This is a genomic window from Enterococcus sp. DIV1758 (assembly GCF_051711985.1).
Taxonomy (GTDB): domain Bacteria; phylum Bacillota; class Bacilli; order Lactobacillales; family Enterococcaceae; genus Enterococcus; species Enterococcus faecalis.
In genome coordinates, this window is sequence record NZ_JBIOOA010000002.1 from 57672 (window position 1) to 101588 (window position 43917).

A 43917-nucleotide genomic window follows, 5' to 3' on the forward strand; every position below is an offset into this window, starting at 1 on the left:
TCTCCGATTTGTCCAAAGCCGCCATTTGCAGATGCAATACGGCCATCTGATGGACCTCCTTGTGGAAATCCCTTAGGTGCTTCTAATGATTGTGGATTAGTAATAACATTTCCATACAGATTAAGTGCAGCAGTCCATCCTATAGTTTGTTTGTCCAACTGACCTTGGTAACCTCTTGCCGGAGGTGTTTCTACATATCCATGTGCAAATGCTGAATCTGTGTTTAGCATTAGAACCATCCCCATTAAAGTTGTTGCTGTAAATAAACTTCCTAATAATTTTCTTTTCATAATATTTCTCCTCCCAGTTTCTTGTAGTATTTATAGTAATGGAATATATCCAAGCGAAATAGACATTTTTATTTATCTTCCTTTCTTTTATTTTCTATCTTAAACAGAACTACACACAGAAGAATCACTCCCACAACGCTAATTAAATGATTCTTTTGTTCTCCTGTCCTAGGATATATTCTCTTACTTGATTCCTTATTTCTATAGATGACATATTTGGGAATATTTTTTACATTCACTTTCGCCTCACTTGTTATGCCTTCATAGCTGTAAGTGATTTCATATACTCCTACTTGCTAAACTTTCTATGATAAAAATAATATTGTTTCGACTTGATCAGTTAAATATGCATATTTAATACTAAATTCTTCATTTTTGCTTACTACAGACATAACCTTGAGCGTTTCTTTTCTTATTAATTTATCATTCTCATATATTTTAGACTTATCGATTTCTAGTATGTCAATAATCATCTTTTTTACGGATACTTCCTTACTAGGTATGTCTGATAAGTAATCAATCAAATCTTTTTTGCTCATGTTAGTTTTTTCCTTTCTACATTTTTTTATAAAAAATTGAACTTTCATCATAGCTACTGTAAAGATTACAAACTATTTTAATTCTGCCAATAGCTTATCTTCTTCCGTTATTCGCATATATAGACATATTCCATAAGGCAAGAAAAAAAACATTATAGTAAGCCAAGAATGAAAAACATTGTAAGGCCTATCAGTTCAGGAATAATATTTAAAAAGTAATTTGGATGTTTGATATATTTAAATAGCCAACTTGAATTCAATAATTGTTCATCTACAATAATAAGTTTCACGGTCCAATTTTCTCCTAAAACTTGTATCACTCTTATCAAAATAATGAAAGAAAAAGTTTTGATTATTATTCCTATTACACTATAAATATCTAATTCAACTTTCTTATATATCCCTTCAAAAAAAGAACAAAAATAAAATAAAGTTTGTAAAATTGCTAATAATTTAGACACTAATTTCCCATATTCTTTTCCACCTAACAAGATCAACTTTTTTTCATTGTTCTTTGAGATAAGTAATACAGTAACTCTAAATAGTGCTATAAGTCCGAAAACAATGTATAGATACAAGCTCACTTGAAAATTCTCCTTTTACTAAACATCTTTTATTTTTTTAATAAGAGATTATTTAACGCATAAGAAATCAGCTGTTTATTTTGAAATACCTATTTAACATAAGCAATGCAAACACAATAAATAAAATTGAAAGCAGTCCTAAAATATATATAAAATACTTCTCAAAGAAGCTTTCTTTTCTATCAACAGAAGTTTTGTTTAAATTCTCTGCTATTTCTGCTTCAATTTTAAATTTTTTGGAAAAAGACCACTTATTTCCTTCTCCATCAGTCAAATTAATGCTATAAGTATAGTCTCCAGGATCAAATTGCTTATCCCACTCTGTCATAAGATTAAATTTAGAATTGGGAGCAAAGCTCAGTTGATCTTTTGTTTTCTTAATAATGGGATTTTTACTTCCTTTTTTAGTTATTGCTATATCTGCGTTCACTTTTGAGATAATGGTCGGTGTGATGTTTCTTAATTCAAACTTAACATTATTTCTCAAGTTTTCTTGAGAAACTTTTACTTCTCCTCCTTCTAATTTAGGAGAAATTTCTTTAGCTGTTTCCGTAAGTTGAATTGCTAATGTTCGTGTAAATATGTTATTTACACCGTTAGATCCTTTCTCTATAGAAGGCTCTACAGTAATTCCTCCTAAAGCTATCCCTTCAAATGGTGTTTCTGGAACTGATAATTCAAGAGAAACTTCTTTTTCACTATTTGCAGGAACGTCAACAAGCTGTTCTGTTAGTGTTAAACAATCTTTTAAAGATAGTTTCAACGATTCATCTTTTTCAAAATTATTGATAGAGTAATCAATAATTCCGTTTTGATTGGTAGTTGCTGTATTCACATATAGTTTGTATTTTACGCTCTCATTCGAGTTATTCTTAATTTTTATTTTGAGCGTTTGCTTTTGATTTGGTGTGACAGTTAAATCAAAATAGCTAGGAACTTCAGGATTCTGATTTTCTGTTAATACAGGTGTAACAGAAAAATCATTACTGTCAGCTAATACTAGTTGCTGAAAACCTAAAGCTGAGAAAGCAAACATAAGGAATAGCACAGCTTTCTTTATTATTCTCATCATTTTCTCCTCTGTGATAAAAAGCCTCCCGATACGGAGGCTCTTTATGATTAATACTTTATTTAGTTCCTGGACCTTCAGACAAGTTCCATACGATAGTCGTTGTATAAGTAGTGGCCAATTGTTTTTCTGGAACTGTTAACTTAGCGTTTAAACTAACAGTTGTATCAAAATCTGTTGTCTTAATGTCAGTATCTGCAACTGTTGCAATCGTCTGTGGCTGAGAATTTAAATCAGCGGATGATCCAGGTTTAGCTACTGTAGAATTTGATTCAATTTTTGGAGCGACATTTAATCCCATTCCTTTAAAGTTTTCATCTTTTAATTTAGCTGTTAATGTCCACCCTTTACTACTTGAACCACGTAAATCTTCAATGGTAATACTTGATTTATCTTTTTCTGTCGCTGTTGTTCCACCTTTTTTTACGGTAACATCATTAAAAGTGATATTTTTAGTGTCAGAAATTTTAATTCCACCAGATTTTACTAATACAGAAGCTGTGGTTTCTTCCGCATGTACTGACTGTCCAAATCCAAATACTCCTATTGTTGCCAAACCTGCTACTACTAAACTAATCTTCTTCATTCTTATCTTCTCCATTTCGTTTATTATTTATATATATCCCAACTACTCCTAATAAGAGTACTAGTAATCCTATAATTGAGATAGATAAATTAATACGCTCATTCGTTTGTGGTAATCTGTTTTTTTTATTCAATTTCGTGTTTGATTCTTTATATTTTTGTTTACTTGAATCGTTAGTGCTTTCTTTTGACTTTTCAGGTTCTAACGGATCATCATGTATAATTCTTACAGTCACTTTACTTTGTATTTCTTCAGCAAATACAGATACGTTGATGAAACATAATGGAATACTAACAGTTAGAAATAAAAGTAAACTCAATAATAGTTTTTTTATCATACTATGGTCCCTCCACAAGATTCCAAGTAATTGTTGTGGAATATTCTTGACTAGCTAAATTATTTTTTGAAGGGACTTTTAATAATATACCATCAGTGCTTTTCCATTTATTTGAGACTTCAACTTCTAAAGGTTCGGTAGCACTTACCTGTTTATCTTGTGTATAGACAGGAACTGCCGAGCCATTCAAATAGCTGTCAACTCCTTTTTCATTACGATAAATCAAGTATGGTGCAATACCTTTTAAATCGGATGATGCTTTAGCCGTTAGTGTCCAATTCCCTTGTTTATTTGATCCACGGTTATCTTTTATTAAAAGACCCAGACTACCAGAATATTTTCTTTGGACAATCTGTTCACTTTTTGATTTTGAAAATTCTTTAAATGTTAATGTCTTAGGAACTGTATAGGTCAACGTTCCTGGTTCAACGTTTATCGTTACTTCATATTCATATTGCACTTTTTTACCAGTAGTTAATGTTTCTTCAACAAGTATTTTAGCTCTTTTATCTCCAGATGAGGTAGTATCAGGATATTCTACAAATCCCTTTACATCTATATTTGAATAGCCTTTTAAATCAATATAATCTTTAACATGTTCATCTAAATATATATTTGTGGAATAAATTGGTATTTTTCCTGTTTTAGGAGTTAATTGATTGAAGTGTAAAGGACGGTATCCTGACGTAGTAATCTCATAGTAAACTGCTTTTTTAGCATCATTATAAGCTTGCTTCTGTTCATTTTCGTATAGCCAATTTTTGCCAGTTTCAGTTTGCCACGCTCGAACAATATCACCATAGTTTACAGCTTGATTTTGAGCAGTTCCCCACTCTTTCAATTTATCTTTTTTTAATTCATTTCCACTTGCTTTAATGTATTTATCCCCATTATTCGACTCATCTATTTTCAAAATCTGTTTGTTAGATAAGTCAAACCAATTAAAAGTGTAATACTGTTGATTTGGAAAATTTGAATGAATTGCTAGATTATCATCATTTTGACCTTGAGATGCAACAATAGTTGGAGTTGATTCTGTGTATAACGTAAATGCTGCAGATGTTCTACCGTTGGCTCCATAATCATAACTACCATAAACGACACTGTTTCCCCACTTTACATTAACCGGTATTTCAACTTTTTTTTCATTATTGTATTTATCTTTTAGTTTAACAACAATTGTCTTTTTCCCAACACTATAATAATCCACTCCATTTTCTATTGATTCCACTATGACATCATCACCACTTGTTAATGTGAAAAAATTTTTTAAGTTATCTTTATTTATATCAATAGGTTTGCCCAAAGTCGTTTCTTGTGGGATAACATCAACATTTATTGTTTTAGGAATAGACTTAAAACCCACAAATTGTGGTGCCTTTTTATCTCCCGTAGACCCTGTAAACCCCCAGTAAAGCATATTACTACCAAATTTGTCCATATCTAAATGTTTAGTAACTGTCCCATAATCTACATTTTTATTATTTATTACATCATAGTAACTAATACTATAAGTAATTTCTTGTGTATCAGCTTTCCAAGAAACTTTAAATGTTTTGATCATACCATTATTTAGTCTATCACCCCAAGAAGAAGGTACTATTAAATCATTATGCTTCATAGAAAATTTGTCTACGTTATCTTTATTCTTAAACCATCTACCATCAACTTTTGTATAGCTATTTGCAATGTGCCCATAATTGTTAATTGTCTTATCGCCATAAATATCAGCATCCATAGTAAATGGCTCATTATTGGGGTTTGCATATAAATCGAATTCAACACCCCAACCATTTTTAATATAATTGTCAGAATCTAAAACACCCCAAACACCTAATCTTTCGCCAAAATCTCCAATAGCATTCTTTCCTCTAGGATCATTATGCAAAATAAAAGCCATACCATCTCCATTTTGATTTCCAGCGAATAGGTGAACTCCTAAAAATAAATTCATTTCAGTAGACCAGTTTTGACTCATATCTAGCTGATTTTTCGCCCACACAACACCTCTTTGCGAATTTTTATCTTCAGTAACTTGTACAACTTTATTATCTACAATAGTAGTGTCACTTCCTGGAACTCTATATTCAAAATTATCTTCAACTGGTACAAAGTCTTTTGTCGCTTCATTCCATATTTGATTCCAGTCAATTGCATATACATTTTCACATTTATAAAATATTCCAAATCCAAGTAAAAGAATACAACATATTTTTTTCAAATCATTCACCTCTTTTTTATTGTTCTTATAACACGCCTTTTCGTAAGCAAAACAAATGTTTTGCTTACACTTAAAATAACAAAAAAGCACACCATAATTCTCTTGTAATTACCGTGTTTTCTTTCTTAATATGTATTAAAATAAGGGTGTAAGCAAAACATTTGAATAGATGACATACAATAACTGCTCATAAATTATAACAAATATATTGATCTTCTATTATCTTATTTTGACTTTTTTTTCTATTTTGAGATAATATAGCAGGTGATTATCTACTAATCTAAAATTATCTCTGGAGGAATTTATGAAAACAATCGGTTATGCTCGTGTTAGTACCATCCACCAACAATTAGACTCGCAGCTAAATGCATTATCAAATTATGGATGCACAAAAATATTTACAGAATTCGATAGTGGAAGAAATACGCATCGAAGAGAACTTAAACGTGCACTGGACTCTTTAGAATCTGGTGATACTTTTGTAATTTTTAAACTTGATAGATTATCTCGAGGGACAAAGCATTTGTTGTGCTTGATGGAAGACTTTAATGATCGTGGTATTAACTTTATAAGTATTCAAAACAATATTGACACTAGTACTTCAATGGGCAAATTTTTCTTTACAATCATGAGTGCCTTTGCAGAAATGGAGGCTGACCTCATAAGAGAGCGAGTACTGTCTGGGTTAGAGGCTGCAAAAGCGAATGGAAAAACTTTAGGTCGACCATTAGAAAATAAATATATAGACGAAGTTATATATGATTACTTAAACACAACTAACTCTATCGTAGATATTGCAAAAAAATATGATATCTCTAGACCTACAGTTTATAAGTATCTTGAAAGAAAAAAAATTCCATTAAGATCAAACTAAAATTTTTACTCAGAGAATCCTACACTTTTAACAATTTCCTTGTTTATAATTTCATTCAAGTAAGCACCTAGCTTGTTCCAAGCAACTTTATCAAATACGTCTCTAAAATAAAAATATTCCTGATTTGTCTTCACTACGTAATTATCAGATATTATGATGTCGGCATCTTTATAATTATTAACCAATTTTAAAGCATTTGCGCTGTAATTATGGATCAATGCATTCTCAACAACAGATTTATACTCTGGTCTACGTTGAAATTCAACATACACTCCTACTGGAATATCTTTGTTCAACTTGACATATCCCATTATGATTTTCGTAAAATTAAAAACCAATTTATCAAATGAGGGTTCCTTGTAATACTTACTAAAACTTTTTTTGATAGCTGACTTAATGAACTTTTCTGTCTTCTCGTTTCTTAATTGGAATTTGTCAAACTTCATAAATTTATAAAGTTTTAAATAATGAATGACAATAAAATGATTACAAATAGAATATACAAGAAGAAAATAACTATCTTCGGTTAAGGTATATTTTTCACAAATCTGATTGATTAATAAAACACAGGGATTGATTATTTTGTTTCTATTATTATTTACTAGCTCTTTTCCTAGTACTATTTTTTCATTTTTCGTTCTTAGTTCTCTAGTAAAATAATTAAGAATGAATGCTAGCTGAATCAATTCATCATGAAGCTCACCTATCTCTCCTAGTTCTCTTTTCTGTAAGTATGTTAAATACATAGGCAACTCTTTTTCTTTATTTAATATACGACCGACAGATTTAACAGAATCTGGTAGTTCAGCAGATACATACCCTTTTCTGATTGCTACTTCATACACCGCCATGATGATGTTTACTCTTTTCAGATTGGATGGAGAAAAGTTTTTTATTCTTTTAGAGTTTACGAAAGAATGTATAGTTTCTATTTGTAATTCAGATATAGTTTGAAAATACCAACTATTTTTCGATGAAATAATATTTATCATTAGATAGTGTAATAAGCGTATTACCACTTCTTCTCCTGATAAACATAGGATCTTATCACTTTTTTTAAAAATACTTACACCCAGATCCATTATTAAAAAAAAACTTTCAATTTTTTTTAATAATTTATATGTGTAAGACTCGCTGTAGGAAAGGTTATTAGCTAACTCCATTACAGTAAATTTTCTCTGCTCTAAAACAAACAATAAACTGTTATACAAGCTTGAACTAAGTAAATATTTTTCTCGTATATACTGTAACAATTGAACATAGTCTTCATCTTTTACATTTTTTGATAAATGAACAACATTTTTATCTACTATAAGTAATAATTCTTTTTTGTTCTGATCATTGTAATCAGCTATATCTAGCTGAAGACTATTGATAGCTCTCTTCACTTTCTTTTTTGACACTTTTAATTTTCTTTCTAACACCGTTACTTGTATATCATAGTTGTGTAAATCATGAATAATTAGTAATTTTTGAAGCTGTATTTCTGAAAAAAAAAGTCTAAGAACATTTTCAGGTAACAAATTTATCATCCTTTCTAATGAAAAAATACAAAGCTAACTATATAATATATGTAAGTGTCTTTTAAAGTAAAAAAAAAAGCAAGAATTTTTTCAGCTAAATATTTCCAATTACAAAGGAATTCCATTATTACTAAATATATTTAGTAATCTATATAAAAAACGTAAAATTTATAGCTCTTAAGCATCTATGTACAATTTATTATCTAATCACTCAGTATAAACAGAGCTCTACATGAGATGTGAAATTTTATATTTAAAATTTTCCATACTTTTACCATATACATTTTCATTAAAATAGAAAAATAAAACTAGACTTATAACAGATTATAATTAAACATTATTCGATGTATAAAACTTTAATCCTTGTATATCGATTTTTTTATCAAAAATATACTCAGCAGAGTTTCCATAGATATCTGTTTAATACAAGATTTATTGTGTAAACCTTACATATCTTTTCAGTAAAATGATAGAGTATCATTAATAAACAAGATTTATACATATTAACCTTAGTCTATAAATAAATTTTTTAAAAAAAAGTGAACAGAAATAAAAAAATTCTGTTCACTTCACTAATCATCCTAATAAACAAGGTTTAGTATTATTTTTAAAGCGATTTCGGGATTATCTTTTAATACAACTATCACTTTTATACAAGTTGCACTTCAAATATTCTTTAAATTAGTTTCTAATTTATAAATATTTTTCTCGATGAGCACTTGATTTTAATCTTTTACTTCTACTTTTTCTAAGCTATTTCTTAATTGATGTATCCATTTCTCCAAAGATGTATGTGTCGTTTTTTCAAGTACCTCAGCATACAACGCATGTGAAACGGGATCTTTTTTTTTCATATAACTTAATGATTTTTTAGGTCCATAATATTTTAATGAACAAATGTCAAAATATATTTCTAGACTGTCAACTAGAACCCAATATAGTCTATAATATCCTTCAGGATCTTTTCTTAACGATCTAGCTAGCATTTTTTCACACCACTCAATTTGGTCTTTATTTTCTTCGTACTTTTTATACGGAATGGAACTTATTACATCATTTACTCTTTTTTTTAGCCATATTCCTATTTTATCACTGTCATAAACAATTTCTCCATCAAAAATTTGGACAAAACTCATAAAATCAATCTCTGAGTTTTGAAAATAAGACTTGGGATACACAAATAAATCCAATTGGATGTCATCTACAAAAGATGTATCATGTATATATTGACAAGTATTGCTTATTACTAATACGTCAAAATCGCTATTAGTATTATTTGTTTTGTTTGCATAAGATCCATACAAAATAATAGAGCTTGGATCATATTTTTCAAAAATATATTTCATTATTTTTTCCATAAATTTTTCTCCTAATATTTAATATTAGTAACCATAAGCTATACTATAATACATATTCAAAGTAAAAAAAGCGAGAATTTTTTAATTCTCGCTTTAAGTGCACAATATATATACTTATTGTACACGAGATTCAGTTAATTCTTTTGCTTTAGAACTACCTTTTGAAGCTAGTTCTTTTGCTTTATCTGTCTGCTCACTGGTAAAGTTAGTTACTGCTTCTGTAGCATCACCCATTTTATCTTGTAATGTTACAGAATCTTCTTCATGCTGCTCTTCAGTTTTTATATCTACAACATTCACATTCACTTCGATTACTTCTAATCCCGTCATATTTTTAACTTCTCTTGTAATGATTTCTTTCATTTCGTTATAAATTTTATGGATATCTTTTCCATATTCTGCGACAATATCTAAGTCTACCGCCACTTGTTTTTCTCCTACTTCAACATCTACACCAGATGTGACATCATCTGTGTTTACTAGTTTACCAGCCAAATTTGAGAAAAAACCACCGTCTACCGTAAGCAGTCCATCCACTTTCTCCAATGAAATGCCAATAATTTTTTTGATTACTTTGTCTTCATATGTTAATTTTCCTTTAACCACTTCTACTTTTTTTAATTCTTTTGTGTTTTCTTTTGCTTTATCCATTAAAAATCTCTCCTATACGTTTATATTTTTTATTTATTAATGATTTTCCCAAGAAAATCACTTTTGCTAATATAATTCCCTATAAATATACCTAATACAACCATGATAACAACAAGAATTGTTTTAAAAAAACCTACAGTTAAAAATAAAATTGCAAAGACTAATCCCGTTAGTCCGCCAATAATTGGAGACTTATACACTGTTAATATTTCTTTCAAATTCTCCCCTCTTTCTTTATATTACTCGTTTTTTTTCTTTTTTATTATCGTCTGAACGAGCCACATTTTTAAAGATAACTTCTGTTTTTATCGATGTATCTAGTCCAATGAAATTCTTAATATAGGTATCAATTTTTCTAATTGACTGATTCGTCTGATCAATAATATCTATATTACTACTGGTATTTCCAACGATTTTTATTTTTATCTTTTTTTTATACATTTTTACTTTTACTTTCGAATCTTTTAACAAGCTAGACTGGTTTATTTGTGATTGAACTAAACCTATAATCGCACTTTTTTTTATCTCTAATTTGCCTTTATCTTCATTCAACTTGATAGACGTAACTTCTGTAGGGCTTAGAATAGTTACAAAAATAGTTAAAGCAACAGCTATCATTCCTATGACGCTCCCCCAATAAAGATAGAAAGGTAGATATCTACCTATAAAAGGATAGTCTTCTGGCCTGATAAAATGAACGCTCAATGAGTAGACAAATTGATAATGGACAAAAATTGTAAATAAAAAAGTGCCAAAAATAAAAGCAATAAAACTAAAAAGTATTTTTTTCCCCTTCGTCATCGATCCCCCCTACTTTCATATGAAATTTATCACAATAAAATTTTACCAAAAGTATTTATTCTATAAAAATTTTATGCTCAAAATTTTGAGTATTATTAATTAACAATCAACCTAATAGTGGCTAATTAAAACAATATTGTTCTTTTTAATAAAAAAAGTCAGAACATTCCTTTACATAATTTTCAAAGTCTTGAACTTTCTTGGTTACTTAATTCACGAATGTCTCTGCTTTTTAATCATGAATATCAGCAACATTCCATTTCGTACATTTTTTAACTTTAAATTAATCAGCTAAACCTTCATCTGCCATTTTCATTCACTAAAGTTTTTTTATTGAAATGATACAGAAATCACACTATTTCCTATTATTTGAGGTGGTATAGAACGTGTTGTAGCAAAGTCTTTATGCACTCTTACTACTATTTTATCTCCTACTCTAATCTCTTTATTTTTAGGTAACGTGGTGATCAGTCTTCCGCCCTCATTAAATGTATCTAGATTGCTTTGGTCTTCCTCATCGACCACTTTTACGTCATCAAACGAAATAAAATAGTCATCCGTCTGGTCTACTTGCTTCGGTGGTTCGATAAGCGTAGCAGAAAACTCAATCGATGACTGGTCTGATCCACCAGAAATGGATGTATCTTTTTGTTCATTATTTTTTATAAGCAAAAATATAGCAACAAAGAGTATTATTAGCATCATAAAACTAATTATAAATATTTTTTTCATGAGATCCCTCCTTTTTTATACAATCATACCATATTAAATGATTTTTTTTAGGAATAAATTTGCCATATTTTATCGTTTAATAAACTTCTTTGTTAACTAGATGTGTTGTCAATGCCTCTATTATTTTAGATTACTTTTACTGATTTACCCTTTATGTATTATACTTATCAATTATTATCAAATTCTAAAATAGGTTAAAAACAAGTACAAATTAGAAAACCTTCTTAAGGTTAATTTTTGCTACATATTTTTATCAATCCAATCTATAAGGTTGATTAGTAGTGAATAAAAATGTCACTAGGTCATGACCTGCTGACATTAAGATACCTTAAAATATTATTTTACATTCTCTAAAAAAATTTTTTAAGCGGAATATTTTTAAACATAAACATCTTTCTTTTATTTTTAACTAATACTTAATAATACATTTTAACGAATTACAACCGCGAAATTCCTCTCCTTGTATACACTCTCAAATGTATTCTTATCGATCCAATATTTACCAGAAATCAGATCCGATACGTGAAGTTTTCCTTTTTTTGAATCATAACCATCTAAAGTTACTGCATGATTATTATTTACTGCTCTACCAAAATTCCATATTCCCCATCGTGCCGGTTGAAATTTTATCGTCACCCAAGCAACAATTGGATTATTATTTTTCACTTTCTCTAGTAATTCATCTAAAGAATGACCTGACATATCTTGTACATCTCCATATACTTTTCCCCATTTTACTAAAGGCATAGGAGAGATAGCAGAGTAAGTCCATGAGTTTTCAACAAAAGAACTACCTACAAATCCATCATAAAGATTTCCATTAGGAGAGATAGGAATTGTTTTTAAAAACTTGATTAAGTCCCAATCAGGAATTTTTCCTTTATACTGTAAGCCTTGTAATAGTGAAGCCCCCTCACACCCGCTAGGCGCTCCTAAGGAATACTGATCATAATTTTTTACTCCAAGTAAGTTGTAATCTTCAGAAGCAAAAGCATTGGTACTCAGCATAAAGAATACTCCAACAACAGGCAAAATAAATGTTTTTTTCAGTATATTGACTATATCTTTATTTATACTCATTCACCTCTTTAAAATTTATTAAATGCGTAATCGTGCTGTTATTTTTTAAATTTAAAATGGATTAGACTGTGAAATACCAATTTGCAAGTGATCTAACGGTTCTCCAAAAATTCCTGCATAACTATCTAATCCAGGAATAGAACCATTATCTGCACTTACTTTTAACCATCCTGATCGTTTCGTAGTTTGTGAGCGATAGTATGCTTGTGATAATTTTTCTCCCTTAGGAGTTATATAGTTTAACTGAACACCATCAATTGCTTGTCCTTGAATACCTGCTACACCATTCACTGTATCATTTTTATTTCCTTTATTTACCCAAGCTAACCAGCCACTTTGAGCTGTATGAACACGATACTTCATTTCCCCTTTATCTACCTTAATATAAAGCATGTCATGTTGACGATTAGGATAACCTGCAAAACCATCATTAGTATTGTTAAAGTTTGTTACTTCCCCCAACCAAGATCCCCCAAGGACGTGTAAACCATAATGTACATTTGTTGTGAAATTTGTTGGTCCTGGATTTGGAGGTGTAGGCGTAGATCCTCCTTGAAGTATAGGAATTGGGTTAAACCAAGTGCCATCATCTTTATTCCAAGAAGAATGAGCAGCCCGCCATTCTTTCTTTGTCATTCCTAAATGTAAATGACTAGAAGTAAAGTTCCCTATAAGCTGTCCTTTCTTAACAGTTTGTCCCGTGCTAACTTTAATGTCCCCGACATTTCGGCTAAATTCTTGATAGATCACATTTGTATCTCCTGCTTGTAATACAATAAATGCGCCTAATGAACCTCCACCTACAGGATCCCAACCAGCATATAAAATTTTACCATCATGCACAGCATACACACTACCATTTCCATAGATAGCAGAGCCGAAGTCAAATCCATCATGGAAATAAGTGCCTCCTCGATCAAATGCGGTATTCCCAAATTGTTGTCCTTCTTCATATCTTCCCGCATATGGTTTGCCTAGTGGCCAAGACCAATCATTAGAAGCTGCGTTGACAGAATAAGAAGAAAGTACCATAGAAACAACGATAGACAAAACCCCTAGAACAGAAATTAAAATTTTTTTCACAGAAACCCCTCCTAATTAATATTAGTTACAAAACTAATGTACTGCTAGGTACGATATATTTCAAATAATTATGCTAATTTCATATATTTTACTTAATTTATTTGATTTGTTATTACCCACTGATGGGAATAAACCTATTTCATTGAAGTATCTAAATAATCATATCAAAGTGTTAAAGTGGAACGCCTGTGGTTTTCGTAATTTCTATAATTTCAAATTACGGATTTTCGTCCAACAAGGACGATTAATACAACCCAAATTAAAAAGTCCAGAGGATTTTCTCCTCTGGACTTGAATCGATTCTACAATTTCTCTTTACCAACATTATTTGAAAAAAATCCAAATAAATTTGAAATTTTTTAATTATGATTCTTTCTTACTATTTATGATGGCTATTTCTTGACTTTTGAAAACGTAAAACAGAAGTTATAAGAACTAGTACTAAAAATACTGAACCTATTCCAGTACTTATCAACGCCAGCCTTTTATTTTCACCAGTTTTGGGTAAAGTGTGCTGTGATGATGAATATGTTTCTTTGTTATTAGTTTTATCTTTATGGTCAAGCTTATTATCCGCTTTTGAGGCAGGATAAATTTTATATTTCATATACACATAAGTTACAGTCTGAGGTTGATCTGTGAACTTACCCGTAGGATTGCCTTGAACTTCTTTGAAAGTATAGCCATCAATCGCTTTTTGTTCAGTGGTGTAGTCATCTCCAACATTACCAGATTTCACTACTTCATCTGAAATCTTATTTCCTTCTGTATCAACATATTTGGCTGTCACTTCTGCTGCTTTTACTGGATTCTTCACGTATACATAAGTAACCGTTTGAGGTTGATCTGTGAACTTACCCGTAGGATTGCCTCGAACTTCTTTGAAAGTATAGCCATCAATCGCTTTTTGTTCAGTGGTGTAGTCATCTCCAATATTACCAGATTTCACTACTTCATCTGAAATCTTATTTCCTTCTGTATCAACATATTTGGCTGTCACTTCTGCTGCTTTTACTGGATTCTTCACGTATACATAAGTAACCGTTTGAGGTTGATCTGTGAACTTACCCGTAGGATTGCCTCGAACTTCTTTGAAAGTATAGCCATCAATCGCTTTTTGTTCAGTGGTGTAGTCATCTCCAATATTACCCGTTTTCACTACTTCATCTGAAATCTTATTTCCTTCTGTATCAACATATTTAGTTGTCACTTCTGCTGCTTTTACTGGATTCTTCACGTATACATAAGTAACCGTTTGAGGTTGGTCTGTGAACTTACCCGTAGGATTGCCTCGAACTTCTTTTAGAGTATATCCCTCTATTTCTAGCCTATAATTCGGCGTTGTTGCATCAAAAGATTCACCAATATTGCCACTAATCTTTTGAGAAGGTTTCAATTCATTCCCGTCCGTATCAATATAATTCACCGTAACATCTGCAGCGGCTTCTTGATGATTGATCGAAAATTGGTGCAAGTAGGTTCCTGATGAAATGGCATAAAAACTATAACCATCCGGTTGTGCATATGACCCAGCTGGATTATTATAAAAAGCATTGTATTCTATTGTTTCAATATTTTCAAATTCACTTTGAGTAACCCCAGATACAGCAATCCCATCTTCAGTAATAGTTAATCTTGAAGAAGGTATCTGCACACCATTCAAATCAAAGTATGTCTGACTAGTACTATTTGATGTTGTAAAAGGAGGCTGATACCCATCAAAATTTGTTAATCGATTAGGCATAATGGAAAACGGAACAAAAAATGATTGATTATTGGGATCATAGTTTAACTCTTTTGCAGATAGTGAAGTGACTGCGTCATTTCTTCCTGTATTTTGACCATATGCGGCCAGACTTGATAATTTTGGGAAATCATTTATCACAGTAAAATCTGTCACACCACAAGTCTGAATTCTTAATTCTGTTAAATTTGGCAATGCAGACAACGGTGCAATAGTCGTAATATTCATATTAGACTCAAAACTTAGCGACTCTAGTCCTTTCATATTAACAATTTTTGAAAACACTGCATCGGTTACGCTTGCGGAACTAAGATTTAGTCTAGTTACATTGTCACCAAAGTTTGGTACATTATCATCGGTTACATTTGCTCCCATTAAATATACATAAGCTAACTTATTTAAAGACTTTAAAACTGAAAAGTCAGTAATCTGATTTTGTCCGCTCATATAAAAGGATGATAAATTCATAGCAAATTCTAATCCCTTCAAATCAGCAATAGCGGAATCTGCAGCGTATATATAAAGAGTCTGAAGTTTATTCATCTGTTCCTTCGTGATTTCGGATACATCTATCCCTAGTGATTTAGCAACCACGGACTGTAGCGTTGGATCTGGCATCCAAGTTGCAAGGTCTTCTTTACCATTAGCCATAGCGACTTCAGATTGATCTTCAGAAGCTTGTCCTGTTGTTTCATTTTTGACTTGGTTATTTCCATGAGTTTCACCGTAATATTCTGCGCCGTTAGTAGAGTTTTCCGTAATTGTTTCTTCTGTGGACTCATTTTTATCTTCTGTCGAAGAATCAGAGGATCTCTCTGACGTTCTTGAAGAATCCAACGTTATATTTGCCTTATTCATTTTTTCAGAATCTTCACTAATTGTTTGCTCTAGACTCTCTTGCTGATCATCTGCTCGAACATTCACAATCGGAGTCAAAAAAGACGTCACTATTAAACTTGCTAAAGATATGTAGGAAAAAGCTTTCTTTTTCATTGTCATCTCCTTCTAGCGATTTTAAAACCACCGAAATGTATTAATTTGTGTACCTGATATATTATAACAATATTTTAATAAATTAACAATTATTTAATGTACATTAGATGAAAACAATAATTTGGAAGAAAAATATACATGGTGATATATAGCTTACAGAGTGAGAAAAAAGAGTAGTAAAAGCAACTGCTCAAAGAGATAGCTCTTTAAAGAAGTGATTTGTGCTTCCTACAATTTTTTATGCCATTTCATTATTGAATAGACAATTATTTTAAAGAAATAATAATTTACAACAATATATACTTATTGGTACTTTTGCATCAGTAACTTATAATAGTTATTTTGTATTTTATTATTGGCGAAGCTTTCTAAATTTTTCTTTATACTATCAGCTTTTCTTGTCTGTAAATCTATATATGATAAAGGTAATCCAATATTCTTAATTTTTTCATCAAGATACGATGTATCCACCTCATTATACATAATAATATCTGCATTAGGAATATCATCTTGTGCTATATCATAACTAATTATAGTTAAATCCCATTCAGGTTGTAATTCTTTTTTTAACTTGTCTTGAAATCTCTTAGAACTTATTCACACCATAGCATAACCACTACTTCTAATAACAGTTCCATTAGTATTTATTGTATAAATCCATACTACACTTTTCATAATTTTTTCTCTCCTTTTAACAAAATCCCTGATTTTCTGGACGTTCAGTTTATCGTTTGCTAATACTAATAATATCGTTTAATCTAATATTATATAAAAGAATAAGTTATGGGAGGGATTTTATGAGAAAAAGTAGTTTATTTGTGTTTGTACTACTAGTTATGGGTTGTTTATTTTCTTTAAATGTAGAAGCACAAGGAATTGAGAAAAAGGAGATTTTTAATATTTCGGAACCTACATGGATTTTTAATGCTGGAATGAGCAAAGGAAAAAATCATGATCGGCAAGATTTAGGTTTTATCTTGCGAGAAAATACGGAATTAAAGATGAGGCAAACAAATCCTAATTTTAAAGGTAAATTGACGGTTAAATTATTAGGGAATGACTCTAAAATAGAAAAGAGTGTACAAGTCGGTACAGATTGGATAACTATTCAGGCATCGGATCCCTTGGTACCGTTTGTTGACACACCTTATGGAGACAATGCTGCACAATTAGAATATGAAATTAATGATTTTAAATCACAAAAGCCTTTACCAATTTATGAATACCACAATAATAGAGATGAATTTTTTAATACATGGGATAAGTTTGATGGAAATTATGCGTTGGTTAAAGGGGTAGATTTTCAATTACTGATACCTAAAAAAGACAAAGAAAGCGTAAGAAATTTAAAAGATTTTCAGTCTATAGATCAATTAATCGAGCATTATAATGACTTATTTTCTTACTACAATCAAATTGCTGGATTCGATAGCTCTTCTGATGTAAACAAAAATGGAAAAAATCGTTATTTTTTAAAAGCAGATAAGAATGGTGCGGGCGGCGCATACTATGGCACTAACTGGACAGCAAATAGCTATGATACAATCGACATGTGGTTGACAAAAAACAGTTGGGGGACGTTACATGAAATTGCTCATGGCTATCAAGCAGGATTTGATGGTGTAGGAATGTATACAGGAGAAGTATCCAATAATTTATTTGGTGTACAATATCAATACAATAAATATGGAAAAGAAGCCGATAATATCGGTTGGTTATTTGATTATGGAAATAAAGAAAAAGTGGATACTGATCTTTACACGAAAATGATATATCAAGAAGGATCCTATGATTCGGTAGGTCTACGAGAAAAACTGATTCTGTTATCTTTATTGAAGCAAAAAGCTGGTGATAATTCATTCACGAAAATGTATCAAGAATACCGTAAGTTAGCAAACCAGCAAAATTTCAATAGAGCAGATTATCCTTTACCAGATTTAATGAATCGTATTTATAGTGAAAATAGTAAGCAAGATTTCACCCCTGTTTTAGAAAGATGGGGCTTATCTGTCAATGATTCTCAAGGAGAAAAGAACCGCGTTTCTGGATTCCCAGCCATTGCTTCTTTAGCTGACATTGTTCCAGAAAGTGAACTTGCTCGTGCACGTGAATTAATAGACCCTTCTTATTTAATTAACTCAAATTTTGAGATGGTTAGTAATGCTGAAATATCCTCTCTTAATTTAGCTGGAAATCTTACGATACAATTAAATACAACAAATATTAATGAGTTAAATGGTATAAAAGTAGCTTTAAAAGATGGTAAACAAGAACTAGCTACGCAAGATATTCAAGAAGGAAAACTGACATTTAAAAATATCCCTAATGGCGTATATCACTTAGAATTTTATGGTGAACAAATGAAAAACTATGTGCCAAAAACTCTCTATGTATATGTTAAAGACGCTGAAAATACTTCAAGTGTTAACGTAGAAAAAATCAATAGGAGTTCTTTAATGAACCAACAATTAAATTTTCTTGGTTTAGGTAATGCAAACTTTGGTTCTTTTTCAACTAATCTGAATAATCAAGAAGCCACTGTTTCAATTACCAGTGCAAACCCACATAGTTATTTTCAAGGAGAGTTATATACGAAAGTCACCATAAAGAATTCAAAAGGAGAAACAAAATATGAAAAATCTGTCGAAGGAACGAACGCGGAAGTTGGAACAGATAAGATTAAACTAGAAGAAAGTGATGTAGTTGAAATCTTTCATGCAGAGACAAAAGGACGTTTAACTTGTTTAGAAAATATTATTGATAAAACGAAAAATACAAATAGTTGGGTTGTCACAAAGTTTGGATTACAAAACCAAACGCTGAAAAATGATTCTCAGCAAGATTTAATTCGTAAAATTGATGAACGCGGGAACGTTCTTTTACAGCAAGAAGAATTATATCCGATATCATTTGAACTATCGTCAGAAAAAAAACAATTGTTTCATGCAATTCAGGTTTTGGATGAGCCGTATAAAGCACAATATATGGATAAATTTTCAGTGTTATTTTCGTAATACTTAATAAGGACGTTTATAAAGCTAACAGATAGCAAGCAGTACTCTTACTATCTGTTAGCTTTATTTCTCATACTATATGCAATTATCAGATCAAGAATTATCTATGCCAAATAAAAATAAAATTTTTGCCATTTAAAAAGGAAAATAGCCTCCAATTATAGCACTAAAAAACAAAGAGGTCAAAAACTTAGAAGTTTCTGACCTTGTGTTTGGCCCATTATTTTACATGTAAATTTTATGCTATAAAATATCTAAAGATAAGAATTAATAAATACCAAATATGAGTATACTCATATTTTACAAAAATAGTATATCTGAAGTTAATTAAAAGACCAGCAGAAAACAGTCTGCTGGTCTTTTAAACTTTTACCTCAAATTATGATGTATAAGGTTAATATGGGGAAGTAATGTTACACATAATTATCGTTACTCGTTTTGTAAATTAAAAGAACCCACTCTTTTAAGAGTATTTCCAAAACCATCACTTTCATTTAATTGGATTTTGTACGTTGTTTTACCTTTATCAAACGCACTAAGACTAAATGTTAGCTCATAGATTTCGTTTTCTGGATCATATGTTTCCCTTGTTATGAAAGCTGGTGACATTTCAAAACCATCTTTATAAATTACTACATAAGGATTTACTAGATTCTGTAGCGGAGCTTTAAACTTTACAGTTGTTTGTAAGGCGTCACTAACAGCGGTTACGTTTTCTATATTCTCTTCGTTAGATATTTTAGGTGATTCTGTACCTAAAAGCGGTTTGTAATTAATAGGATAACTCCAATCCCCTTCATATTTCAACGCAGGATTTACACTAAATGATCCATTTGTAACTCCATCCGCATTATTTTTTGCTGAATTATATTCATCCATATCTATCCATTCTAAACTGTAGATATGCAATATTAACTTTTTATCTTCAGGCAATTTAGATTCATCAAACGTTGAAATAACTGATCCATAGAATGTATCATTTTCTACTCGATAAGTCGATACCATTCCCACTCCGCCATAAAAATCTTCCGAACTACCTTCTGTAGTAAGGCCAATATTAATCATTTGCTTATCGATATTAGACTGAGCATTTTTTTCTAAAAGTTTACGTAACTTATCATCACGAATTTTGAATTGATAATCAAATGCAAACTTTTTCTTAGTCGATACGAATTTTGTAAGTTTAATTTCTAAATCATTTTGTGTGCTACTTAGATTTAAATCAATTGGATTGTTTCCTACATCTTCTATTTTTTTTACAGCTTGATCTTGACTTATACCTAAAGCTTTCTCAATAGCAGAACCTACTGGTGTTTGAGTCACTATTACTAATATACCTGCAATCACTGCAATAAATATTGCTGTTAGTGATTTGTTATTAAAATAATTCTTTTTTTTCTTAACTATATTTTTAGTTGGTAATTTTTTTCTACTTTGAGTTAATCTATCTAATATTTCTTTTGGAATTTCTTGTTCTTCTTCAAATATTTTTTTTATTTTGTCATCCATACTTTTTCTCCTCCAACCTTTTTTTTAAAACTTCTCGTCCTCTGGTAATCCTAGTTTTAACAGTATTGACCGATAGGCCTTGCTGTTGTGCAATCTCTTTAGCACTAAATCCAGCGTAATAATATAGTACTAATGAAATCCTGTAAATATCTGGAATTTCAGATAGTAACTCTTTGACAAAAAAGTGTTCTTCTTTACTATAAAAATCAGTGAATATATTTTCCTCTAGTTCAATAAAATTTTGTCTCTTCACTAACATATTTTTTGCAATATTAGTCATTATTCTAAATATCCATGTATTAAACGATCCTTCATCTTTTAGCGTCTCTATTTTTTGCCATGCTTTAAACTCTGTTTCCTGCAAGCAATCTCCTGCGTCTTCATAATTCAACAGAATTTTATACGCTGAGTTATACAATATAGTTTGATAGGATTCGCAAAGCTTTACAAAAGCATCCACGTCACCCTCTTTGGCTTTTTGAACTAGACTTATTTGTATCTTTTTATTCATAATACACCTCACTTTTATTACTTCTATACTTATTAGACAATAGTTTTACTGAAAAAGTTTCATTAACATATAAAAAACAGAAGAAACATAAAATTTCTTCTGTTTTTTATATGTTAATGTATAGTTTAATTGTTATTATTGAATGTAATATCTACTTCCGTATACAGGATTATAAGTTGAAAAGTATCCATTTAATCCTGAAGAACGATAATAAACATATGGCCCAGCGATCGGTACTACATGTGAGCTAACTTGAGAATTATTTGTATTTCTACTTAATACAAAATTAAAAGAATCAAAAATAGCTCTTACCCCAAAGTAAGGGTTCGCACCATAATCATGAAATTTAAACCTATACCCACTATATCTCCAACCTGAGCCGCTAAATGCACTTGACTCATAAATAAAGTTTAAGTAATACGGAGTTGTTGGAATACTTGCCCCATATGGTTGTGGCTTTAAAGAACCATCTATTATATCACTATCTGACACAGTTTTCCCATCAGAACCTACAGCAAGATAACCTGCATCATAAAGATTATCAGTATCACTCATAGAATAAGCTTTTATTTTATTTTCTTCAATAAAATTGACGTATGCTTTCGATTCATCACTTGACATAATTCTATCCGAAATTGGATTGTATACTAGCGCTCCATTGTTTTCTACTTCTGACTTCATGTCATCGTATGAAGCAGCATTAGTGCTGCTTGGACTAATAAAAAATCCTACAGTACTTATAACACCTACCAGCAAACTTTTACACAATAAATTTAATTTCATTGGTTTCTCCTCACAATTTTATTAAGAAAGCGCTTGCTACAATTTATTATACTTTAAATTAAAATAGTTGTAAATAAATTATTAAACAATTTTTCTTTAATATAATAATGTATATTTTAGGTAGCATTTTAATTAGTTGCTCAACTTAAATGACCTTTTATCCTTTGCTTGTTTTTCTGAAGTAAATCAAAGACTCAACATGGCATACCCTGCTGGCACTTAATGATTATTTTTCTACTAATAGAAGATAGGATGTAAAAAATTACTAAAAAAATCGATTTGAAAATGTTATATCATGAAAGTAAAAAGGAAAGAACCGAAAAACAAACGAAAATGGACCGAGCGTTAGAAGGAGCCGTGTGTGTTTTTCTAAGAAACACAGCTGATGATCCAATTTTAAAGATTACTATGAGCTAGGAGAATACGAATGGATGAAAAAAGAAAAGATAAAATTCAACGGTTGTTAGCACTAGCAACGTATTTTGATGCCTTTCTTACGTAAAGTGTTTCTCACTTTGCCAACTACTTATTAAACTACTTTACACACCTTTAAAAAGTAACAAAAACAGATTCATCATGCCTTGAATTATTCTTTATTCGAATTGGACAATTGGAGCGTCTAAATAACCATATCAAAGTGTTAAAGCGGAATACCTATGGTTTTCGTAACTTTAATAATTTCAAATTGCATATTTTCCTCCAACAAGGACAGGCCATACAAACCAAATAAAAAAATCCAGAGGATTTTCTCCTCTGGACTCGACATGATTCTAGAATTTCTCTTTACCAACATTATTTGACAAAGAACCGCTTTTCTACCGTGCATTTTCGTTTCTATGTTTCATGTACCACATAACCAATGCTTGGAACCACCTGCTATGCAGGTGGTTTTCAATACATGCAACAAAATCAAGCGGTCCCATGCTCGTTATGAGAGAAAATGGACTTATATTTTATGATTAAAAACTTTTTTAATCATAAAGGACTATACTAATAGCTAGTTTGGTTTTAAATATTAATATTTGCGCTTATAAAAGATACCAACTACAGAAATAAAAACACTCAAAAAACCAGAGAACATTATCATGGAAGAGTCGGAATCTCCTGTTAAAGGAAGAACTTTTTTAGTTTCTTTGTATGAGTTTGTGTTGAGGTTAGAATTAACGTTTTTAGTAGTTATTTTATTATTATATGGATTAACATCTATAGAGTAAGTTAACGTGACTGTTTGAGCTTTATCAGACAGCTCAGAGACTTCTTTATCTGCAGAAACAAATGCATATCCTTTAATAGCTATCTCGTATTTTTTTAAATCTACCTTATCACCGATAAAGCCAGTGACTGTCACTGGAGAGACATCAGCGATGGGTTTACCTTCTTGGTCAACATAGTTGATGGTTAAAGGTTGGGCTTCTACATGTTTATAAGTTAACGTGACTGTTTGAGCTTTATCAGACAGCTTAGAGACTTCTTTATCTGCAGAAACAAATGTATATCCTTTAATAGCTATCTCATATTTTTTTAAATCTACCTTATCACCGATAAAGCCAGTGACTGTCACTGGAGAGACATCAGCGATGGGTTTACCTTCTTGGTCAACATAGTTGATGGTTAAAGGTTGGGCTTCTACATGTTTATAAGTTAACGTGACTGTTTGAGCTTTATCAGACAGCTTAGAGACTTCTTTATCTGCAGAAACAAATGTATATCCTTTAATAGCTATCTCATATTTTTTTAAATCTACCTTATCACCGATAAAGCCAGTGACTGTCACTGGAGAGACATCAGCGATGGGTTTACCTTCTTGGTCAACATAGTTGATGATTAAAGGTTGGGCTTTTGCTTTATAAGTTAACGTGACTGTTTGAGCTTTATCAGACAGCTCAGAGACTTCTTTATCTGCAGAAACAAATGTATATCCTTTAATAGCTATCTCATATTTTTTTAAATCTACCTTATCACCGATAAAGCCAGTGATTGTCACTGGAGAGACATCAGCGATGGGTTTACCTTCTTGGTCAACATAGTTGATGGTTAAAGGTTGGGCTTCTACATGTTTATAAGTTAACGTGACTGTTTGAGCTTTATCAGACAGCTCAGAGACTTCTTTATCTGCAGAAACAAATGCATATCCTTTAATAGCTATCTCGTATTTTTTTAAATCTACCTTATCACCGATAAAGCCAGTGATTGTCACTGGAGAGACATCAGCGATGGGTTTACCTTCTTGGTCAACATAGTTGATGATTAAAGGTTGGGCTTTTGCTTTATAAGTTAACGTGACTGTTTGAGCTTTATCAGACAGCTCAGAGACTTCTTTATCTGCAGAAACAAATGCATATCCTTTAATAGCTATCTCGTATTTTTTTAAATCTACCTTATCACCGATAAAGCCAGTGATTGTCACTGGAGAGACATCAGCGATGGGTTTACCTTCTTGGTCAACATAGTTGATGGTTAAAGGTTGGGCTTCTACATGTTTATAAGTTAACGTGACTGTTTGAGCTTTATCAGACAGCTCAGAGACTTCTTTATCTGCAGAAACAAATGCATATCCTTTAATAGCTATCTCGTATTTTTTTAAATCTACCTTATCACCGATAAAGCCAGTGATTGTCACTGGAGAGACATCAGCGATGGGTTTGCCTTCTTGGTCAACATAGTTGATGGTTAAAGGTTGGGCTTCTACATGTTTATAAGTTAACGTGACTGTTTGAGCTTTATCAGACAGCTCAGAGACTTCTTTATCTGCAGAAACAAATGCATATCCTTTAATAGCTATCTCGTATTTTTTTAAATCTACCTTATCACCGATAAAGCCAGTGATTGTCACTGGAGAGACATCAGCGATGGGTTTACCTTCTTGGTCAACATAGTTGATGGTTAAAGGTTGGGCTTCTACATGTTTATAAGTTAACGTGACTGTTTGAGCTTTATCAGACAGCTCAGAGACTTCTTTATCTGCAGAAACAAATGCATATCCTTTAATAGCTATCTCGTATTTTTTTAAATCTACCTTATCACCGATAAAGCCAGTGATTGTCACTGGAGAGACATCAGCGATGGGTTTGCCTTCTTGGTCAACATAGTTGATGGTTAAAGGTTGGGCTTCTACATGTTTATAAGTTAACGTGACTGTTTGAGCTTTATCAGACAGCTCAGAGACTTCTTTATCTGCAGAAACAAATGCATATCCTTTAATAGCTATCTCGTATTTTTTTAAATCTACCTTATCACCGATAAAGCCAGTGATTGTCACTGGAGAGACATCAGCGATGGGTTTGCCTTCTTGGTCAACATAGTTGATGGTTAAAGGTTGGGCTTCTACATGTTTATAAGTTAACGTGACTGTTTGAGCTTTATCAGACAGCTCAGAGACTTCTTTATCTGCAGAAACAAATGCATATCCTTTAATAGCTATCTCGTATTTTTTTAAATCTACCTTATCACCGATAAAGCCAGTGATTGTCACTGGAGAGACATCAGCGATGGGTTTGCCTTCTTGGTCAACATAGTTGATGGTTAAAGGTTGGGCTTCTACATGTTTATAAGTTAACGTGACTGTTTGAGCTTTATCAGACAGCTCAGAGACTTCTTTATCTGCAGAAACAAATGCATATCCTTTAATAGCTATCTCATATTTTTTTAAATCTACCTTATCACCGATAAAGCCAGTGATTGTCACTGGAGAGACATCAGCGATGGGTTTACCTTCTTGGTCAACATAGTTGATGGTTAAAGGTTGGGCTTCTACATGTTTATAAGTTAACGTGACTGTTTGAGCTTTATCAGACAGCTCAGAGACTTCTTTATCTGCAGAAACAAATGCATATCCTTTAATAGCTATCTCGTATTTTTTTAAATCTACCTTATCACCGATAAAGCCAGTGATTGTCACTGGAGAGACATCAGCGATGGGTTTGCCTTCTTGGTCAACATAGTTGATGGTTAAAGGTTGGGCTTCTACATGTTTATAAGTTAACGTGACTGTTTGAACTTTATCAGACAGCTCAGAGACTTCTTTATCTGCAGAAACAAATGCATATCCTTTAATAGCTATCTCATATTTTTTTAAATCTACCTTATCACCGATAAAGCCAGTGATTGTCACTGGAGAGACATCAGCGATGGGTTTGCCTTCTTGGTCAACATAGTTGATGGTTAAAGGTTGGGCTTTTTTCTCAAATAATACATAAGTATCTGCATCAGTATCCCCATGATAATTAGCTGTAAACTGGGCAGATGTCCAAGAATGAGCACCTTCTGGATTGTCCTCTGATCCCGTACCTATATTTTGCCACGATTTACCAATATTATCGTTGGAAGGCTCAGGTAATTCGGTGCCAGCAATTGTTTTAACATATTTACCTAAAGTCAACTTGTTTAATGAATTACAGCCATAAAACATACTAGACATGTTAGTAACTTTAGAAGTATCAAAATTACTTAGATTTAGATATGTTAAAGAGTTACAGTCTAAAAACATTTTAGACATGTCTGTAACGTTAGAAGTGTCCAAGTTACTTACATCTAGGAATCTTAAAGAGCTTAAACCTGGCATTATGGAAGTTTCAAACATACCAGACATGTTAGTAACTTTAGAAGTATCAAAATTGCTTGTATCTATAGATATCAAAGAGGTACAATTAAAAAACATATTAGACATATTAATAGCATTAGAAGTATTAAGATTTTCTAGTCCTTCAATACTTGAACAGTCTGTCATGTTTGCAAATAAGTTTTCCGAATTTTCAGGAGCTACCACAGTACCTATAATTTTTATCGATTTAACAGAAGACTTATAAATTTTAGTACCCGAAAAAACAGAGTCGTACCTGTGGGTAGGCTGAATACCTGCAGTTCCTGTTCCAATAGTCAATACTCCATTATCATCTAATGAAATGGGGCATGTCCCCCAAGTTCCTGTTTGCTCTGTTCCTGCAGTAGTTTTTGTTGAAGAATCTACGATAGTACTTGGTGCTGTTGAACTAATTGTTGTATCTTCCTTACTTGTTGTAACGGATTCCTGTGTTGATCTATCGTTTGACTCATTCATATTTGAACCTATACTAGCTGAAGATTCTGGAATAGATGTAGGATTTTCGTCATAATTTGTATTTGAAATAACAGTTAAAGGCGCAATTTTTTTTTGTAGACTTTCTGAACTAGTTTGTGTATCGGCTAGCACATCATTAGTAGGTATAATTATACTTAAGATTAATAAGTTACACATAAATAAGCTAGAAAATTTTCGTATTGTTTTGAGTTTAATTACTTTGTCCGTCATAAATGAAATTCCTTCCTTGATTTTAATACTATCCTATCCTATATTAATTCATATAAAATTGCAATCATTAATATTTATTAGGAAACGGGGTATTTTTGGTTGTGTTGCAAAGTTTTTCTCCCCTCGATTTTTCGCTATAATTGATCATAAATTAGCAGATGGAGGGTATGATCATGAACAAACACTTCCAAATTCTGGCGGATTGACGAGACTTACATCAACGTCAAAGGAAAAGATCGCTTTTTGTATCGGGCTATTGATTCTAATGGAAATACCTTAGATATGTGGCTACGATATAATCGAGATACTTTCTCAACAAAAGCATTTATCAAGCGATTACTGCGTGACTATGGACAACCACGCGCTATCGTTACGGATAAACATGCCCCATCTTTAAAATCAATCAAAGAGCTAAAAGAAGAGGGCTATCTGGATAAAAAAGTGCCGCATTGGAAGTCTAAATACCTCAATAATATCTTAGAGCAGGATCACCGACAGGTGAAGGTCAAGCTTCCTTATGGCAATAGCTTTCAATCAACGCACACAGCAGCTATTACGATTAAAGGCATTGAAGTGGTTTCTGCCCTATACAAAGAAAGTCGAAGAGAAATTACCCCAATGTCATTAAGTTAAGGCAAAAAAGTAAATAATAGTCTCAAGTATATCACTTTTTCTTATTAACTTGACTAATTTTATATTTTTGAGCAACACAAAAAACGTCCTATATGCTATAGTCCGATTTATAATATTAGGCAATACGATATAAAAACCCAACAAATTTCTTTTTTGTTATATTTCTCTGATCACTCCGATTCTGTCGTACGGGGAGGAGATATCTTCTTATCAAAATTTCTACATTGACGGTTTGGTCAAGAAAAAATCTTTTACGAATACCTATAGCTTGTGTGAAATTAAGCTGATAGAACTGCTTTAAAGGAGCTGATAACGCCACTACCTGAGTAATTTCCATTGAAAAGTTGTATATAATGAAACGCGCGTAAATTTCTTGAATAATAAACTCTAGTTTCTTTGAGTGGAATTGGTTTAAACCTAAGGCATATTTTAATTCTCTAAAGGAAGTTTCAATTCCCAAACATAAGTGATAAAGAACTTTTAAATCTTCGCTTTTAAAAGTGAAGGAATCAAGATTCGTGACTAAAGATTCATAACTATCCTCGCTCAACTTAATCCGAACAACTCTGAGACTAACGGGATAGCTTTCTTTTGAATCGGGGGAAGATAATCAAAGATTAACCTCTTTATCAAACTTTCCTTTTTGAGGTAATCCAAATCCTTTAAGAAAACCATTACTTCTGGTATCTTTTACTCGAATTACGAATTTTTGACCACTTTTTCTAATATGTTCGTACACGTTAAATGACTCATGACCACGACCTGAAATAATAATTATCGGCTTTTCAAAAGTAAACCCATCAACCATTTGACACAAACTGCTTCGTTCGTCTAGATGTCCAATTTTTTGGAAGCTTCCCGATGCATAGTATTTATTTAATGGATCATATAAAGCATTGAGATGAAAAGATCCTACAGATTTGTCAAATTTTCCGATGGTGTAGTGGGATTCAGGATCGTTTTCATCATAAGGGATATTAATATCGGAACCATCATGAATCAATAATTGGTATCCTTATATTGCTTATTTTGGTTACTTGAAGGAACGGTTCGGTAGAAGAGTTGTTTGAAAGCTTCAATCTTTATTTTACTTCGAGCCTGTACAAATGCGGAAGCAGTTGGCGTTTGAAGTGTAAAATCAAAGTAAGGGAATAATTCACTAGAAATACTTTGTCCACCGAAAGAGAGAATAATTTTGAGAGTTGTCTCAAAAGATAACTATTTCGAGAAAAATCAGTCGGAGATTAAGCAAAAATTTTAGGTTAATTTGTAATACAGCGAATGTGATTTTCTAAATTTTGTTTGATTTTATGAGCTACTTGAAGTGTGGATGAAATCTTGATAGTATTAGACATAAGGACACCTCCAGAATACGTAACACTATGACGTTTTATTATTGTTAAAATAATTGTATCAAGAGAGTGTCCTTTTACATAGAAAAAATAAAGCAGGAAGACTTAATTGTTTTCCTGCTTTATTTTTTTCTTAACTTAATGACATTGGAGTATACCCTGTTGGTTCTTAATGATTACTTTTCTATGTTCACTTTCTCTAAAACATAATTTATATCATCTTGAGTCCATCTCGGATCAATTACAATAAATCCTTCCAATTCTCCACTTTTAACGACTGAAATTGTCACTATGTCAGAATCAAAGTTACTCATCATTAAATCCTCCTCAATAGATTATTTTTCTTAAACTATATCATAGACATTTGATTTTTTCTTTAATGAGATATACCAATAATATCTAAAAACTAACAACATTTACTTATAATTGCTTTGTACTTGCTATTAATGGTATAAATATACTGTAGGAAGCACAAATCACTTCTTTACAAATCTATCTCTTTTGCCAGTCGGCGGAAAACGGCTGGCTATTTATCTGGTAACAAAATAAAAGCAATCAGTGGTCGATTGCTTTTTTGTATACCTACCTAATGTAATTCTTTGTACGAAAGGTACAACAAATAGTTTGTTTTTTCTATGAATTGATACAGAGCCAGTTTTATTGAAGTACTCAAATCCATCATCTTGTCTATTCTACTTTCTATTTCTTCCTTGTTATAAGTAAAAAAATTATCTTCCCATACTAACGCTATTACTAATTCTTCTTCATGAAAACTTATAAAGTAGGTACATCCATAAGAATTTCCTCTTTCATGAGCATAAATTTGCATACGAACCTTTTCCTTCCCTTTTTATTTGTGGACATCAAAGGCTATTTTACCACTATTTTTTATTATTCATCTCCTCTTAATTGCTTGTTGTGCGCCAATTCTAATTCATCCGCTATTTGCCTTAACCATTGAATTATTTATTTGCTCCTTTATCTTCTTTATTTATACCCTCTTTCAATTACATATCCTGGTATGCTCCAAATTCCGAGTGATTCCTTTTTAGCCTTTTCTTGTTCTTCCTCTAATTCTAGTAGATACTTAGTGTTAGGCTCTTTGACATAAGCCACACGTGCTAAACCTTCACTCACAAGTATTTTTTGTAATAATGTTCCATCTACAAAAATATACCCTAACACTCGTCCGTATCGATCTGTTTTATTGCCACTATCGTATTCAAAAGTAATTTCTGAAGCAGTAGACAAAAGCTCTTTTGTACGTTTGCTAGATTCTAAGCCAAAGGGCTGAACTTTTGTATTTGGTTTGACGGTCTCCGGTGTATCGATTAATAAAAAGCGTACTTTATGTTCTTTTCCTTCAATCTTCAAAACCGTTGGGTCACCGTCTACGTGTCGAACAAAGTCAGCTGGTGTACGTTTATCGTTTGAAATAGTTTGAGTAAAATTACCAGTAACATCCTTTGAAATACCTTGTACTTTTTGTTCAAAGTTTGCGCATCCTGATAATAGCAAAGTGGCTGCTGTTAGTAGTAGCCACTTTTTTCCAATAAATAGTTTCATTTCCTAACTCCTTAACTTTTTTTCCGTTTTAATAAATAATCGATTTTCTTTTTTTCTAACCTATCAAACGTTAATCCTTCAACAGCTCGTTCCCATTTTGTTTGTTGTGTTGTACGTTTCTTTGTACTGTCTGCATATATTTTTTGTAAATTTTCATTACCCATGAGTCAATCCTCCTTAAAACGGTAAGTCATGATCTGAAATCTTAATAGAACTACCGTCTAAATCTGGAAATGGTTGTTGCGTATTGCTTGCCTGCTGTCCTACTGGATTAGGATTAGAAGCGTTAACACCACGTTGTTGACTAACTTCTTTTGACTCTAACAATTGGAAGCTTTCTACGACCACTTCTGTCACATAAATACGTTGTCCTTGTTGATTCTCATAGTTACGTGTTTGAAGTCTACCCACAAGACCAATCAATGTTCCTTTTCGTGTATAGTTTGCTAAAGTTTCTGCAGGTTTACGCCAAATAACACAGTTCGCATAGTCCGCTTCACGTTCGCCAGTTTGATTTGTAAAATTCCGGTTAACTGCTAATGTAAATGCAGCAACAGCTGTCCCATTTGCCGTATAACGCAAATCACAGTCTTTTGTAAGCCTTCCTACTAAAGTCACATTATTAATCATTAAAAATACCTCTTTCTATTATTTTTATAAAGTGATTGCAACTGGTATTATCACTTCTCAATATTTATTGTTTTACTAAACTGCCAAATAAATTTTTAAATTTGACTTCACCAAATTCTGAAAGAAACAGGTCCGTTTCGTTTAATCCATAAGTGTATTGGTAATTTTCTTCAATACTTTCATGGTCTATTGACCACTCATTTTCGAATGGTGATACATAAAATAAGTACAGCAAAATAGATAGTTCTTCCTTGCATACTTATTGCGTTAAACATATCCTTTACGCTATGATAAAAAGAAACACCGAAAGGGCTGATAATTTGGATACTAAAACACTTGGACATTATCAAAAATGGTGTCAAGAAAACTTACTCAATCGAACAGAAGCCATGGCCATCACAAAACAAAGCAAGACGGCTTTTGCACAATCCGTTTACACCAAACAATTAATTCCTTTTATTGAAAAAAAAGGTGAAAAACCGTCTGGAACCGTTCGCTTATTTTTAAAACAAGACGTAGAAGAATACGCGACAAGAATACAAAATAGACAACAGAATCAACCAACAAAGAAGTCACCACGATAATGTGGTGACTTTTTGATTAGTAACTAAAGCCCATCTCTTCGTCCTCTTCGAGTGTTCTTTCACTCATTGCTTGTTTTGGTTTCTCTTTTTCCAAACTAATCTGAATTTCTTCATTTAATTTAGCTTGTAAAGCTATTTTCTCGTTTAACTCTTCCTCTTGAGGAAACGTTCCTGCTTGACGCTCTTTTGCTTTCATAAATTGATCTTCTAATGCATTCAACCGATCGACATTGTCTTCAAGGTATTGTGGAATTCGCTGGGTTTCATTTTCAATCTTCCTAATTCCACCCAAGCCGTTACCTAAACTGTAAGTTACAACATAGGTTGCTTGACCAACAAGCCGTAAATCCATATCCCCGTATTCATGAAAGTTTTTTCTAACCATCAACTGTAGACCACGATATTCGCCAAACGGAATAAACTGCTCCGAATTTTTATTAATTGTAGATATTTCATCGAGTTTTTCAGCTGCTTTTGCACGCTCGATAAACAGCTGTCCATCAATCGTCATTTCAAATTCGTTTGCCGCTGTTTTATCCAATAATAGTTGATCTAGTTCTAATTTTTTAACGGTCTCTTTCAAAGAATCAATCCTTGCAGGAAATTCATCTTTTACTTTCCACTTCAAACTTTCTTTTTCGTTAATAAAGCTTTGTTGCATCATTTTTAAACGAGTAATTTCATTGTCTAACTTCATTTTTTCAGCTATTTTAGGATTTCCTGAAGCAATAGCCTTCATGTCCCCTGCCTCTAAGACTGTATCTGATAGCTCATCACAACTACGTGTAATTGCTTTACCTGTCATGACTTGATTGATAAAAGTCAATTTTTGTTCTTGAATTTGCCATAAGAAACTATCCAATGAACCCTTTGTTACGTATCGATAAATTTCAACCTCTTCGTTTTCGTTCCCTTGTCGAATAATTCGACCATCTCGTTGTTCTATATCCGACGGACGCCACGGACAATCAACTTGGTGACACGCTATTAATTTTCTTTGAACATTCGTACCTGTACCTAATTTGCTTGTACTTCCTAATAAAACACGAATTTCTCCCTCACGCATCGCGTCAAAAATTTCTTCTCTTTGTTTTTCATTTTTTGCATCATGAATAAACGCAATTTCTTCAGTTGGAATCCCTTTTTCAATCAATTGTCTTTTTAACTCATCATAGATATTAAATCTTTTAGGATTTGGTGTACCAGAATCTGAAAAAATAATTTGTGTGGATTTCTTTTCTTTAGAGCTTTCCCAAATTTCCGCTACTTTATTTGCACAAGCAGCGATTTTCGTTTCTTTTGATTCTTCTGCTGGATAACGTTCGTAATCATAATCATCCATCAAACGTGGATCAAGCGCCATTAATTTTCCTTCGTTCGTGATTTTTAGCATATTGTCAACTTCAGAAGTGACTTCTTTCGCTCGAATACGTTCGGCACGTTCGGCTAACTGGTCTACTTTTTCTTTTTGGTAGGTAGTCAATTGGGTCACAATGACTTGGGGTTTTCCTGTTTTTACTTTCGGTACTGGTAGTTTAAGCATACTTGCGGTCTGAATATCGGCAACCAGATTATACATTTGCATTAATTCCGGTAAATTATGGAATTTCGCAAATCTATTTTTCATTTGATAGCCTGTGCCTTCAGGCGTAATTTCTAAAGAAGAGACTATTTCCCCAAAAGTAGAAGCCCATGCGTCAAAATGATAGACACCGTACTGTTTTAAAATATCTGGCTGGAGATATTTTTGCATGGTAAATAATTCAGACATCGAATTTGATACTGGCGTACCTGTAGCGAATACAACCCCTCGATTATTTTGTTTTTCCATCAAGTAGCGACATTTCATTTCTTGATCACTGGCGCGTAAACTATTGGTAGAATTGACACCTGCCACACTTGATAGTTTCGTGTAACTAAACAAATTTTTATATTGGTGCGCTTCATCTACAAATAAAAAGTCCACACCTAAGTCCTCAAAATAGATTTGTTTGTCTTTTTTATCTTGCTTGTTTAAGTTTGCGAGACGTTCCTCTAAGCGTTTTTCAAACGCAACCATCTGCTTAATTGACCAATTATCTTCGCCAGATTCCATTTGATACGTTGCAATTGCATCAGATACTTGGTCAATTTCTTCTTGTAACATTTCTTTTTGTTTTTCTGGAGAGAGAGAAATTTTTTCATACTGTGAATGGCCAATAATCACCGCATCGTAATTGCCCATAGCGATTTTAGAAATAAAAGCTTGCCTGTTTTTTTTCTCAAAATCCTTTTTATTCGTGATTAAGACTTTTTTTGCCGGATAAAACCGTAAAAGTTCATTCCCAAACTCATTCGTTAAATGATTAGGGACGACATATAGTGGCTTGTTAATTAGTCCCTGTTCTTTCATCAACATTCCAGCACTTATCATAGACAACGTTTTCCCTGCTCCTACGGTATGAGCCATCAATGCACGACCATTTTGAATAATACGTGCCACAACGTTCTTCTGATGAGGACGTAATTCATACAATTCGTTTAGACCAGGAAAGACTAAATGTTCGCCATTATATGTTCTTGGTACAATACGATTAAATCGTTCTTCATAGATTTTTTGTAGTCGCTCAATACGCTCATCTTCTTTAAACACCCATGAACGAAACACCTCTTCAAGTTGTTCCTGCTTAGAGCGAGCATAAGCAGTTTCAGTTGGATTCAACACATATTTATACTTATCTCCGTCTAAAACTTTATCTTTCACTTCGACTTTTTTTAAGTTCAAACTATTTTCAAAAATAAAATAGGCAGAAGCTCTTTCTGTTCCATATTGGTTCGTAACAACGGCACTTTTATCCTGTCCTTTTCCTTTGATAAAGTAACGAATAGAAATAGGATTTTTTTCAATTTGAATCATATTATAGTTGATATAATAGGGTCTTGTATCGAATGTTTCATACATAAACTCTTGGTACATATCCGTAGGTATCCACGTACTTCCAATTGAAAATTCTATCTCTCCTGCTTTAATTGGGGCAGGTTGAACTTCTTGTAGCGCAAGGTAATTTCGTTCAAAAATAGCTGGATTTTTCTCAGCTGCTCTTTTTGCTTCTAATAGCTTGGTTTTGACATCACCACTCAAATATTCTTCTGCTTCTTGCCACCCCGTCCCAAATAGATTGTGTTCATCATAATTATTTGGGTCTAAAAACACTTTGTTTCCTAACTCCTCTAAAATCTCTTTTTGGGACTTAGAGTATAGGTCAGTCATATAATCCCAATCGATTGTTAGTCGATTCCCTAACGACGCATAGAGTGCTTCTAACGCAGAAGAAACACTTTTTATTTCTTTTCTTGGACGAATCGTCGCTTGTTTAAATATCTCAGACTTTGTGATACGCCCATCTTTTTCAATTATTTCAATTGAGCGCAACAATGGTAAATAATCGTCTCTCACTAATAGTTTTTGATTATTGTTAATTGATCCATATTTTTCAACAAATGTATCGTAAGATAGATTGAGTTTTTCAAGAAGCTTATCAAATGTAATGACGTCATAGTCGGCTTCTCTTTGAATCGTAATAACATCTAATAATGTATTACGAATCTCAATCATTTGTTTCATTTTAGCAAACTGCTGACCTGAAACGTCCACTTTCTCAATTTCATTAGAGTCATTGTAATATATCTGATTATCAATGATTTCATGTGTAAATAACGGAATATCTTCTTTAGAAATAGCTTCTTTTTCATTTGTTTTCGTTTCTTTTACTTCTTCTACTGTTTCTCGTTCGCCAAAATACGTACCTTCTATACGTTCAAATGCTTGTTTCAATTGCCAATCCAGTGGAGTATCTGCTGGATTCACAGTCAATGTATTTCCATGATAGTGTTTGATTGCAAAATGCCCACAAACTTGTTCAGGGTGATCATGATAATAATTGTTATACCATGTGCCACCCTCTTTCCATGTTTTTACGAAACACCATTTTGGTGAATGAGACTGCGTAGCTGTTAGAGCTAAATCTTTTTGGAAAAATAAAATATCTGTTGTAACGTCAGTTCCTGCAATCTTTTTAAACGCATTGTTTGGCAAACGTACTGCACCCAGCAAAGTGGCTTCTTTACTCACATCAAGCAAGACATCTCCGTATAAATTATCTAAAGTATTTGTAGAAGTGATAATCGCCACAATTCCACCGTCATGAACACTATCGATTGCTTTTCTCAAAAAATAATTATGGATTGAGTAACGCCGCTCAAAGTGATCATCCGTAATTTTTTGTTGGTCAAAAGGAACGTTGCTAATCACCAAATCGTATTGGTTCGTTAAAGAACCTATTTCTTCAAATCCTTTAATTTGTATATTTGCTTCAGGGTGCAATTGTTTCGCAATGGTTCCTGTGATTTCGTCTAATTCGATACCATGTAATTCTGATTGTTCTTTCATGGACTCTGGCAAAGAAGAGAAAAAGTTACCTGTTCCCATGGACGGATCTAAAATCTTTCCACCTTTAAATCCAAAATCTTCTATTTTCTGATACATTTGTTTAATAATCATAGGATCAGTGTAATAAGCAGTCAATACGCTTTGTCTCATTTGCTTATACTGACTCTCTGTCACTAAAGTACGCAATTCTTCTCGTTCTTTTTCGTATTTATCTGATCGGGTATCAAATACTTCAGCAATTCCTCCCCAACCTACATATTTTGCCAAAATTGTCTGTTCTTCAGGCGTTGCAAAGCGATTTTCCTGTTGAATTTCTTTTGAAAGGCGAATAGCCGCAAGATTATTTCTGATTTTTTCTTTTGGTTTCGTATCGTAAAAGCCATCTGTATTTGGAAAATAAAAGGGTTGTGGTGTTCCTTCTACCACAACTTCTTCTTTTTTCTCTGTTGGGATAGTTTCAGATAGTGGTACTGGCGTTGCTTCTATTTCTTCTGGAGAAAAATCAAATAGCGAAAGCTCCTGCTCAGAGTTTTCGCTATCTTTTTCTGTTTTATTTTGTCTTAGCTCCTGCAATTCATCGTCTACTAAGGTGCTTTTATAGTGCTGGTAACCTATTTTTTCACCATCGATTAGGTATTGATTCGTTAAAATTAATTCATCCAATGCCTGAATGACTTGCTTCCAAGTGTATTGATAGTCGTTAATTGTAACTCCTGCTGGAGAATATAACACAGAAAGACCTTCTGGTCCTGCATGACCGTAATAGCCGTACTCCTCTTTTAAAAATGTTGTTCGCAAGCCTTGTGATTTTACATTATTAAAAAAGTGAAAGACTCTATATTTCCCATTTTCTGTTCCAGTACCTTGAACCAACTCTTCTTTTAAAACAGTCATTGGTTCTTTATCGCTTAATTGATTAATTCTTTCATTGCTACTTCCGTTGCTTGTTGACGGTACTGGTTTCGAATTTTTGTGACTGTCAACAAATCCTGTTGTTGTTCTGTCGTCATTGGTTTCTGTTGCTCGTACTGATTCTCCAACTCGTTGATCCGATTCCACATTTTTTCCTCTATCTCGTGGCCGTAACTCATCAACGTTCCGTTCATCATTTTTATTACGTACTCCGCTTTGTCCTGTTTCTTCAATTTCTCCACTGCCATTTTCCCGAATCTCCCTAACGGCTGGTTGTTCGGATACGTCAGTTCTGGAATAAGTACGCCCTCTTTGTTTTCTTTGTAATTCATTATTTTTCACCCTTTCTTGTTCCTTAAATACTAAAATTTCTTTACTTATAAGCTGATTGATTTCATTTGCGGCATTCATCGTTTGAACAAATGTCTTAGGATCTTGGAAAACATCTAAAGGTAATACTTGAATACCTGTAATCGACTGATTTGTGGCTTTAAATTCAACGAGCTTTTTACCAATCAACTTTGCAATATGTTCCTGTGACGCAGGGAAAGAATAATCAGTCATACGTTCATTAATGCTTTCTCTTATACTTTCTTTTGCCAGTAAATTGGATAATTGTTCGTCTGTCAGTGTGTAATCAGGAAATGTCAATTTTCTTCCATACGTTTGTGTATAATCGAAAAAATGTAGACCACGAACACTCTCCCCTGCAAATCTCAAGGCAGAAACCGCTTTTTGCCCACGTTTTACAAATCGACCTAATTTCTTCCACGTATCAAAATCGGCAAGATATTTTGCTTCTGACATTTGACCATGTATACATAGTTGCTCGTCTATTGAGTATTTGTGTAAATGACTAATTTGTTCCAAAAAACGAATAAAATGATCCGTATTTTCTACGACATGTAAGAATGATTCATCGTATAAATTTAAAAGTTGTTCTCTTTTTTCAGGGTTCAAAAGTATCTTCCTTTCATTCCCTTTCTTCCACAAATCATATCTTATAAACTATGATTAGTCAAGAAAGGGTTTTTAATTCTCAGATAAAATAGTTGTTTGTAGACAAAAAAGAACGTCACACACTTAATTTGTCTAAGTGAGACGTTCCCTTTTATAAAAATATTTTATTAAATATATACTTATTTTGCTTTTTGAAATACCATTTTAACTTTTTCTAGCAGTTCATCAATTAGGTTTTCGTGTGCTTTTTCTAAAAATACGCAACGGCGAGATTCATAATCGATGGTCGTTAATTGATCCAACAATACTTTTCCAGAAGTTTTCATTTCATAATAAGGAGGAATAGGTACATACAAAGGATAGTTTCTACTTGTACTTGAAATAGGCGCTACAATCACAACATTACTATAGTCTGCAATAATATTATGACTCAATACAATATACGGTCTTCTACCTGTTTGTTCATGCCCTGAGCGTGGAGCCGTATTCAACAATAAAATATCACCTTGTCGAGGAGTTCTTACCATTTTTCGTTTCCTACCGCTTCTCCTAAATCTTGAACAGTGACATGTACTTTTCCTCCTGTATAATTGGCAAATAATTGTTCAATCGTTTGTTCATTGTCAGAACTTACCGCTTCAATAATCAAACGTTTCTTTCCTTCAGACTCGTCTTGTGTTAGCTTCACTTTATCTTCTGTATGAAGTTCCAAATATTCCATAACTGATTTGGGAAGTCTAAGGCCATTACTATTTCCCCATTTTTTTATTGACAACATTTCCATCCTAAACACCTCTCTCTTTTGTATATACATAATATAACATATAACACGCTTAAAGTATATACATAATTATCCTATTTAGTATTCATGACTTAATTCATCCATTTGTTGCTCTTCTGTTTTTCGCGACTTTAATTGTTTGTGAGTATTATTTTCAGCTGAAGATTCTGCCTCAATATTTTTTAAAAAATCGTTATATATTTGGGTTAATTCTTCATTGTCTACTTGTTCTATTTCATCTAAAACAATTCTTTGCTCCGTGTTTCTTCTTAGATATTCTTGCGTTTCTGGAGATAATTTTTCTATTTCATCCTCAACATAAATTTCGGAGATTGTAATATTTCCCTTCATCAAGTGTTCTGTGAGCGCTTCAGACAGAATGCTTTTTTCATTATCATAATCAAGTGCTGCATATTTGTAATAAAAAGGGTGTCCATTCACTTTATATTCTGTATATTCCATATCAAAATCATCAAATGTCAATTCATGACTAATTGTCGCATTCCTAGAAAATTCTTCAATATACGGTCTATCTTTTTCAGGTAACGATTGTCTGTAGCTATTTTCTATAAGTTTATTCATTGCTTTCATACCACTGACAGGTTGTTCCATTTCATACTCATCTACAGATTGTTCTACTTCTTTAGTTAGCGTACTTTCTAAACGCTCAATGTTAAAATTTTCTTCCTCTAATTGTTGTAATACATAAAGTTGCTCGTCTGTATAATTGTTATCAATCAATGTTAAAACCGTGCGCGTTTCAGGAACAATCTGAATTAATTCTTCTAACTTTAATGAATGAAAGTCAGGGTGATACCGATCAATAGAACTATCTTTAAAAAAGGCTTCAATAGATCCATGATCTACATCTCTCGTGTAACCATCTCCGCCTTCTGAATAGCCACTCCATAAAGTCCCATCTTGAAAAACATAAATCGCTTGCTCTAAATTTTCGGTCTTTTCAAAACCTTCTTCATAAAAATCTGAGAAGTCAAACCTAGATTTATTTTCTGTCATTTTTCCATCCTCTTTCTTTTTTGAATAAAAAAAGAGAATAACTATTAGTTATCCTCTTACAATTCCTATTTATTTTTTAGATATTCATACTTTGCTCTAATTCTTGATATGCTTTTTCATTTAAATAACGTTGGACACTTCTCTCACACGATTTTCTCAATTGTCTTAATTGTTTCTTGAATTCATAATCTGATTTTTTATGTGAGACTACAGGCTTTCTGTTGGACACTTTTGTGACTCTCTTTTGGCCATTTTTTTCTGTTGCTTTTTCTATTTTATAATTTGCATTCCTCTCTTTTTTGGGAAGCTTGTCTGTTTGCGAAATATCGTAAACATCTTTTGTCTCAAAAACAAATGATCCTGATTCATCTTTTTTAATGGTCACAATTTTTATGGCATTTTCAATTTCATCTTCTCTTATCTGGCGATTGTTTAATTGCCATTGCTTTTCCCCTAAGACATGTGTTGCAGTAGGTATTTGTTGCAAGATTGCACGTTGATTATTTCCTGAAAAACTCTGTAAATTTGAATCTACTTCCTTGTCTTTAAAGGTTTCTATCGAAATATAGTGTGCTTTATTTTTACTTGGAAGAATAATTTTTCTACCTAAAGTCTCATGAGTAAAACTACTTACCGGTTCGGCAAATTGATTCCCCTCAACTTCATGTAAGAACATACCCCGAATTTCTTTTTTTGAGGATTCTTTTTCTGCCTTTAATTGATCCACTATCTTTAAGTTTCTGCTATCTTTAGATTCTTCTCTTTCAGTGAAGTAATCATGTAACGTCTTCAATGCCTGATCCATTTTAATATCTGATTGTTTTACTTTTATTTGTTCTTCTATATTATTAACTTCCTCATGACTCTCTTCTAAAAGTTCATGAGGTAAAACATCATCATAGATCATAATTTCTTCTGCATTTTCTTCTTGCGGCATGGTCATTTCTAATGAATCAAATGGCTCAATTAATCCTTCTCTTTCTATCTCCGTTTCAAAATTAAATTGTTCAAAATCTGACTCATTCATCAAACCAGTGTTCCTTTTAGCAAGAAGTTCCGGATAATTCTTTGCTTCTTGTAAAATCATGTTTCCAATTCGTGAATATAATCCACTTTTTCCGTAAAGCTGCTTATCAAGATAAGTTGGTTCGTTCTTTGGATTTCCATACGCTTCTTCGTAATCATCAGAAATTTTTTGTAGACGCGGAAGAATTTCATCCATTGTTTCTTTCCCATCTGTTTCCATAAACAAATCCACTATTTTATCTAGTTCTGGTTTAAATTTATGACGTTCTGCAAAGCCATATTTCCAGAAATACTGATTGCTTGGTAGCTTTTGAAGTAAATCCGTAAATAGCTGCTCATACTTTCCTTGTGTAAACTGTTCTTTGCATGATTCAGCCAACTTTTTTTGGTGTGTGACGTACGTTTCTAACATAGACAATTGTTCTTTATTTTGCATCAGTTCATTCACAAATGTTCGCTTTGTCGCTTTAATACTCTTCTGTAAAAATTTCCCTTTAAACTGCCAGCCAGTTTTACTCGGTTGTTTCGGGTGCTTGTAGAAAATCCATTCTCTTGTTGGATATTTTTCTACATAACCGACATGGACGTGAATATTGTCTGTATTGTAATGAACGGCTGCCGTCCACTCTCCTTTTAGCCCTTCCTTTTTTTCTAATTCTGCAATGGCTAATCTTGTGGCCTGGTAAATATGTTGCGTTTTTAATTGATTTGTTTCTGGATCAAGATAGTTATTTTCAATCAACCACTCGTTCCGAAAACTAAAAACTAATTGCCATAAAGGTGATTTATTTTCTTGAGCCATTTCGAAGTATTCTTTCATGTATCGGATAACTTCTTCTGGCGCTTGGTCATAATTATTCGTAAACAAAGCTGACGTTTTTTTCGGGTTTGACATGTAGTCATTATAGGTTGAGAACATCGTCTCATTTGAACCTTCAATTGCCGCAATACTATCCATTGAATTGTCAGGTGAAAAGGCATTGAATTGATCAAAATGTTCGTTCCTGGTCGCTTCACTTCTTTCCATATAGTCAAGATATTCTTTGAACGTATCTGTACCTGGCATAACGAACGCACTCGTAAGAATAATGCCCGCCGTTTTCTTATTCATTTGTTACAACCGACTGGGAATATTTTGCCGAATTCATTGCTTGGATTCTTCGGTTTTCTTGTCGCTCTTGTACTATTTTTTTCGCTTGGGTTACACCAAGTGAGTCCGATTCATCTTTAATTTCTAATTGCATAGTTCTTGCTAATTCGTTGAAGAGAATTGTCGTCAACTCTGTGTGTGTTTCAATGACAGATAATAATTTTTTATTCTGTTTTTGAAGGGTTAAAAGCTCGTCTATATTATTCTCGTTTTTGTTTTCAATGACATCTAGCATATAATCAATTAAGTCACCTAAATGCATATGCTTTTCTGCAGCAATTCGACTCAAACGATCTTTTGTTTTGTCTGTCATGTATATGTTTTTCGGTTTCTTTTTTTTATCCATTTTCTTTCTCCCTTTCAGTTAATTTCGACGCTGGACGAAAGAATTCCCTTACCATTAAATCCATTCCAAGTTGCATTGATTCAACGACATCTTTTGTAAATGCCTGGTAACGTAATTCTGATTCTAATTGGAACTCTTCGTACACGATTTTCTTCAGCACATCTCGTAACATTTCATCTCGACTAGCGTAGCCTTTTTCTTTTGCTACTGTTACCAGTCTAGTTGCTATATCTTTATCTACATCTCGTATTTTTATGACTTGTTTTTCTGTCATTTTTCTCTTACCTTTCAGCCATTTTTTAGTCTTTGATCTGCTTATTTTTTATCACTACACGGCATTTTTCTTATTTATTCTCTAGTATTCGCTTAATTGCGCTTTGTATTTCGGAAGAGCATAAGGGGAAATGGGGGTCAGACAAGCTGACCCGCCTTGCAGTGCAAGGCTTTCCCGTGGGACCCAAAAACGAACGCCACTAGCACTTGGCTAGCAGGTAACTTCATGCAAACTAGCACCTTTTTAGCACCATATAGCACGTTTCTAGCACCTAAACTAGCACGTGTTTAGCAGTAACTAGCACCAAATTAGCACCCTTTATAGCACATCTCTAGCACCTACTAGCAGTTGTTTAGCACCCCTCAATTTGCCTAATTAGTTGTTGATTGTTCTTTTCTTTCCTTCAACTTTTCAAGCTTCTCATCAAGTAATTTTTCTTCTTTCTTTATCCCACTTTTTGCTTCAATATACTTGTCTTTTTCACGCTTTAATTGACCAATTTTAGTCTGCGAATCTTCTTTTTCTTTTCCAACTTTGTAAATCAATTCTTCCGTTTCTTGTTTTACTTTTTCATCTATTCTTACAATTTCCGAATCAATTTTTTCTGTACTTTTTGCTAGCAATTTCTGTTTATCTTTCGTTGATTTTTCCTCAATGACAATCACATCAGCCAAATATTTTACTCTAG

Annotated in this window: 35 protein-coding genes and 5 pseudogenes (1 of these 40 cut by a window edge); 5 read left to right on the forward strand and 35 right to left on the reverse strand. The window is 32.5% G+C overall.

The genetic code is table 11. From position 1 onward, the window contains the following. From IGJ52_RS13775 to IGJ52_RS13805, 7 genes are all read right to left on the reverse strand, one after another. A protein-coding gene (locus IGJ52_RS13775; RefSeq protein ID WP_438792218.1) for a lytic polysaccharide monooxygenase crosses the window boundary here: on the reverse strand, positions 1-290 show its 5' end (the start). It extends 1075 nt beyond the left edge of the window; the window shows 290 of its 1365 coding nt (coding positions 1-290); the start codon lies at positions 288-290; the stop codon falls past the left edge of the window. A gap of 305 nt (positions 291-595) precedes the next feature. Then, a complete protein-coding gene (locus tag IGJ52_RS13780; RefSeq protein WP_438792219.1) occupies positions 596-829 on the reverse strand; it encodes a hypothetical protein in 234 nt (77 codons plus the stop codon). A gap of 152 nt (positions 830-981) precedes the next feature. After that, complete coding sequence (locus tag IGJ52_RS13785; RefSeq protein ID WP_438792220.1) at positions 982-1413, reverse strand: isoprenylcysteine carboxylmethyltransferase family protein; 432 nt, start codon at positions 1411-1413, stop codon at positions 982-984. A gap of 67 nt (positions 1414-1480) precedes the next feature. Then, positions 1481-2482 carry a DUF916 and DUF3324 domain-containing protein gene (locus IGJ52_RS13790; RefSeq protein ID WP_438792221.1) on the reverse strand — a complete coding sequence of 334 codons (1002 nt, stop codon included), beginning with the start codon at positions 2480-2482 and terminating at the stop codon, positions 1481-1483. Between the two features lie 58 nt (positions 2483-2540). Further along, a complete protein-coding gene (locus tag IGJ52_RS13795) occupies positions 2541-3068 on the reverse strand; it encodes a WxL domain-containing protein (protein ID WP_438792222.1) in 528 nt (175 codons plus the stop codon). Further along, positions 3055-3405 carry an LPXTG cell wall anchor domain-containing protein gene (locus tag IGJ52_RS13800; RefSeq protein WP_010821191.1) on the reverse strand — a complete coding sequence of 117 codons (351 nt, stop codon included), beginning with the start codon at positions 3403-3405 and terminating at the stop codon, positions 3055-3057. The genes IGJ52_RS13795 and IGJ52_RS13800 overlap by 14 nt, the downstream gene beginning before the upstream one ends. Position 3406: 1 nt before the next feature. Then, positions 3407-5626 carry a lectin-like domain-containing protein gene (locus tag IGJ52_RS13805; protein WP_438792223.1) on the reverse strand — a complete coding sequence of 740 codons (2220 nt, stop codon included), beginning with the start codon at positions 5624-5626 and terminating at the stop codon, positions 3407-3409. A gap of 304 nt (positions 5627-5930) precedes the next feature. On the opposite strand from IGJ52_RS13805, the gene IGJ52_RS13810 reads away from it, so the two are divergent. After that, positions 5931-6500 carry a recombinase family protein gene (locus IGJ52_RS13810; RefSeq protein ID WP_010821193.1) on the forward strand — a complete coding sequence of 190 codons (570 nt, stop codon included), beginning with the start codon at positions 5931-5933 and terminating at the stop codon, positions 6498-6500. Between the two features lie 5 nt (positions 6501-6505). Here IGJ52_RS13810 and IGJ52_RS13815 read toward each other — a convergent pair whose 3' ends face one another. The 9 genes from IGJ52_RS13815 to IGJ52_RS13855 all read right to left on the reverse strand — a co-directional run bounded on the left by IGJ52_RS13815 (position 6506) and on the right by IGJ52_RS13855 (position 16465). Then, entirely contained in the window at positions 6506-8023 is a 1518-nt protein-coding gene (locus tag IGJ52_RS13815) for a hypothetical protein (protein ID WP_438792224.1), read from the reverse strand. A gap of 725 nt (positions 8024-8748) precedes the next feature. Then, positions 8749-9381 carry a nucleotidyltransferase domain-containing protein gene (locus IGJ52_RS13820; protein WP_438792225.1) on the reverse strand — a complete coding sequence of 211 codons (633 nt, stop codon included), beginning with the start codon at positions 9379-9381 and terminating at the stop codon, positions 8749-8751. A gap of 114 nt (positions 9382-9495) precedes the next feature. After that, on the reverse strand, positions 9496-10032 hold the full coding sequence (locus IGJ52_RS13825; protein WP_010829182.1) for an Asp23/Gls24 family envelope stress response protein: 537 nt from the start codon (positions 10030-10032) through the stop codon (positions 9496-9498). A gap of 29 nt (positions 10033-10061) precedes the next feature. After that, a complete protein-coding gene (locus IGJ52_RS13830; protein WP_010821197.1) occupies positions 10062-10250 on the reverse strand; it encodes a DUF2273 domain-containing protein in 189 nt (62 codons plus the stop codon). Between the two features lie 16 nt (positions 10251-10266). Continuing rightward, positions 10267-10833: an alkaline shock response membrane anchor protein AmaP gene (amaP, locus tag IGJ52_RS13835; protein WP_438792226.1), complete on the reverse strand. Its 567-nt coding sequence runs from the start codon at positions 10831-10833 to the stop codon at positions 10267-10269. 330 nt (positions 10834-11163) lie between these two features. Beyond that, positions 11164-11565, reverse strand: a complete 402-nt coding sequence (locus IGJ52_RS13840; RefSeq protein ID WP_438792227.1) for a hypothetical protein — start codon at positions 11563-11565, stop codon at positions 11164-11166. A 429-nt stretch (positions 11566-11994) separates the two neighbouring features. Next, the gene (locus tag IGJ52_RS13845; protein ID WP_438792228.1) at positions 11995-12645 is read right to left on the reverse strand and encodes a C39 family peptidase; all 651 of its coding nucleotides are present in this window, start codon (positions 12643-12645) and stop codon (positions 11995-11997) included. A 51-nt stretch (positions 12646-12696) separates the two neighbouring features. Then, positions 12697-13728 carry a M23 family metallopeptidase gene (locus tag IGJ52_RS13850; RefSeq protein ID WP_010821201.1) on the reverse strand — a complete coding sequence of 344 codons (1032 nt, stop codon included), beginning with the start codon at positions 13726-13728 and terminating at the stop codon, positions 12697-12699. Positions 13729-14107: 379 nt separating this feature from the next. Next, a complete protein-coding gene (locus tag IGJ52_RS13855; protein ID WP_438792229.1) occupies positions 14108-16465 on the reverse strand; it encodes a MucBP domain-containing protein in 2358 nt (785 codons plus the stop codon). A 797-nt stretch (positions 16466-17262) separates the two neighbouring features. Here IGJ52_RS13855 and IGJ52_RS13860 point away from each other — a divergent pair. After that, a complete protein-coding gene (locus tag IGJ52_RS13860; protein ID WP_303060916.1) occupies positions 17263-19479 on the forward strand; it encodes a putative mucin/carbohydrate-binding domain-containing protein in 2217 nt (738 codons plus the stop codon). Positions 19480-19908: 429 nt separating this feature from the next. Here IGJ52_RS13860 and IGJ52_RS13865 read toward each other — a convergent pair whose 3' ends face one another. The 3 genes from IGJ52_RS13865 to IGJ52_RS13875 form a co-directional block, all read right to left on the reverse strand. Further along, on the reverse strand, positions 19909-20988 hold the full coding sequence (locus tag IGJ52_RS13865; protein WP_438792230.1) for a hypothetical protein: 1080 nt from the start codon (positions 20986-20988) through the stop codon (positions 19909-19911). Then, positions 20981-21499 carry an RNA polymerase sigma factor gene (locus IGJ52_RS13870; protein ID WP_438792231.1) on the reverse strand — a complete coding sequence of 173 codons (519 nt, stop codon included), beginning with the start codon at positions 21497-21499 and terminating at the stop codon, positions 20981-20983. The genes IGJ52_RS13865 and IGJ52_RS13870 overlap by 8 nt, the downstream gene beginning before the upstream one ends. Before the next feature lie 135 nt (positions 21500-21634). Next, the gene (locus IGJ52_RS13875) at positions 21635-22282 is read right to left on the reverse strand and encodes a hypothetical protein (RefSeq protein WP_438792232.1); all 648 of its coding nucleotides are present in this window, start codon (positions 22280-22282) and stop codon (positions 21635-21637) included. A gap of 604 nt (positions 22283-22886) precedes the next feature. Between IGJ52_RS13875 and IGJ52_RS13880 the strand changes: the two are divergent. After that, positions 22887-23012, forward strand: a pseudogene (locus tag IGJ52_RS13880) (transposase); the annotation flags it as partial. A gap of 285 nt (positions 23013-23297) precedes the next feature. On the opposite strand, the gene IGJ52_RS13885 reads toward IGJ52_RS13880, so the two are convergent. Continuing rightward, a complete protein-coding gene (locus tag IGJ52_RS13885) occupies positions 23298-27569 on the reverse strand; it encodes a MucBP domain-containing protein (RefSeq protein WP_438792233.1) in 4272 nt (1423 codons plus the stop codon). A 186-nt stretch (positions 27570-27755) separates the two neighbouring features. On the opposite strand from IGJ52_RS13885, the pseudogene IGJ52_RS13890 reads away from it, so the two are divergent. Continuing rightward, positions 27756-28202, forward strand: a pseudogene (locus IGJ52_RS13890) (IS6 family transposase); the annotation flags it as partial. Between the two features lie 115 nt (positions 28203-28317). Here the strand turns inward: IGJ52_RS13890 and IGJ52_RS13895 are convergent. From IGJ52_RS13895 to IGJ52_RS13925, 7 genes and pseudogenes are all read right to left on the reverse strand, one after another. Continuing rightward, positions 28318-29557: pseudogene (locus IGJ52_RS13895) on the reverse strand (IS4 family transposase). A gap of 173 nt (positions 29558-29730) precedes the next feature. Continuing rightward, on the reverse strand, positions 29731-29868 hold the full coding sequence (locus IGJ52_RS13900) for a hypothetical protein (protein ID WP_438792234.1): 138 nt from the start codon (positions 29866-29868) through the stop codon (positions 29731-29733). A 272-nt stretch (positions 29869-30140) separates the two neighbouring features. Continuing rightward, positions 30141-30383 carry a hypothetical protein gene (locus IGJ52_RS13905; RefSeq protein WP_289854265.1) on the reverse strand — a complete coding sequence of 81 codons (243 nt, stop codon included), beginning with the start codon at positions 30381-30383 and terminating at the stop codon, positions 30141-30143. A 158-nt stretch (positions 30384-30541) separates the two neighbouring features. Next, the gene (locus IGJ52_RS13910; protein WP_438792235.1) at positions 30542-31120 is read right to left on the reverse strand and encodes a thermonuclease family protein; all 579 of its coding nucleotides are present in this window, start codon (positions 31118-31120) and stop codon (positions 30542-30544) included. 11 nt (positions 31121-31131) lie between these two features. Beyond that, positions 31132-31284, reverse strand: a complete 153-nt coding sequence (locus IGJ52_RS13915; RefSeq protein ID WP_425139586.1) for a hypothetical protein — start codon at positions 31282-31284, stop codon at positions 31132-31134. Positions 31285-31297: 13 nt separating this feature from the next. Beyond that, entirely contained in the window at positions 31298-31750 is a 453-nt protein-coding gene (gene ssb, locus IGJ52_RS13920) for a single-stranded DNA-binding protein (RefSeq protein WP_438792236.1), read from the reverse strand. A 64-nt stretch (positions 31751-31814) separates the two neighbouring features. Then, positions 31815-31985: pseudogene (locus IGJ52_RS13925) on the reverse strand (PcfR); the annotation flags it as partial. Between the two features lie 85 nt (positions 31986-32070). Here IGJ52_RS13925 and IGJ52_RS13930 point away from each other — a divergent pair. Next, on the forward strand, positions 32071-32334 hold the full coding sequence (locus tag IGJ52_RS13930) for a hypothetical protein (RefSeq protein WP_438792237.1): 264 nt from the start codon (positions 32071-32073) through the stop codon (positions 32332-32334). Positions 32335-32350: 16 nt separating this feature from the next. On the opposite strand, the gene IGJ52_RS13935 is transcribed toward IGJ52_RS13930, so the two are convergent. The 8 genes and pseudogenes from IGJ52_RS13935 to IGJ52_RS13970 form a co-directional block, all read right to left on the reverse strand. Next, a complete protein-coding gene (locus IGJ52_RS13935) occupies positions 32351-38635 on the reverse strand; it encodes an SNF2-related protein (RefSeq protein ID WP_438792238.1) in 6285 nt (2094 codons plus the stop codon). A 179-nt stretch (positions 38636-38814) separates the two neighbouring features. Continuing rightward, positions 38815-39162 carry a type II toxin-antitoxin system PemK/MazF family toxin gene (locus IGJ52_RS13940; protein WP_373580070.1) on the reverse strand — a complete coding sequence of 116 codons (348 nt, stop codon included), beginning with the start codon at positions 39160-39162 and terminating at the stop codon, positions 38815-38817. Beyond that, entirely contained in the window at positions 39156-39419 is a 264-nt protein-coding gene (locus IGJ52_RS13945; RefSeq protein WP_438792239.1) for an AbrB/MazE/SpoVT family DNA-binding domain-containing protein, read from the reverse strand. The genes IGJ52_RS13940 and IGJ52_RS13945 overlap by 7 nt, the downstream gene beginning before the upstream one ends. Before the next feature lie 75 nt (positions 39420-39494). Beyond that, a complete protein-coding gene (locus tag IGJ52_RS13950; protein WP_438792240.1) occupies positions 39495-40433 on the reverse strand; it encodes a hypothetical protein in 939 nt (312 codons plus the stop codon). Positions 40434-40509: 76 nt separating this feature from the next. After that, positions 40510-42570, reverse strand: a complete 2061-nt coding sequence (gene mobP2 / locus IGJ52_RS13955) for a MobP2 family relaxase (RefSeq protein ID WP_438792241.1) — start codon at positions 42568-42570, stop codon at positions 40510-40512. Next, entirely contained in the window at positions 42563-42955 is a 393-nt protein-coding gene (locus IGJ52_RS13960) for a hypothetical protein (RefSeq protein ID WP_438792242.1), read from the reverse strand. Before IGJ52_RS13960 ends, mobP2 begins: the two co-directional genes overlap by 8 nt. After that, complete coding sequence (locus IGJ52_RS13965; RefSeq protein WP_438792243.1) at positions 42948-43229, reverse strand: hypothetical protein; 282 nt, start codon at positions 43227-43229, stop codon at positions 42948-42950. The genes IGJ52_RS13960 and IGJ52_RS13965 overlap by 8 nt, the downstream gene beginning before the upstream one ends. Positions 43230-43600: 371 nt before the next feature. Then, positions 43601-43917, reverse strand: a pseudogene (locus tag IGJ52_RS13970) (hypothetical protein); the annotation flags it as partial.

Excerpts from the sequence above, each read along its gene's own strand:
- IGJ52_RS13780 (WP_438792219.1), bottom strand. The coding sequence starts at position 829 with ATGAGCAAAAAAGATTTGATTGATTACTTATCAGACATACCTAGTAAG.
- IGJ52_RS13905 (WP_289854265.1), bottom strand. The coding sequence starts at position 30,383 with ATGCAAATTTATGCTCATGAAAGAGGAAATTCTTATGGATGTACCTAC.
- amaP (WP_438792226.1), bottom strand. The coding sequence starts at position 10,833 with ATGACGAAGGGGAAAAAAATACTTTTTAGTTTTATTGCTTTTATTTTT.
- IGJ52_RS13945 (WP_438792239.1), bottom strand. The coding sequence starts at position 39,419 with ATGGAAATGTTGTCAATAAAAAAATGGGGAAATAGTAATGGCCTTAGA.
- ssb (WP_438792236.1), bottom strand. The coding sequence starts at position 31,750 with ATGATTAATAATGTGACTTTAGTAGGAAGGCTTACAAAAGACTGTGAT.
- IGJ52_RS13855 (WP_438792229.1), bottom strand. The coding sequence starts at position 16,465 with ATGAAAAAGAAAGCTTTTTCCTACATATCTTTAGCAAGTTTAATAGTG.
- IGJ52_RS13885 (WP_438792233.1), bottom strand. The coding sequence starts at position 27,569 with ATGACGGACAAAGTAATTAAACTCAAAACAATACGAAAATTTTCTAGC.
- IGJ52_RS13965 (WP_438792243.1), bottom strand. The coding sequence starts at position 43,229 with ATGACAGAAAAACAAGTCATAAAAATACGAGATGTAGATAAAGATATA.
- IGJ52_RS13875 (WP_438792232.1), bottom strand. The coding sequence starts at position 22,282 with ATGAAATTAAATTTATTGTGTAAAAGTTTGCTGGTAGGTGTTATAAGT.
- IGJ52_RS13820 (WP_438792225.1), bottom strand. The coding sequence starts at position 9,381 with ATGGAAAAAATAATGAAATATATTTTTGAAAAATATGATCCAAGCTCT.
- IGJ52_RS13910 (WP_438792235.1), bottom strand. The coding sequence starts at position 31,120 with ATGAAACTATTTATTGGAAAAAAGTGGCTACTACTAACAGCAGCCACT.
- mobP2 (WP_438792241.1), bottom strand. The coding sequence starts at position 42,570 with ATGAATAAGAAAACGGCGGGCATTATTCTTACGAGTGCGTTCGTTATG.
- IGJ52_RS13800 (WP_010821191.1), bottom strand. The coding sequence starts at position 3,405 with ATGATAAAAAAACTATTATTGAGTTTACTTTTATTTCTAACTGTTAGT.
- IGJ52_RS13795 (WP_438792222.1), bottom strand. The coding sequence starts at position 3,068 with ATGAAGAAGATTAGTTTAGTAGTAGCAGGTTTGGCAACAATAGGAGTA.
- IGJ52_RS13860 (WP_303060916.1), top strand. The coding sequence starts at position 17,263 with ATGAGAAAAAGTAGTTTATTTGTGTTTGTACTACTAGTTATGGGTTGT.
- IGJ52_RS13845 (WP_438792228.1), bottom strand. The coding sequence starts at position 12,645 with ATGAGTATAAATAAAGATATAGTCAATATACTGAAAAAAACATTTATT.
- IGJ52_RS13960 (WP_438792242.1), bottom strand. The coding sequence starts at position 42,955 with ATGGATAAAAAAAAGAAACCGAAAAACATATACATGACAGACAAAACA.
- IGJ52_RS13790 (WP_438792221.1), bottom strand. The coding sequence starts at position 2,482 with ATGAGAATAATAAAGAAAGCTGTGCTATTCCTTATGTTTGCTTTCTCA.
- IGJ52_RS13825 (WP_010829182.1), bottom strand. The coding sequence starts at position 10,032 with ATGGATAAAGCAAAAGAAAACACAAAAGAATTAAAAAAAGTAGAAGTG.
- IGJ52_RS13940 (WP_373580070.1), bottom strand. The coding sequence starts at position 39,162 with ATGGTAAGAACTCCTCGACAAGGTGATATTTTATTGTTGAATACGGCT.
- IGJ52_RS13950 (WP_438792240.1), bottom strand. The coding sequence starts at position 40,433 with ATGACAGAAAATAAATCTAGGTTTGACTTCTCAGATTTTTATGAAGAA.
- IGJ52_RS13865 (WP_438792230.1), bottom strand. The coding sequence starts at position 20,988 with ATGGATGACAAAATAAAAAAAATATTTGAAGAAGAACAAGAAATTCCA.
- IGJ52_RS13870 (WP_438792231.1), bottom strand. The coding sequence starts at position 21,499 with ATGAATAAAAAGATACAAATAAGTCTAGTTCAAAAAGCCAAAGAGGGT.
- IGJ52_RS13840 (WP_438792227.1), bottom strand. The coding sequence starts at position 11,565 with ATGAAAAAAATATTTATAATTAGTTTTATGATGCTAATAATACTCTTT.
- IGJ52_RS13810 (WP_010821193.1), top strand. The coding sequence starts at position 5,931 with ATGAAAACAATCGGTTATGCTCGTGTTAGTACCATCCACCAACAATTA.
- IGJ52_RS13900 (WP_438792234.1), bottom strand. The coding sequence starts at position 29,868 with ATGAGTAACTTTGATTCTGACATAGTGACAATTTCAGTCGTTAAAAGT.
- IGJ52_RS13915 (WP_425139586.1), bottom strand. The coding sequence starts at position 31,284 with ATGGGTAATGAAAATTTACAAAAAATATATGCAGACAGTACAAAGAAA.